49 protein-coding genes and 4 pseudogenes (1 of these 53 running past the window's edge) are annotated in these 57,671 nt (G+C 69.8%); 24 read left to right on the plus strand and 29 right to left on the minus strand.

Going from position 1 to position 57,671, the window contains the following annotated elements; genetic code table 11:
• Positions 1-567 precede the first annotated feature (567 nt).
• Both AB0L33_RS24215 and AB0L33_RS24220 read left to right on the plus strand, forming a co-directional pair.
• Positions 568-849 (plus strand): annotated as a pseudogene (locus AB0L33_RS24215) (transposase); the annotation flags it as partial.
• A 14-nt stretch (positions 850-863) separates the two neighbouring features.
• On the plus strand, positions 864-1,199 hold the full coding sequence (locus AB0L33_RS24220; RefSeq protein WP_365684672.1) for a DUF6233 domain-containing protein: 336 nt from the start codon (positions 864-866) through the stop codon (positions 1,197-1,199).
• Between the two features lie 36 nt (positions 1,200-1,235).
• On the opposite strand, the pseudogene AB0L33_RS24225 reads toward AB0L33_RS24220, so the two are convergent.
• From AB0L33_RS24225 to AB0L33_RS24235, 3 genes and pseudogenes are all read right to left on the minus strand, one after another.
• Positions 1,236-1,703: pseudogene (locus AB0L33_RS24225) on the minus strand (Ku protein); the annotation flags it as partial.
• 65 nt (positions 1,704-1,768) lie between these two features.
• Positions 1,769-1,972, minus strand: coding sequence for a hypothetical protein (locus AB0L33_RS24230; protein WP_365685038.1), 204 nt, complete (start codon positions 1,970-1,972; stop codon positions 1,769-1,771).
• Between the two features lie 110 nt (positions 1,973-2,082).
• On the minus strand, positions 2,083-2,529 hold the full coding sequence (locus AB0L33_RS24235) for an ATP-binding protein (protein WP_365684674.1): 447 nt from the start codon (positions 2,527-2,529) through the stop codon (positions 2,083-2,085).
• Between the two features lie 130 nt (positions 2,530-2,659).
• Here AB0L33_RS24235 and AB0L33_RS24240 point away from each other — a divergent pair, with 130 nt between their 5' ends.
• Positions 2,660-3,943, plus strand: a complete 1,284-nt coding sequence (locus tag AB0L33_RS24240) for a hypothetical protein (protein ID WP_365684676.1) — start codon at positions 2,660-2,662, stop codon at positions 3,941-3,943.
• A 795-nt stretch (positions 3,944-4,738) separates the two neighbouring features.
• Here the strand turns inward: AB0L33_RS24240 and AB0L33_RS24245 are convergent.
• Both AB0L33_RS24245 and AB0L33_RS24250 read right to left on the minus strand, forming a co-directional pair.
• A complete protein-coding gene (locus AB0L33_RS24245; RefSeq protein ID WP_365685040.1) occupies positions 4,739-5,362 on the minus strand; it encodes a hypothetical protein in 624 nt (207 codons plus the stop codon).
• On the minus strand, positions 5,290-6,177 hold the full coding sequence (locus AB0L33_RS24250) for a hypothetical protein (protein ID WP_365685041.1): 888 nt from the start codon (positions 6,175-6,177) through the stop codon (positions 5,290-5,292). The genes AB0L33_RS24245 and AB0L33_RS24250 overlap by 73 nt, the downstream gene beginning before the upstream one ends.
• Positions 6,178-7,100: 923 nt before the next feature.
• Between AB0L33_RS24250 and AB0L33_RS24255 the strand changes: the two genes are divergently transcribed.
• Positions 7,101-7,568 (plus strand): helicase associated domain-containing protein, encoded by a 468-nt coding sequence (locus AB0L33_RS24255; RefSeq protein WP_365684678.1) that lies wholly within the window; start codon positions 7,101-7,103, stop codon positions 7,566-7,568.
• A gap of 29 nt (positions 7,569-7,597) precedes the next feature.
• On the opposite strand, the gene AB0L33_RS24260 is transcribed toward AB0L33_RS24255, so the two are convergent.
• Positions 7,598-8,281: a hypothetical protein gene (locus tag AB0L33_RS24260; RefSeq protein ID WP_365684680.1), complete on the minus strand. Its 684-nt coding sequence runs from the start codon at positions 8,279-8,281 to the stop codon at positions 7,598-7,600.
• 1,070 nt (positions 8,282-9,351) lie between these two features.
• Between AB0L33_RS24260 and AB0L33_RS24265 the strand changes: the two genes are divergently transcribed.
• Positions 9,352-10,134: a phosphotransferase gene (locus tag AB0L33_RS24265; protein WP_365684682.1), complete on the plus strand. Its 783-nt coding sequence runs from the start codon at positions 9,352-9,354 to the stop codon at positions 10,132-10,134.
• A gap of 102 nt (positions 10,135-10,236) precedes the next feature.
• Here the strand turns inward: AB0L33_RS24265 and AB0L33_RS24270 are convergent, their stop codons facing one another.
• The 5 genes from AB0L33_RS24270 to AB0L33_RS24290 all read right to left on the minus strand — a co-directional run bounded on the left by AB0L33_RS24270 (position 10,237) and on the right by AB0L33_RS24290 (position 12,965).
• On the minus strand, positions 10,237-10,743 hold the full coding sequence (locus AB0L33_RS24270) for an NUDIX domain-containing protein (protein WP_365684684.1): 507 nt from the start codon (positions 10,741-10,743) through the stop codon (positions 10,237-10,239).
• A gap of 132 nt (positions 10,744-10,875) precedes the next feature.
• On the minus strand, positions 10,876-11,106 hold the full coding sequence (locus AB0L33_RS24275; RefSeq protein ID WP_365684686.1) for a hypothetical protein: 231 nt from the start codon (positions 11,104-11,106) through the stop codon (positions 10,876-10,878).
• Positions 11,107-11,153: 47 nt separating this feature from the next.
• Entirely contained in the window at positions 11,154-11,432 is a 279-nt protein-coding gene (locus tag AB0L33_RS24280) for a hypothetical protein (RefSeq protein ID WP_365684688.1), read from the minus strand.
• Entirely contained in the window at positions 11,429-12,250 is an 822-nt protein-coding gene (locus tag AB0L33_RS24285) for a hypothetical protein (RefSeq protein WP_365684690.1), read from the minus strand. The genes AB0L33_RS24280 and AB0L33_RS24285 overlap by 4 nt, the downstream gene beginning before the upstream one ends.
• A 106-nt stretch (positions 12,251-12,356) precedes the next feature.
• Positions 12,357-12,965 carry a TetR/AcrR family transcriptional regulator gene (locus AB0L33_RS24290; RefSeq protein ID WP_365684692.1) on the minus strand — a complete coding sequence of 203 codons (609 nt, stop codon included), beginning with the start codon at positions 12,963-12,965 and terminating at the stop codon, positions 12,357-12,359.
• A 240-nt stretch (positions 12,966-13,205) separates the two neighbouring features.
• Here AB0L33_RS24290 and AB0L33_RS24295 point away from each other — a divergent pair, with 240 nt between their 5' ends.
• A complete protein-coding gene (locus tag AB0L33_RS24295) occupies positions 13,206-13,676 on the plus strand; it encodes a nuclear transport factor 2 family protein (protein ID WP_365684694.1) in 471 nt (156 codons plus the stop codon).
• A 475-nt stretch (positions 13,677-14,151) separates the two neighbouring features.
• On the opposite strand, the gene AB0L33_RS24300 is transcribed toward AB0L33_RS24295, so the two are convergent.
• The 4 genes from AB0L33_RS24300 to AB0L33_RS24315 form a co-directional block, all read right to left on the minus strand.
• Positions 14,152-14,763 (minus strand): hypothetical protein, encoded by a 612-nt coding sequence (locus tag AB0L33_RS24300; RefSeq protein WP_365685019.1) that lies wholly within the window; start codon positions 14,761-14,763, stop codon positions 14,152-14,154.
• 408 nt (positions 14,764-15,171) lie between these two features.
• Positions 15,172-19,047, minus strand: a complete 3,876-nt coding sequence (locus AB0L33_RS24305) for a carboxypeptidase regulatory-like domain-containing protein (protein WP_365684696.1) — start codon at positions 19,045-19,047, stop codon at positions 15,172-15,174.
• A 284-nt stretch (positions 19,048-19,331) separates the two neighbouring features.
• Entirely contained in the window at positions 19,332-22,358 is a 3,027-nt protein-coding gene (locus AB0L33_RS24310; RefSeq protein WP_365684698.1) for an AAA family ATPase, read from the minus strand.
• A gap of 491 nt (positions 22,359-22,849) precedes the next feature.
• Entirely contained in the window at positions 22,850-23,683 is an 834-nt protein-coding gene (locus AB0L33_RS24315; RefSeq protein ID WP_365684700.1) for a ribonuclease activity regulator RraA, read from the minus strand.
• A 91-nt stretch (positions 23,684-23,774) separates the two neighbouring features.
• Here AB0L33_RS24315 and AB0L33_RS24320 point away from each other — a divergent pair, with 91 nt between their 5' ends.
• From AB0L33_RS24320 to AB0L33_RS24340, 5 genes are all read left to right on the plus strand, one after another.
• Positions 23,775-25,118: an alpha-L-fucosidase gene (locus AB0L33_RS24320; RefSeq protein ID WP_365684702.1), complete on the plus strand. Its 1,344-nt coding sequence runs from the start codon at positions 23,775-23,777 to the stop codon at positions 25,116-25,118.
• Between the two features lie 189 nt (positions 25,119-25,307).
• Positions 25,308-26,552, plus strand: a complete 1,245-nt coding sequence (locus AB0L33_RS24325) for an extracellular solute-binding protein (RefSeq protein ID WP_365684704.1) — start codon at positions 25,308-25,310, stop codon at positions 26,550-26,552.
• Complete coding sequence (locus AB0L33_RS24330; protein WP_365684706.1) at positions 26,531-27,460, plus strand: sugar ABC transporter permease; 930 nt, start codon at positions 26,531-26,533, stop codon at positions 27,458-27,460. The genes AB0L33_RS24325 and AB0L33_RS24330 overlap by 22 nt, the downstream gene beginning before the upstream one ends.
• Positions 27,461-27,577: 117 nt before the next feature.
• Positions 27,578-28,381, plus strand: coding sequence for a carbohydrate ABC transporter permease (locus tag AB0L33_RS24335; RefSeq protein WP_365684708.1), 804 nt, complete (start codon positions 27,578-27,580; stop codon positions 28,379-28,381).
• 124 nt (positions 28,382-28,505) lie between these two features.
• Positions 28,506-30,425, plus strand: a complete 1,920-nt coding sequence (locus AB0L33_RS24340) for a right-handed parallel beta-helix repeat-containing protein (RefSeq protein ID WP_365684710.1) — start codon at positions 28,506-28,508, stop codon at positions 30,423-30,425.
• Between the two features lie 63 nt (positions 30,426-30,488).
• Here the strand turns inward: AB0L33_RS24340 and AB0L33_RS24345 are convergent, their stop codons facing one another.
• The 3 genes from AB0L33_RS24345 to AB0L33_RS24355 all read right to left on the minus strand — a co-directional run bounded on the left by AB0L33_RS24345 (position 30,489) and on the right by AB0L33_RS24355 (position 33,259).
• Positions 30,489-31,256, minus strand: a complete 768-nt coding sequence (locus tag AB0L33_RS24345; RefSeq protein WP_365684712.1) for a GntR family transcriptional regulator — start codon at positions 31,254-31,256, stop codon at positions 30,489-30,491.
• 68 nt (positions 31,257-31,324) lie between these two features.
• A complete protein-coding gene (locus tag AB0L33_RS24350; RefSeq protein ID WP_365684714.1) occupies positions 31,325-32,311 on the minus strand; it encodes an acetylxylan esterase in 987 nt (328 codons plus the stop codon).
• Between the two features lie 123 nt (positions 32,312-32,434).
• On the minus strand, positions 32,435-33,259 hold the full coding sequence (locus tag AB0L33_RS24355; RefSeq protein ID WP_365684716.1) for an amidohydrolase family protein: 825 nt from the start codon (positions 33,257-33,259) through the stop codon (positions 32,435-32,437).
• A gap of 109 nt (positions 33,260-33,368) precedes the next feature.
• Between AB0L33_RS24355 and AB0L33_RS24360 the strand changes: the two genes are divergently transcribed.
• A complete protein-coding gene (locus tag AB0L33_RS24360) occupies positions 33,369-35,315 on the plus strand; it encodes a hypothetical protein (protein WP_365684717.1) in 1,947 nt (648 codons plus the stop codon).
• The gene (locus AB0L33_RS24365) at positions 35,312-36,268 is read left to right on the plus strand and encodes an aldo/keto reductase (RefSeq protein ID WP_365684719.1); all 957 of its coding nucleotides are present in this window, start codon (positions 35,312-35,314) and stop codon (positions 36,266-36,268) included. The genes AB0L33_RS24360 and AB0L33_RS24365 overlap by 4 nt, the downstream gene beginning before the upstream one ends.
• Before the next feature lie 252 nt (positions 36,269-36,520).
• Here AB0L33_RS24365 and AB0L33_RS24370 read toward each other — a convergent pair whose 3' ends face one another.
• The 3 genes and pseudogenes from AB0L33_RS24370 to AB0L33_RS24380 form a co-directional block, all read right to left on the minus strand.
• Complete coding sequence (locus AB0L33_RS24370) at positions 36,521-36,703, minus strand: DUF4260 family protein (RefSeq protein WP_365684721.1); 183 nt, start codon at positions 36,701-36,703, stop codon at positions 36,521-36,523.
• 101 nt (positions 36,704-36,804) lie between these two features.
• A pseudogene (locus AB0L33_RS24375) lies at positions 36,805-37,011 on the minus strand (TetR family transcriptional regulator); the annotation flags it as partial.
• Positions 37,012-37,193: 182 nt separating this feature from the next.
• Positions 37,194-37,604, minus strand: coding sequence for a Rid family hydrolase (locus AB0L33_RS24380; protein ID WP_365684723.1), 411 nt, complete (start codon positions 37,602-37,604; stop codon positions 37,194-37,196).
• A 77-nt stretch (positions 37,605-37,681) separates the two neighbouring features.
• Here AB0L33_RS24380 and AB0L33_RS24385 point away from each other — a divergent pair, with 77 nt between their 5' ends.
• The 5 genes from AB0L33_RS24385 to AB0L33_RS24405 all read left to right on the plus strand — a co-directional run bounded on the left by AB0L33_RS24385 (position 37,682) and on the right by AB0L33_RS24405 (position 42,838).
• Positions 37,682-38,053: a helix-turn-helix domain-containing protein gene (locus AB0L33_RS24385; protein WP_365684725.1), complete on the plus strand. Its 372-nt coding sequence runs from the start codon at positions 37,682-37,684 to the stop codon at positions 38,051-38,053.
• 230 nt (positions 38,054-38,283) lie between these two features.
• Positions 38,284-39,024: an SDR family oxidoreductase gene (locus tag AB0L33_RS24390; protein WP_365684727.1), complete on the plus strand. Its 741-nt coding sequence runs from the start codon at positions 38,284-38,286 to the stop codon at positions 39,022-39,024.
• Positions 39,025-39,059: 35 nt separating this feature from the next.
• Complete coding sequence (locus AB0L33_RS24395) at positions 39,060-39,959, plus strand: SDR family oxidoreductase (protein WP_365684729.1); 900 nt, start codon at positions 39,060-39,062, stop codon at positions 39,957-39,959.
• A gap of 82 nt (positions 39,960-40,041) precedes the next feature.
• Positions 40,042-40,668: a TetR/AcrR family transcriptional regulator gene (locus tag AB0L33_RS24400; RefSeq protein WP_365684730.1), complete on the plus strand. Its 627-nt coding sequence runs from the start codon at positions 40,042-40,044 to the stop codon at positions 40,666-40,668.
• A 187-nt stretch (positions 40,669-40,855) separates the two neighbouring features.
• A complete protein-coding gene (locus AB0L33_RS24405) occupies positions 40,856-42,838 on the plus strand; it encodes a discoidin domain-containing protein (protein WP_365684732.1) in 1,983 nt (660 codons plus the stop codon).
• Between the two features lie 16 nt (positions 42,839-42,854).
• On the opposite strand, the gene AB0L33_RS24410 is transcribed toward AB0L33_RS24405, so the two are convergent.
• The 4 genes from AB0L33_RS24410 to AB0L33_RS24425 all read right to left on the minus strand — a co-directional run bounded on the left by AB0L33_RS24410 (position 42,855) and on the right by AB0L33_RS24425 (position 46,901).
• Complete coding sequence (locus AB0L33_RS24410; RefSeq protein WP_365684734.1) at positions 42,855-44,252, minus strand: MATE family efflux transporter; 1,398 nt, start codon at positions 44,250-44,252, stop codon at positions 42,855-42,857.
• Positions 44,249-45,235 (minus strand): aminoglycoside phosphotransferase family protein, encoded by a 987-nt coding sequence (locus AB0L33_RS24415; protein WP_365684736.1) that lies wholly within the window; start codon positions 45,233-45,235, stop codon positions 44,249-44,251. Before AB0L33_RS24415 ends, AB0L33_RS24410 begins: the two co-directional genes overlap by 4 nt.
• Positions 45,236-45,519: 284 nt before the next feature.
• Positions 45,520-46,383, minus strand: a complete 864-nt coding sequence (locus tag AB0L33_RS24420; RefSeq protein WP_365684738.1) for a universal stress protein — start codon at positions 46,381-46,383, stop codon at positions 45,520-45,522.
• A 56-nt stretch (positions 46,384-46,439) separates the two neighbouring features.
• Positions 46,440-46,901 carry an SRPBCC family protein gene (locus AB0L33_RS24425; protein ID WP_365684740.1) on the minus strand — a complete coding sequence of 154 codons (462 nt, stop codon included), beginning with the start codon at positions 46,899-46,901 and terminating at the stop codon, positions 46,440-46,442.
• A 277-nt stretch (positions 46,902-47,178) separates the two neighbouring features.
• Here AB0L33_RS24425 and AB0L33_RS24430 point away from each other — a divergent pair.
• The 3 genes and pseudogenes from AB0L33_RS24430 to AB0L33_RS24440 all read left to right on the plus strand — a co-directional run.
• A pseudogene (locus AB0L33_RS24430) lies at positions 47,179-47,769 on the plus strand (hypothetical protein); the annotation flags it as partial.
• A gap of 286 nt (positions 47,770-48,055) precedes the next feature.
• A complete protein-coding gene (locus tag AB0L33_RS24435) occupies positions 48,056-49,453 on the plus strand; it encodes a hypothetical protein (protein ID WP_365684742.1) in 1,398 nt (465 codons plus the stop codon).
• Between the two features lie 995 nt (positions 49,454-50,448).
• Positions 50,449-50,880 (plus strand): GNAT family N-acetyltransferase, encoded by a 432-nt coding sequence (locus AB0L33_RS24440; RefSeq protein WP_365684744.1) that lies wholly within the window; start codon positions 50,449-50,451, stop codon positions 50,878-50,880.
• Here AB0L33_RS24440 and AB0L33_RS24445 read toward each other — a convergent pair.
• Positions 50,849-51,442, minus strand: coding sequence for a hypothetical protein (locus tag AB0L33_RS24445; protein WP_365684746.1), 594 nt, complete (start codon positions 51,440-51,442; stop codon positions 50,849-50,851). The genes AB0L33_RS24440 and AB0L33_RS24445 overlap by 32 nt on opposite strands.
• Positions 51,443-51,735: 293 nt before the next feature.
• Here AB0L33_RS24445 and AB0L33_RS24450 point away from each other — a divergent pair, with 293 nt between their 5' ends.
• Positions 51,736-52,449 (plus strand): trypsin-like serine protease, encoded by a 714-nt coding sequence (locus AB0L33_RS24450; RefSeq protein ID WP_365684748.1) that lies wholly within the window; start codon positions 51,736-51,738, stop codon positions 52,447-52,449.
• Between the two features lie 1,078 nt (positions 52,450-53,527).
• Here AB0L33_RS24450 and AB0L33_RS24455 read toward each other — a convergent pair.
• A complete protein-coding gene (locus AB0L33_RS24455) occupies positions 53,528-54,040 on the minus strand; it encodes an Lrp/AsnC family transcriptional regulator (RefSeq protein WP_365685021.1) in 513 nt (170 codons plus the stop codon).
• Positions 54,041-54,191: 151 nt separating this feature from the next.
• On the opposite strand from AB0L33_RS24455, the gene AB0L33_RS24460 reads away from it, so the two are divergent.
• The gene (locus AB0L33_RS24460; protein WP_365684750.1) at positions 54,192-54,914 is read left to right on the plus strand and encodes a nitroreductase family protein; all 723 of its coding nucleotides are present in this window, start codon (positions 54,192-54,194) and stop codon (positions 54,912-54,914) included.
• A gap of 248 nt (positions 54,915-55,162) precedes the next feature.
• Positions 55,163-55,636 carry a hypothetical protein gene (locus tag AB0L33_RS24465; protein ID WP_365684751.1) on the plus strand — a complete coding sequence of 158 codons (474 nt, stop codon included), beginning with the start codon at positions 55,163-55,165 and terminating at the stop codon, positions 55,634-55,636.
• A 213-nt stretch (positions 55,637-55,849) separates the two neighbouring features.
• Here AB0L33_RS24465 and AB0L33_RS24470 read toward each other — a convergent pair whose 3' ends face one another.
• Together AB0L33_RS24470 and AB0L33_RS24475 are read right to left on the minus strand one after the other, a co-directional pair.
• Complete coding sequence (locus tag AB0L33_RS24470; RefSeq protein WP_365684753.1) at positions 55,850-57,058, minus strand: PP2C family protein-serine/threonine phosphatase; 1,209 nt, start codon at positions 57,056-57,058, stop codon at positions 55,850-55,852.
• A gap of 371 nt (positions 57,059-57,429) precedes the next feature.
• Positions 57,430-57,671: the final stretch of a cupin domain-containing protein gene (locus tag AB0L33_RS24475; protein ID WP_365684755.1), read on the minus strand. Its footprint extends 259 nt past the window's final position; 242 of the gene's 501 nt are visible here — the last part of the coding sequence; its start codon lies beyond the right edge, outside the window — the gene reads right to left on this strand; the stop codon is at positions 57,430-57,432.

A 57,671-nucleotide genomic window follows, 5' to 3' on the forward strand; every position in this document is an offset into this window, starting at 1 on the left:
CGCGGGGCGCTGGGGCGGTCCGCTTCGCGGGGCGCTGGGGCGGTCCGCTTCGCTCCCCGCCCGCGCGAAGCGCGGGCGTTCTCTCCGCTTCGCTCCGTGAACGCAGTGAACAGGCCTCGCTTCGCGATGCCCTGATGGGCTGCCACTTCGTGGCTGCCCATCAGGGGTTCCGCTTCGCTCCACCCCGGCCCGTCCGCTTCGCTCCCGGGCCAAGAGGCCCGCTTCGCGGGCGGCTGGCTACAGGGAGGGGCGGCCCGGTGCTTCACTTTGGTGACGAGATGGGATCTGGACTGGGCATCCCCCGGCGGCTGGGGCTAGAGAATTGCCGGAGCGTCCTTGTATTCAACTCGGGGCTCTGGCCGGCTTGGGAACTCAACTCGAAATCCGACTACACCCGGATTGATACTCGGCCTGACAACACACTGTTTCGTCAGTTCGCTTCATCTCATGCGCCCTAGGAGTTGTCGTCAAAGGCCCAGCCCACGTCGTAAGGGGTGGGCTTGATCCGCTTTGGCGGACATCCGAGATCAGGGGTTCAGCCCCGGGAGGATGTCCATCATGGAGAGCATGGGGAAGAAGAAGCCTCGCCCTCGTCGCTCGTTCACGCTGGAGTTCAAGGCGGAGATCGTCGAGCTGTGCCGACGCGGTGACCGCTCGGTCGGTCAGATCGCCAACGACTTCGATCTGACCGAGACCGCGGTGCGTGACTGGGTGAAGCAGGCCGAAGTCGATGCGGGCGAGCGGGACGGCCTGACCAGCAGTGAGCGCGAGGAACTGGCCGCGCTGCGGCGGGAGAACCGCCGTTTGCGTGAGGACGTCGACATCCTCAAGCGGGCCACGGCTTTCTTCGCGAAGGAGACCCGGTGACGGTGCACCCGTTCATCGAGGCGGAGAAGCGTGCAGGTCGCAGCGTCAAACGGGCGTGTGAGCTGTTGAAGGTCGCCGACCAGCGCGTCCGTGAGCTCGAAGCCCAGGAGGAACAGGAGCGGCAGAAGGCGGTGCGCGAGCGGGAGCGGGTGTCGTTCAAGATCCAGCCGCAGCGCTCGCACGAGGGCGCCCTCCTGCACCGCGGGGACTGCGGTCTCTACAAGAGCCCCTTCGGCTATATCAGCGCAGAAGACACGGCCGTCGCCCTGGACGAGCCCGACATCGAAGCCTGCCAGATCTGCCTGCCCGACGACGCCCTGCCGCCGGTGTGAACACGTTGGGGGCCGGCGCCGCGGACAGGTCCCGGGTCAGGAAGCGGAGCGCTTCTTCGAGGCCGCGGTCTTCTTCGTCGTGGTCTTCTTCTTGGCCGCCGGCTTCTTCGCGGCACTGTTTTTGCGGGGCCGGATCTCGTGCACGGTGGCGTCCTCGCCGCTCTCGCCGCGTTTTTCCTTCGCCGCGGTGACGGAGGCGTTGAGGGCTGCCATCATGTCCATGACCTGACCGCCCTCCCCCGCCCCGTCGGTTTCGGCCGGCTCGGGCTCCTTGCCCTCCGACTTCGCCGCGATCAGCTCTTCCAGAGCATCGTGGTAGCGGTCCCGGAACTGGGTGAGGTCGTCGGTGGTCATGGACTCGGCGAGCTGGACGGCCTGCTCGATCTCCGACTCCTCCAGCTCCACCGGCCTCGGCGCCAGGGGCTCAGGGCTTCGGACCTCGTCGGGCCAGTGCATCGCGTGCAGCACGATCGCGCCCTCCCTGACCTGCAACACGCCCAGCCGGGAATGGAGAGCCCGGGCCCGCCGTGACAGCGGCGGACCCGGGCGTTTGTCTTTGCGGGTACAGGTCAGCGACCGAAGCGACGCTGGGTGTCGGTGAGGAAGGAGCGCTTGTCCGGGTGGGCATCGACAGCGGCCCTGAGGGCGTGCCACCAGGTTTCCGCGTGTTTGTGGCGGCCCTTCAGCTCCCGCATCCGTCGTTTCAGGCGGTCGTACTGGGCGGTGAGGGTGTTGCACAGGCACTGCGCCTCGGGGCCCTGGATGCGGGCCATGCAGCCCGGTGCGAGACAGAGGGTGCCGTCGGGGGCGAGGAACCAGAATCAGCCCGTGGGGACGGTATCGGAAGTCGTGATGACGGGGTTGTCCCGCGAGCCGGTGGCGTTCATCGGGCGGTCGCGGTGTCGGATGCGAGGTGGACCGTGGTGAACCCTTCGTCACGCAGCTGGGTGGTGGGCAGCAGCTTGTGGAGCTGGCGCACGACGTGCTGAGGCACCATGCGGTCGTGGTCGCGGGCGGCGTTCTGTTCCTCCACTGTCGCCAGCGGGGTGTTGAACAGGACGGCCGTGGTGGGGCGCTGCCAGTAGCGGGCGCGGGCCAGGAGCCCGGCTCTGACGTGGGTGTGGAGGTTGGTGGCGTCCACGATCGTGGTCAGGGCCCGGGACAGGCGGGCGTCCAGGATCAGGTCCTGGATCTGGACGGCGACCGTGGCGGACTGGTCGTACTCCGTGTCGGTGGCGAGCAGGCGGTAGGTGTCCAGGGACACGCGCCAGCTTGCGGGCCACTGGGTGGCGAAGGTCGATTTGCCGCAGCCCGGCGGGCCGATCAGCACGCACAGCGTGCCGAACCCCGGGGAAGTGATGTCACGCCCATCATGACAGGGCAGAGGGTGTTTTCGTAGGAGGAACGGCACATGCGACCTGCCTTGTTCGGCCCTCTCCGGGGCGCCCAGAATCTCCGTTATGAATCACTCGGGGAAAATCGATCAGGACGACATCGTGCGAGCGCGGAATGTGCTGCTCGCGTCGGGACGCCGCACGCCACGCGAGGAAGTTGACGCCTACCGGGTGCTCTCCCAGGTCAGCCCCGCCGGGTACCTTCCTCTCTTGGCCAGGGCGCTGCAACGTCTGAGCTATGACACCAGCGTCGGCAAGTGGCATCCGTCCTCGCTCGCGCTGTGCGAGGAGGCGGTGGCCGCTGCGCGGTCCATCGACCCGGCCGAGACTGCCCGGGCCAATGTTCTGTACCAAGCCCTCGACTCGTGCCAGCGACAGCTGTACATGGCGGGCCGACGCGCCGAAGGACTTGCCATGCGCGCCGAGATGCTCGCCATTGGCCGTGCACAAGCCGAACTGTCCGGAGACCCCGTGGTCAAAGGGCTGCATGAGTGGGCTGCCGGACTTTCCGAGGAAGGCCGGTATGCCGAGGCTGCTGATGCCATGACCGAGCTGGTCGCAGCGAGGCTGCCCGATGGGCCCGCTAGCGGGGGTCTTGCCTGGTCACTCCTGGAGTGGATCGCCGCTCTCCACGACGCTGGCCGGTCCAGCGAAGCACTCGCCGCGTTCGAGACCCTCGTCAGCATGGAAGCGGCCGAAGCCGCGAACGATCGCGGCCCGATGGCCTGCCATCTCTACTCTCTCATCGGGTACGCACAGATGCTCGACACCCACGGCCGAGGCGAGCAGGCGGTCCTCGCGAGGCAAGAAGCACTCGCCTTGCTGACGGAGTTGGCCGATACCGGTGAGCGGAAGTCCTGGAGTGGCTATCAGGCGTCGTTCTGGGCGGTGCTGCTGACCTTCTCCGGTGCCGAAAGCGACCGGCCTGCGCCCGATGGACCGCGCCCGCCTTCGGGAGCTGCGCCCATGCAGTGGTCGCCCGATGCCAAGCGGCGCTACTTCGACAGCCTTCAAGCCCTCCGTGAAGAGGTGGACACCCTTGCTGCGCGAGCCACCGAGGACCCGGACCAACATCTGGCCGAACTGGTCCGGCTGCATCGGGTCCTCACCGTCCGCTCCGCCGTTTACTGGGAGAACCGTACCCATCTGTTCGCGGAGCGAGTGCGCTCCCTGTTCGACGACGGAGTGTGTCTGGCCGGTCGGCTGTCTCAGCACGATCCGGCAGACGGAATGCGAACACTGGCCGGGATCCTGATCGACCGATCAACCTTCCACACCGCCGCCCGCGAGTTCGGGCCCGCTCTCGACGACTTCCGCCAAGCCCTGAACTGCCTGGGGGAGGTCAACTAACCCGAGCCGCGACGTCCGCCGTGAGACTCGTACACACGAGCAGCTCGCGCCAGTGGCGGAGTCGGCGGGCGGCATCCACGTCGCCGGGTCCTCGCAACCGCGGTCTCGAACTCCTCGCTCCCGCACGGGCAGCCGGCCTCGCCCGGATCCGCGTCCTCCCAGAACTCCTCGCTATCCGCGATGAACGCGCGGCCGCCGCAACCAGCGCACACCCGCTCGGCTCCGCCCTCGACATCGTCGACGAGCACGAAGAACACGCGCCCGCCACACCCGCCGCAAACGGAAGGAACGATCTTCACCGGACGGCCGTCGGCGGCGTTCCGGAGAAACGCCGCGAGCTCCGCAGAGACACCCTCGCCAACCTGATCATCAGCATGCACAGGCACATCGTTCCAGACACCCGAATCGACACCTCTCCACCTTGACCAAAGTGATAGGGGCACCCCCCTCGGACCGGGCGCGCTCGTGGGCGGCCTGGCGCATCGCGACCTCAGCCGCACCGGCGGCCCGGCGCCAGATCCGCCGCTCCGCGCGGGAGAGGGCGGCAGGCGGCGGCAGCCGGCGCAGACCGGCTGCCGCCGCCTCGATCGCCCCCGCCTCCAGGTGGCCGAGGAGGACACCGGTCGGCGGGACATCCCACCGGCCCACCCACCGGGCCGCCTCCAGAATCCGCCGTGCGCGGGCGTATGCGCCCACGTATCGCCGACGCCAGTCCGGGGGGCTTGCTGCTGAATCCGAGGTCACCACCGGTCAACGAACGCGGGGGCGACCGGTACCGCCCACCCCGTGCGCCGGTCACCGCAAGCGGCGCCGTGCCTGGGACGGCGAGGGGGCGCACGGTCGCCCCGCACTCCCCGGCCGCCGCCGGGCCAGGTCGGCGCACCGAATGCCGCCGCCGGGGTGCCACTCCATCGCCGGGGCGGCTGCGGTGCCGTGCTCGGTGCACCCGGGTGTGGGGACCAGGCCGCCGCAGTCGTGCCGCGTGCACCAGCAGGCGTCCCCCGGCGCGGCGAGCGGGGCTCCGTGGCGGACGAGGCCGCCTCCGACCGGTGCGGCGGTGCCCCGCAGGCCGGCGGGCCAGGCCAGCGTCAGGCGCAGCCCGGCGCCCTCCCCGGACCGGTAGCGGCTGCGTACCCGTACTTCGCCGGTCACCGCGAGCGGTGCCGCGCCCGGGACGGCGAGACGGCGCACGGTCGCCCCGCACTCCCCGGCCGTGAGCTCCGCCAGGGCCTCGGCGTCCGCCTCCGTGCACCAGGCGGTGACCCGGTCCTCCCCGGCCGCGTCGTGGGCCAGGTCCAGGACCGCGTCATAGAACCGAATGCTGCATTCGGCGCGCCCGGCACCCGTCACGGCCAGGGGCGCCGGGTCGGGCCCCAGGGGAACCGCGATCTTGTCGTGGTCGAGGAGCCAGGCCACCACCGCGGCCCGGTCAAATCCGGGTGCGGGTCGGTGCCTGCGGCCGGGGCAGGGAAGTCGGCGTGGCGGCGGCGCCAGGTCGCCACCGCCGCCCGGCGTACTCCGCAGATCCTCGCCACCTCCGCGAGCGGCAGCCGGGCACCGCCCGGCGCGGCCGGCGCCTGGCCGGTGAGCAAGGAACGGGTGCCGGGGCGGGCGGCCCGGACCGCGCGCCAGTCCACCTCGGGGTGCACGACCGGGAGGAGCGCGACGTCCAGGGCGCGGTACAGCGGGACGGTGGTAGCACCGCCCCGGCTCTTGCCGTAGTCGACGTCCACCGTGAAGACCGGCTCGACCCATCCGAGGCGTACCACGGCGTCGAAATCGGTGCGGCGGACGCCAAGGCGGCGGGCGGCCTGGCCGGCGCCGAGGGGCACGTGCCGGTCGAGCAGGGCCGGGAGGTCGCGGCGGCGGGCGAGCGCGGCCACTTGGTCCCCGTGGACGTCCGGGGTGTCCCGGTCCCCGCCGAGCCCGACCAGCAGCCCTGCCTGCACCAGGTGACCGACCGCCGACGCGGTCACCCCCTGCCGCCACACCAACGGCTGTCCCAGCGCCCGGGTGAGCCGGTCCGCCGCCTCCCACGCATCCACCACCCACAGTGCCGCCCGCACCGCCTCGGCGTCGGCAGCCTCCACCACCGCCCGCGACCACACCCCCGGCCCCGCGTCCGCCGGCGGAACCAGACCCGACGCCGCCGCCCACCGCCACGCCGCCACCGACACCTGCAGCCGCACAGCCGCCTCGATCTCGCCGTAGCTCTCACGCACCACACGACCCATAGCCCGCACTCCCATCCACACATCGCGGCCCGCCCACCGGACCGCGCCGAAACCATGATGAACCACCACGAGAAATGTCAACACCCAAGCTTTCAGGGCCAGTTGGGCATACACCACAGAAATCGCATACGAGTACGCGAGGGAAAAAACACCCTTCCGGGGGACACGCACCGCCCCTGCCGAACGGCGCGTCAGCCTCACCCCCGGCGGTGCGAAGCACCCAGCTCCCGGCCCGCAGCCGGACACGGCACGGCTGCGGAACCGCTGTACGTCAAGCCGATGACGTACAGCGGGCCGCGATGACGTACACGACTACCCCGGCCGGAACGCCCGAAGGGGGCCCGTCCGCCCAGACGAGCCCCCTTCGGCCGGCCGTTCACTGACGCCGCGCGCAAACCGTCACCACGGCAGCCACCGCCGCCGCGACCGTGGCCAGTGCGGACACCTGGTCAACCCATCCAGGATGCTCGTGCAACGCGTACATGGCTTTATTCACCAGTTGCGGCTCTGGCACAACTTCTGCGGAGCTACGCCTACCAGGCTTCTGTCCGCCCCACGACAAGCTTCTGAACTGCCGGTTCCCGGCATGCTCCGGCCTTGGACACCGAGTTTCGTCTCGGCACCACAGAAGTTGTGCCAGAGCCATTTCTCGCGAACATTCTGAGCCGACAAGATCGCTATCCACTGCTCAAACCGACCGACATTCACTGTTGCTTCTCATGAACGTAGCCACGTACACCGTGCCTACGGCCACAACGGCAGCCAGCGCCGCCCAGAGGTGGTGAACGGACGTCTGTGCCGCCAGAGCAGGCGGCACGGGCGGCGCGGGAGGACTCGGCAAGGACACCGGACGGGCCCGCCGGCGCGCGGAGCAGCTCGCCGCGATCGATCCGGACTGGAATCCGCGGCTGCTCGGGTGGACGGTGGACTGGCAGCGCTGCTACGTCGGCCTGGACGCCCTCCTCGAGGCCGGGAACACGCTGGAGGACGTCCAGCCCGGGGTGACGTACCGGGGCGATGACATCGGCCGCTGGGCCGCCCGGCAGACACGGGACTGGGCGCAGCTGAACACGGAGCAGCGACGGCGGCTGGAGGAGCTGGGAGTACGGCCCCAGGCCGCTGTACGGGCCCAGAAGCTCCCCGCGCGGGGTGCGGCGAAGGCTGGGGCCGGGAAGGGCACCGAGGCATTCAAGCGGGGGGTGGAGGCGCTGCGGCAGTACATCGCGCGTGAAGGGACAACTGTTGTCGGGCGGCAACACGCCGAGGAGCTGCCGGACGGAACGTCGGTGCGCCTGGGTGTGTTTCTGAGCAACCACAAGAGCAGGCGCGACCGGCTGAGCGAAGACCAGCTCGCCGCCCTCGCCGGCTTGGGGCTGGAGTGGGCGGCGTAGCTGGGTTGGTTGGTCTCAACGCACGGCGGTTATGCGGGCTGGGTGTCGAGTCGCTCGTCGAGTACGAGTGTGTGGCCCGGCTCGCTGACCGTGCCGGGTTCGAGATCTTCGAGCCAGGTTCTGAACCGGCGGTAGAGGGGACCGCAGGCACCCTTGTTGGGGTCGGTGTCCATGATTGCCAGGTAGCCGGTCCGGTCGAACGCGGTATTCCAAAGCTCTTCGATGAGCGTCACGAGGTTGTCGCCGGAAACCTCGATCGTCTGCATGCCGTTGTCCTGCTTGGTGATGCGCCCTGGGGAAAGGTTGGGGTTCTTCTTAAAGGTCGCTTGTTTGGCTACCGGCCCGGCCTTGCCCGGGCTGTCCTGGACGGCACTGGTGAGCCACTCCGGCGACCAGACACCGAAGGCCCTGCGGGCGATGAATGTCCAGGTGTCCTCGTGGCAAGTGAGCGAGACATAGGAGACAGTGGCTGCCTTATCAAGGACGTCAAGATGCGCGCCGTAGATGACCTGGGTGGTTTCAGCTCGGCGGGCTTCCTCTGCCGCACGCTCCCGTTCCTGCTCCTCTTGCTGCTTCGCCTCCGCGAGGCGCTTTTGACGTTGTTCCTCGCGGTCCTCCTCGCGCCAGCGCTTCTCCTGCTCCCACTTCTCAGCAGCGATAGCCCGCTTCTGTTCCTGATTCGCCTGCCACTGCGCAGCCAGAGCCTTGAACATCCAGTTCCTCCCGCTAGATACCGGATCTTGATGATCCCGGACCGGACCTGGCCGGCGGGGCGGGTCTGCCGAATTTCCTGGTCCGTATCCGGCCAATTCCAGACCCGTAGGCGTGGCTCCTCGCAGGAGGGCCGGAGGGCGGCCTGGAGGGCTGGTGTTGACGGACTGGGTCAGGTGCGTCGGCGCAGAAACCAACGGCTGGGCTTGGGCTCTGGCACCACCTCGCCCTTCTCCCGATCGTGGCGCTCGATACCGCCTCGAACCGTTTGTGCGAGCAGCTCGGCCGCGAAGGCCCGCCCCTTGCACCGGTCGCAGAACGTGGGGTGGGTGTCCGCAGGGGTGCTCCAGTCGGTTGCCTGGGTCGCCTTCCATCGTTCGTCGGTGAACTTCGTCCCGCAGCGCGCACACGCCGGGCGCTGTGCTTCCCGTTCCGCGGCGCGCTGTTCGGCCTTCTGGCGCCCGCGTTCCTGGGCCTCGCGCTCGCGGGCGCGCTGCTGGGCCCAGAGGCGTTCCAGGGCGGCCTGGCGGCGGGGTTGCCGATCGCGTCGAACAGGGTCTGCGGGCCGGGCCGGCCGAAGCGGCGGAAGACCGCGCCGTGCGGACCGTGCTCCCGGAGGTCGGTCAGAGTGGTCGTGATGACGCAGATCTTCTTGTCGTAGCGGTGGAAGTCCTCTTCGTAGTCCTTGGCCCCAGCCCACAGGTGGCGGGGGAGGGCGGCCAGGCGCGGGATGGTGCGCTCAGGGTTGCGAGCGCCGAGCGGGTGTGCTCTACGGAACGGCCCCTCTTGGGGCCTTCCTGATCCTCGGAAGCATGGGCCGCTACCGCCCGGCCAGCCCTGCCCAAGACAGCGACGACGAACCCGCGCCGCAGGACCCCAAGGCGAACTGACCACCGGCTGGCCCCGCGGGCGAGAAGCCGCTGAGAACCGTCCCTCACTGACAGACAGCCGTGGGCAGAGCGGTCTGTTGCTCACGCGATCGGGGGGCCACTCCCGCCCGTTCCTCTTCGACACCGCCCTGGCAGGCTTTCGTCTTATGAGTTCTGACCGATGGGGCACCCACGCGATCGAGATGACTACTGACAATGTCGTCAAGCGGTTCGCGAACAAGCACGATGGTCGTGCCGCGCGCGAGTGGCGGGCGCTCAAGCTCCTGGCCACGCATGCTCCCGGGCTGGCTCCAGATCCCCGGGAGGCGAACCTTGCCGCATCCGAGCCTGTAGTGGTGATGTCACGCCTCGCCGGCGTTCCCCTCCGCGGAGCTGCGGTGGGGAAGGAGAAGATCAAGGCTCTGGCCGAGGCGGTGACCGCTGTGCATTCCGCCGTGCCGTCCGACGTTCTGGCCAAGGTGCCTCTCAGGCCGGGGCATCAAGGCGAACTGATCGGCCACCTCGGTACCTGGGCCGCAACAGCACGTCCCCGGGCGGTTGGCCTGGTGAGGGAGGCCATGGAGGCCGGCTTGTCGTGGGTTGCTCAGTCGGGTCTGGAAGCCGACGCTCCACCGGGGGTTCCACCGGTCTTCGGCCCTGGTGACGGCAATCTGGCCAACTATCTGTGGGACGGCTCCAGGGTTCAGGTCGTCGATTTCGAGGACTCTGGCCGCAGTGATCGCGCTTTTGAGCTGGCGGAGATCACCGAACATGTCGGCAGCTGGGTAGAGCACCCGCTTGACGTGCTGTCGTTCTTGGACTGGTTCGATCTTTCCTCGGCAGAGGCTGCGCGCTTGCGGGCGTGCCGTCGGCTGCTTGCCTTGGTCTGGCTGTTTCTGCTGGCCAGCGATGACCTGGAGCATCCCCGCAACCCCGTCGGGACGGCGGAACGCCAGGCTGGCCGGGTCTTGGGCCTGCTGACCTGACAGCGGGATCAGGGCCCGGCTTCACCGACTCGGCTCGGCATCCCGTTCAGACACACATCATCGGCAACAGCTGAGAACGCGCTCGTATCACGCTCTCGGACCTCAATCCGGGTCTGTGTCCTCGTTGACGTCGCCCAGGTGTTGAGGGATGCGGTGATCAACGCCAGCCTTCAGTACTTGAGGCAGCAGGCTGGCCATTCTTCTGGGGCGGACTGCTTCCCGGGTGATGGCCAGTTCTTCAATCGTCCACCAGTGATAGCCGTGTCGGGCTTCGGCCGTGTCAATGTCGATCCCGCGCGCTTCGTCAGCGGTGATGCGGGCGAGGCGGTACTCCTCGTGCTGGTCGAACCCCTGACCATCCACGGTGAAGACCGCTCGCCGTGTCCAGACAAGCGGGCCCAACCGTTCCACGGCGAGAGAAAGCGCTGTTTCCTCCTGCACTTCACGCACCGCGGCTTCGAGAGAATCCTCGCCCTCCTCTATGCCGCCTCCGACGGTGAACCACCATCGAGCTCCTGGTCTGCGGGGATCTCTGCCGCACAGAAGAAGGAGACGCTCATGTTCATCGACCAGGAGGACTCGGGACGTCCATCGTCTCTTCAGCACCATGGGTGTCGACCTTATCGCCAAGCCCTTCACGGCCTCGCTGATCGGCGGAAGCGACGAACGACCATCGCAGGCAGTCCACTATCCCCTGCATCCAGCTGATCTCTTCGTGCGGCTCGCATCGATTGCTGTCCCTCACTGGTTGCGCCCCGCTCTCCTGCCCTGACCCGACCGGTTCGCCTGGTGGTGCTGCTGGCCAGTGGGCTTGATCCCGTCAGCTGGCTGCCCGGGCTTCAGCCGGTCCTCCATGGCGCGGCGGCAAATGCTTGCGGCTTGCGTGTAGGCGGCGAGCCGGTCCAGGTTCTTCGGGGTGCGCAGCCACGTCGCCGGGTCGGTCGTGCGGCCTGCGAGGTATTCCTCGGGCATCGCGGCCTGCTGGTGGGCCTGGACGGCGGCGGCCCGCTGGGCCGGGGTCAGAGCGGCATCCCGGCCGGGGTGGTCGACGGTGTGGGGGGGGCCGATGCCGTCTCGCCCTCGATGTCGCGGTGACCGGCGGGTGCGGAGGCGGCCGAAGTTGTCGCCTCGGTGGCGGCGGCGGTGTCGGCTCGGATGCGGGCGTCGCGGATCGCGTTCTGCACGGCGAGGCTCGCGAGTCGGGCGCGCTCGTAGCGGCTGGACTCCCGCGGCGGTGTGCCTTGGGCGGGGGCGATCCACCACCGGTGCGGCAGGGGGAAGTCGGCGGTGTAGGTCATCCGGTCCGGTGCCGGCGCCCCACGGCCGGGCTTGGTAACTGTGTGGCGCCGGGCGTGGCGGAGCAGGGCCCGGTGGGCGATGGAGTCGTCCATGCCGTGGGGGAACGCGCGGCCGCGCAGGGTCTCCAGCAGGTGCCGGCGTGCTTCGGCCAGGATGTGGCGCCGGGAGAACTTCTCGCGGACGGTGAAGACGACCGCGGCGACGTCGACGGCGGCGAGCGCCACGTCCACGGCAGGATCCACCCGCGCTGGTTGGTGAGGACGTTGCCGTACCTCCACACGCCGTACTCGGCGAGGGTGCACAGCAGTCGGCCTGATGGGGTGACGCTGATCGACCCGGCGAAGGGGTCGCCTTCGCCGGGAGTGAACTCGCGGTAGGGGCGCCCGTCCTTCGAGCCGTAGACGGCCAGAATTCGGCTCAGGTCCGGAGCGAGGAGCGTGGTGTTGTCCGGCGTTGCGGTGATGGCGAGGACGCCGTCGGGCAGGACGCACAAACCGATGTCGCCGCCGTCCGCGACGCCCGAGTCTTCCTCGTCCGGGCCGTCGGTGCGGAACTGCGCGCCGGCCAGGATCTCGCCCTCCTCGGAGTACCGGGTGATGATCCTGTATCCGAAGTTCGCGGTCTGCGGGTCCGGCTCCTCGTCGTCGACACCGTAGGTGTACCGGGAAACGCCGTACAGGGCGTACACCTCGCCGTTCGAGGCTCCGGCGAGGTCGAAGAGGCTCAAGCCCCAGCCCGTGGAGTACAGCGCGGTCAGGTCAAGGCGGTGGTGGTCCACCAGTGTGCGGGGCAAGGCCAGGGGCAGAGTCTGGATCATGCGCTGCATCCTGCATCACAGCACTGACAGTCGGCCCGGCGCGTCGGGGCGAAGCCTCGTCGCTCTGACCGCGGCGTCGGCGGGGCCTCCTGCGGACAACCGAGTATCAGCCGACGGCGTGACTGCGGCCGGCCTCCAGGATCTCGTCGGAGAGCCCGGGCTCGACGTGGCGTACGGCGCGGGCGATCATCAGCGCGCCGACCATTTCGCTGAGCAGGCTGATGGCCTTCCGGCGGGCTTCGGCCGGGTCGAGTTCGTGGCCCTTCTCCTCGGCTTCGCACAGGAACTCGGCGGCGAAGCCGGTCAGATAGCCCTCGACGCCTTCGGCATACGCGCTCTGCACGGCTTCGTTCTGCCGTACGGCGTCGGTGACCAGGGAGGCGGAGGGACAGCCGCCGTTCGCGTCGTCACGGTGTGCGGTGGACAGGTAACCGGCCACGACGTGCTTCAGCGGAGGGCCGGCCTTGTCCTGACCGTCCTCGATCATGCCGGCCAGGCTTTCGAGTGAGTCGGCGAAGGAGGCCCTGCAGACCTCGACCACCAAGTCGTTCTTGGAGGCGAAGTGGTTGTAGAAGCCGCCGTGGGTGAGCCCGGCCTCCTTCATCAGCTCGGCGATCCCGACAGCGTCGATGCCCTGCGCGCGGAACATGCGGCCCGCCGCTTCGAGGATGTTCTGCCGATTGCGGGCCTTGTCCTCCTTGGTGATCCGCGGCATTGCAGTCCTTCCGCCGTCGTTCCCGACTTGACCTTTTCAATGATGACCTTCATCATAACAGGGATTCCAATGATGCTCATCATTAAACTGGCATCGCGCCGGAGCGCTGTACGTGCCCCGCTGCGGGCACCGGCCGTGTCCGCCTCAGCGCCCGACGATCCGGCGGGATCGCACCAATCTGTCGGGGGGCGCCGTAGGGGCTTGCCCCCGCGAGGGCACCGAACACCGAGGAGAACAGAAGTGACACGCAATGAAGAGGTTGTCCGCGAGGCATACCGGCTGGCGGAGGGGAACGTCCTCGACGGACGGGGCTTCCGCGCCCTGTTCACCGAAGACGGAACCTTCAACGACATGCCGAACTCGATGACGTTTCAGGGGGACCAGATACCCCAGGCACTGGCGGGGTTGGCCGGCGTCTTTCCCGACATCCACCGTGAGCTGCTCGCGGTGCATGTGTTCGGTGACGTCGTCGCCGTAGAGCTGCGGATTCAGGGGACGCATCTTGGCGCGTTCCCGACTCCGGCCGGCGACATCCCTCCTACTGGGAACCGCATCGATGTACCGACGGCGGACCTCTGGTATCTCCGCGAGGGGAAGATCGAAACGTTCAATTGCTACAACGCGGCGAACGTACTGCTCGCGCAGCTCGGGGCCACGCCCGACTTCGCGTCGGCGATCGAGGCCACCAAGACGGCCGCCACACGGGTGTAGTTCCACCACACGGTCACCGGACAGACGACCGACCCCACACCGAGGCGGCCACCACCCCGGGCCGGGGCCGAGGCTCCGTCCCCTTCTCCGGCGCCTGCGCCGGATGCGTGCCGGCGGAGGGCCGCCCCTGAGAGGCGGGGCCGACAGCGGCGGTCTCGGGGGGCGTCACCGGCTCGGCGGCGGACTCCGCCTGCGGCCCGGCCTCTGGCAACCGTACGTCCGATGCCGCCGGAGCCGGGTGCGTTTCCGGGCCGGCCGCGTCGAATCAGTGACGGAATCCAGCGACCTCCGCGTCACCAGGGCGCCGGGCACGACGAGAAGCGGCGAATACGGGCGCAAGCCCTTCCAGGCTGGGCCGTGCTCGAAGCGACAGTCCGACAGCGCACGTCGCCGCTTGCGAGGGCCAAGGTTCCCACCAACCGCTCCCCTGTCCGAGCTGCCAACTCCGCTCCGCCAGGTTCCCCTGCCGCGGTCGTTAGTGATCGTTCGGCTCTGTGCCGTATGCGTGGCCGCAGGGTCGCTGAACCTCCAGGACGACGGCCGTCCCGGCCACGGATCGGTCCTCATGCATGGTGATCACTTGGCCGGATTCAACGTGCTGCCACTGCTGAGGGTCAAGGGGCGCGAGTCGAACCGGGGCTCGCCCGCCAGGTTCGAGGAAGGGTGTGCGCTCGATCCAGAGCATGGCGATGTTGAGGGCCGGTTCGCCGGTCGGGGTTCGGTTTCCGATGTTCCACATCGGTCGCAGAACGCCGGCGCCGGAGATGGGCGTCTGTCGTCTGGCCTCGGCGGCCGGGCGGAGGGTGAGGTCGGCCCGGATGATGCCGTTGCGCGTCTCGTAGCAGCGCAGGTGGCACCAGGCCGCACTCCTCTCCATCCGCATCTGCTCCGCTGCGGAGGCCAGAGCTTCCCAGAAGCTGAGTGGAAGCGGTTGGACGTCTCCGAGTTCCTCCAGCAGCCCGAGAGCCACCTCCCACTCGTCCTGGGTGAGGTACTCCCAGACATCGGCCACCGTGATGTCGTTCTCGGTGGCGATGTCCTCGGGAACGAGCAGGGACGCGGCTTCCAGCAGCTTGGGAACATCCATGCTCGCGATTCTGACCCAGGCCGCGATTGCGGTGTTCGCAGTGCTGCCGACCTCTCTGTGGCCTGGGGTTTCTGATGCGGGGTCGGCGGCGCTGCGCGAGCAGGTGACCGGCAGATGGAGCCCTCCGATCCCGCCTCGCCAGCCCTCTTCGACAGCTCGCTGGCGGCGGGCGAGGAGGTCGTCCTCCACGTCGTTGAGGCGAGACGGCGTCCTCGGGCCGATGCTGCGCATCGGGCAGCGGATGCAGGCGTGTTCACTGCAGGCGCTTCCGCAGCGGCTCCGTCGGAACGCACCGGGTCGGGGAGCGCGCGCAGGCTCCGGGGCAGGGCAGTGCGGGCACGACGCCTGTGGAACGGGAGAAGAGCCCGCGCGGCCGGCTTGCGTCCGCGCGGGCCCCTGCCGGATCGGTCAGTGACCGGTGTGGCGGACCGCCGCCTTCAGCGTGATCGCGACGGCCTGCCCGGTGTAGGGCGAGTCCGTACCGATGGTGAGGTCGGCCGTGTACGTGCCCGCCGCCGGGACCGCACCGGCATCCGCGGTCACGGGGACGGTGACCGCGTGCCCGGGCTTCAGCGTGAACCGGGTCCGAACCTCGGACAGCCAGGACACGTCGTCGCCCTCGCACTGGTCGTACCCGGGCAGGTACTCGGCGCGGACGCCCCCCACGAGGTACGAGCGGACGCTCTGCCCGCCGCCGACCTGGTAGAGCCCGCAGCCGGCACCACCTTGGTAGATGGGGTACTTCGAGTCTGGCAGCGCGGACCAGAGCCCGGCGACCGGGTCGTACTCGACCGCAGTCGTATTGGCCATGCTGCCCGATGTGTAGCCCCCGACCACCTGCATCCGGCCGTTCGCACCGGTCGCGGCGGCGCTCACCGTGGCGGTTGGCATGTCGGTGACGCGCCGCCAGGAGTCCGCCGACGGGTTGTAGGCATAGGCCGCAGCGGTCAGTCCCGTCTCTTCGGTGGGATCCGCGCCACCGGCGCACACGACCTCACCGGCCAGCCCCGCGCACACCGTGTTGGTCAGCGCCTTCGGATAGTCGGAGACCCTGCTCCAGCGGTCGGAGGCCGGTGTGTACCGGTAGACAGCCTTCGTCCGCTCGGCGCAGTCGTCCACGCATCCCGTGATGACGTAGAGCTTGCCGTCCAGTGCCGCCACGCCCGCGGCCTTCACGGCCCGGGGCAGGTTCGCGGCCCGCGTCCACGTGTCCGTGCCCGGGTGGTAGGCCAGCACGGTGGAGCGCGCCGAGGCGTCGCTGCCTTGACCGCCGGCCACGTACAGCGTGCCGTCGACGAAGGCGGACGAGGTGGCGGCCAGGGCCTCCGGCAGATCGGCGATCCGTCGCCACGACCCGACCGCGGGCTCGTACACGTAGCCGTGCTTCGTGAGCTTCGCGCCGACGGCCCGGTCGAAACCACCCACGGAGTAGACCTTGCCGGCGTACGTGCCCACCGCGTTACTCATGACGGGCTCGGGGTAGTCCGGCAGGCTCGCCCAGGCCGCGTCCTCGGTGGAGTTGCCCACCTTGCCGGATGTGCTCTGCTCACCGAGGTCCACCTCCACCGGCGCCTTGCCGGTGTTGGTGAAGGTGACCGTCCTGGTGGCCTTGCGGCCGAGCCTGGCGTCGAACGAGACCGCCGGCGTCGCCACCACATGCCCGGCTTCTAGCCCGAGGCCGACCCGGTTGATCCGCCCTGCGGTGATCCTCGCCGCGTGGGTGCCGGTCGCGTAGCGCGGCGCGGAGACGGTCAGGGTGTGCTTGCCCGCGCCCGGGACGAACAGCCAGTAACGGCCGCCGCGGTCGGCAGGGTCACCGGCGGTCGCCGCGCTGTGCCCGGTGGCGTAAGGAGCAGCCGGGTCCGTGATCGTTGCACCGTTGACGGGCTTCTTGGTGTTCCCGTCCGTCACGATGCCGGTGACCAGGCCGCCCGTGAGGGCGCTGCATCCGCCGAGCTGGACGCTGTCGGTCTGCCAGACCCCCACTTCGCCCGCCGTGCTGGTGAAGTGGAACCGGATCTGGACCTGGGCTCTGCCCTCGGCCTGCGGCAGCGCGACGGTCTCGTGGCCCGCAGTCATGTCGACCGGGTCGTTGACCGCCTTCCACACGGAGCTCCAGGTCTTCCCTCCGTCGACGGTGACCTCGACGGTCCCGGTGGTGCCGTCGCCCCCGCCGAACGTGGAGTCGAAGTCGAGCTGCGCCTTGTGTCCGCGCATGTCGACGACCGGGGACGTGAGGACGGTGTCTTCCGCCGCGAAGTCGTGGGCGAGGGTGTTGGCGGTGGCGAAGTTGCCGCTGCCGCCTGTCATGTTCTCGATGCCCAGCGGGGCGTCGAACTCCCAGCCCGGCGCGGCCGGGTCGGTGCCGGTGCCGGTGCCGGTGACGGTCCAGCCGTCCTTGGCGGTGGTGCCGGTCCAGCCCTCGAAGCCGGTCGCGGCGGCGTTGCCGTAGCCGGGCGCGGCGCAAACCGTCCTGTCGGGCACGGAGGTGACGTTCCGAGTCAGGTCCGAGCCGCCGACCTCGACCGTGAGGTCGGTGGTGTGGTAGCCGGGGTAGAGCGGGGTGGAGTGCAGGTGGTACGTCGCGCCTCGCGGGAGGTCGACGGAATAGGCGCCGGTCTCCGGGTCGGTGTAGACGGCACCGCCCGGGTAGCCGTCCACGCTGATCTTGCTGGAGAGCGGCCAGCCCTGCTCGCCGCCGTCCGTGACCCTGCCGCTGACCCGGCTGGTGGCGGTCCTGGTCAGGCTCAGGTCGACCGTTGCCCTCTCGCCCTTGGCGATCCCGGTCGCGGGTCCGGTGGCGTCGGCGTAGCCGAACAGCGACGCGGTGACCCGGTAGGTGCCGGTACGGACGGTCAGGGAGTAGCGGCCGTCGGCGTCCGTGGTCGTACGGAAACTGCGTCCCGTCGCGTCGTCGGCCGCGCGCACCACGGCCCCGGCCAGGGGGCCGTTGTCTGCTCCCCCGATGATCCGGCCGCTGAAGGTGCCGCTGTCCCCGAGGGTGAGGGCGGACACGCCGTTGGGAGTGCCGAGCCCTGTCGGGCCGTCGTAGCCGGGACCGGCCGTACAGGTGATGTCGCCACAGGTGTCGTTGGCGCCCTGGGTGATGTCGTTGAGGCCGCTGTCGCCGGTGTACGCGTAGGGGTAGGTCACCGGGTAGGTGTGCGCGGCCGGGTCGCCGGCCTGCGCGTACATGGCGGCGACGAGCGGTGCGGAGAGGCTGGTGCCGCCCACCTGGAGCCAGCCGTCACTGCCCACGGTGTCGTACACGCCGAGGCCGGAGGCCGGGTCGGCGACGGCGGAGATGTCGGCGGTGGACCGGGTGTCGCAGCCGGTGTCGATGCCCTCCTGGTAGGCCGGAGTGGCCTCGTAGAGGGAGCAGCCGGAGCCGCCGTCGTCCCAGGCGGCTTCGGACCAGCCGCGCTCCGTGCCGGGCGTGGCGGTCAGCCTCGTCCCGCCGACCGCGACCACGTTCGGATTCGTCGCCGGCCAGCTCTGTACGTGTCCGGTGTCGCCCGAGGAGACGGTGACGACGACGCCCGGGTGGTCGTAGTAGTGGTCGAAGAGCGCCTGGTCGGTGCCCTCACCGTCGACGCCGTAGGAGTTCGAGACGAACTTGGCGCCGAGCCGGACAGCCGTCTCGACACTCGCGCCGAGGTTCTCCAGGGAGTTGTCGTCGGATTGGACCAGCAGGATCTTGCAGCCCGGGCATGCGGCGGATACGGCGTCCAGGTCGAGTGAGGTCTCGGTGGCCCAGCCCTTGTCGTCGGCCGGATAGTCGCTGCCGCCGCGCTGGTCGACCTTGCGGAAGCAGCCGTTGGCCGTCGTGCAGGCCGGCAGGCCGTAGTGCTCGCGGAAGACCGCCAGATCCTCCTCGGCGCGGGAGTTGCCGAAGGCGTCGACGATGGCGACGGTGCGCCCGTCACCGCCGCCGCTCGGCAGCTTGTACGCCGACTGGATCTGCGCGGGTCCCAGTGCGGAGGCCGGCGGGCCGCTCGTCGCGGCGCGAGCCCGCGTGCGCTGGTTCGTGGGGGTGTTCACCACGGACAGACAGCGGGCGTAACCGGTCTTCTGGGCCGGGTCGTTGCAGTCCGTGGGGGTGTAGGGGCGGACGGTCGGGTCGTCGGCGGCAGTCGTGCCGGCCGCCGGGGTGTTCGTCACCGCGACGGCGGCGGGCGATGCCGACAGCAGGCCCAGGCCGAAGCAGGCCGCGGCGGCGTACGCGAACAGAGCGCGTATGCGCCTGCGGCTGCGGCGCGGTAGGTGGTCGGGTCTGGAACTCACGGGGGACCTTTCGGAGTGGAGCCGGTTTCAGAGGGGTTCGTAGCCGTCCGGATCGGGCGGCGGAAGCTCGGGCGGAGGCGGCGGCGCGTACGGGGACGGGCCGGAAAGCGGCGGAGTGGCGGGGGCGTCCGGCTCGTGCTCCGCTCCGGAATCAGGGCTGTTCATGGGAAGGGGTGCTCTCGTGCGGTCGCGAGTAGTTGACTGATGCACGAAGTCTGCGACGCCGGTGGGCCTGGCTGCGATGGGGCGGATGCCTCAAAGAACCTCGGACGCGGCGGTGTGACCTACGCCTTGGGGTGCGTCACCGGGTCCGGCGTGAGCCCCGCCTTCGCCGCGCTCACCGCAAGTGCCGTGCGCGTGGTGACCCCGCTCTTGCGCATGGCCGACTTGAGCTGCGCCGCCACGGTCTTCGGCGACCGGGAGAGGGCGGCGGCGATCTCCCGGTTGGTCAGGCCGTTGAGCAGCAGCCGGACGACCTCCGTCTCGCGCGGCGAGAGCCGGTCACCGTAACCGCGCCGCCCCCCGCGCCACACCACCGGTGCCGCCTCGCCCCGGGCCCGCAGCGCCGCCGCGACCCGGTCCGCTTCACTTCGGGCGCCGAGTGTGTCCAGTGCGCGCCGCACACCGTGCAGTTGGGCGATGCCCTGATCGGAGGCACCGGACGCGATACGGCACAGGGCCTCGCGCGCCGCCGCCAGCAGCGCCTCGTACGGGCGCGGGAGTGCCCGCCAGGCCGCGGCGGCGTCCGCCCAGGCGTCGGCCGCCCGGGCGGCGGGCCCGTGCGCCTCGGCGAGGAGGGCCCGGCAGACGAGGGCACCCGCGGCCGCGGCGGGGATGGCGCGGCCGCGGGTGCCCCGGGAAAACGCCTCCGTCAGGCGCTCCGCTTCGTCCGCCCGGCCGGCCGCAAGCAGCGCCTCGGTCCGGACCGGCATGAGCTCGGCCCCGAACACCCACAGGCCCTTCGCGGTCAGGGTGCCGGTCACCCGGTCGGTGGCCGCGAGCGCCCCACCGACGTCGCCTGCGGTCAGCCGCAACCGGCCGAGGGCCCCGGCGGGTTCGGCCTGCAGCAGCAGGTCCCCGCCGCGCAGCCCCTCGTCGAGGGCGGTGCCCAGCCGCTCCTCCGCGATGCGGCTGTCGCCGGCGGCCAGGTCGTACAGTCCGTGGAGCAGCAGCTTCTCGGCGAGGAAGCGCGGGTCGTCCTCGGACTCCGCGAGGGCGTCCACCCGGGTCGGGTAGTCGTCCCAGCGGCCCTGGAACCAGTCCAGGTGGACCAGGTTGGCGGCCGTCATCATGTGCTGACCGGGTATCCGATGGCGGCTCGCCTGGTCGAGGGCGCAGGTGAGGAGCCGTCGGGCATCCGCGTAACGGCCCCAGCTCATGGCACACGCACCGGAGTTGAGCAGGCCCCGGTTGAGCTGGACGACGTCCCCCGGGGCGACTCGGTCCTCGTCCAGGAGGAAGCCGCCGGCGGGCTGCCAGCCGGTCTCCTCACCGAGCTGCAGGAGCGCGGTGGACCAGCTGACCACGTAGAACAACCGTTTCTCCGCGGGTATCGCGCGGTTGATCAGTTCCTCGGCGCGGTCGAGCCAGCGGAGGTGTTCGGTGACGGGCAGCGGGGAGTCCGTCGGTATACCGAGCAGGATCATCGCCCGCGCGGCCTGGGCGGGATCGTCGACGAGGCCGTCGATCGCCCAACCGAACTCCTGCTGGGAGGCGCGTAGTTCGCCCGCTGCGTGGAGGATCCGGCCGAGCTGCATATGGATGCCGGCCCGGTCCCGTACCAGAAGGTCCTCGCCGGTCAGGCAGTCCCGCAGGGTGCGCACCACTTCGTCCCGGTTGTGGAACCTGCCGTACGTGTGCAGGGGCACCTTACGGACGAGCCGGACGATGTCCTGGGCGGGCAGACGGGGGATGGTCAGCAGGTCGTGGACCAGAGCCGCGGCGGCACTCTGGTCGCCCGCGGCGAGGGCCAGGTCGGCGGCCCCTTCGCCGTGGGTGAGCCACCGGCCGGTGTCGCCGGCGCAGCGGAAGTGATGGGTGAGCCGGATCGGTGACGGCTGCGGCTCCGCCTCCAGGGCCGTGCCCGCACGGCCGTGGAGGCGGCCCCGGTTGCGGGCGGTCAAGCCGTCGTAGACGGCCTGGGCGGGGAGGGCGTGCCGGAACGCGAGCCTGCCGTACGGGCCGTCGGTGAGCAGGCCGCACCGGACAGCGGCGTCGGCGGCGGGGCGGGCCCGGTCGGCGGGGAGTCCGGCGACGGCGAACAGCAGCTCCTCGGAGGCCGGTTCGCCGAGGACGGCGGCCGCCTCCAAGACGGTGCGGGCATCCGGATCCAGCCGGGCGACGCGCTCGGCGACGGCGTCGCGGATCGTGGGCGGCACGGCGATGTCCGCCAGCGCGTGCCGCACCCACTCGTCCTCGCGGCGCACCAGGTCGGCGCGGTCCCGCAGCAGATGGACGGACTCCTCCAAGGCGAGCGGGAGACCGTCGGTGCGGGCGTGCAGGAAGGTGGAGAAGGCCTCGGAGACATGGTCGTCGTCCAACATGGACGAGACCAGCTCGGCGGTGTCCGCGACACCCAGGGGGCGCAGGGCCAGGCGGGTGTGCGGGGCGCCGGCCGCCTGCCGCGACGTCAGACGGGGCAGCAGGGAGTCGGCGGGGAGGTCCTCGGGGCGGTAGGTGAGGACCAGATGGATGGTGCGCGTGGGGCGGGTGGTGAGGAAGAGCAGGAAGTCGAGGGTGGCGTCATCGGCCCAGTGCAGGTCCTCGATCACCAGAACGCGCACGGCCAGACGGTCGAGGAGTTCGGCCAGGGCACGCAGCAGGCGGTGCCGGGCGGCACCGGGATCGGTCAGGGGCTCCGGCGCGGGCAACAGGTCCTCGGCCCACTCGGGAAGCAGCGGGCGCAGCACGCCGGCCAGGGGAGAGAGCCCGAGCCCGGCGGGGCCCTGGGGGCGGCCGTCCCGTACGGCGTCGATGAGCGGCCCGAAGGTGGGCGCTTCACGGAACGGGGGGCAGACGGCGGTCAGGACCCCGCCCGCACTCCGGACCTCCCGGTGCGTCAGGGCCTCCCGCACCAGGCGGCTCTTGCCGACCCCTGCCTCCCCCTCGACCACGACGAGGGCTGCCGGACGCCCGGGGGCCAGCGCGTCGAGCACGTCGCGCAGTTCGCTTTCCCGGCCGACGAAACGGGGCGACCGGGGCTGCGGGGAAGGAGCGGGGCGGGGGTCCGCAGCGCGCGGGGAGGCGCCTTCGGGGGCGCGTACGACCAGGTCCGATGTCGCGTTCCGCTCGACGCCCATCCGCAGTGCCACACTCCCCTCGCCGCCACCCGGCATTGATCATCCTCGCTCGCCGGGTACCCTGCGCACCAGAGGGCTCCGCGGATCGGGGTTCGGCCTGGGAGCCGCGGGAGGGACGGCGGGCGTAGGGGTCGAGGATGTGAGGCGGGTCGGTGCGGCCGGGCCGCCGTCCGTGCCCCGGCCGCACTGTCGGCGGTGGCGACGGGGCGGCCGGCCCGACGCACCAGGTGTCCGGTGGCCACATGGCGGACAGTCGCCTGTCAGGGACCGCGATGCCGACGCTTCGAGCGGCCCGTCAGGGCGCGGGGCCGCCCGGGGCCCAACTGCTCGCGCTTCCGGACGGTCCGGGCAGCGGAGAGGGCGGGGACCGGGCGGCCTCATCCTCCGCCCGCCACCCTCGGCGCGACGGCCGCCCCGCGGACCCCCTCCAGCGACCCGGCCCTCAGCCGTGCGGCTGCTGCCGCGAAAGCGCCTCCCGCAGAGGCGTCGGCATCCGGCGCCCTTCAGGTGGCGGACCGGCTCGCCAGGTACTCGGTCATGCTCTCACCTGTGAGCGGATAGTAGTCGGAGAGCCTCGCGCCCTCGTCGAGGCGGCGGCGTGCGAACGCCTCCCGGTCCTGGTGAAGCAGGGAGTCCTCGGCGAGCGGGATCGCGTTCCGCTGCGGCACGACGACGGCCCCGTCCTCGTCAGCGATGATCAGGTCGCCGGGGGTCACCAGTGAGCCGCCGACCCCGACGGGCACGTTGAACGCGGACGGGAACAGCTCGGTCTGCGAGGCGTAGTGGGGGGTGACACCGGTGCACCAGATGGGCACGCCGAGCGCGCGTACCCGGGCGGCGTCCCGTACCCGTCCGTCCACCACGATCCCGGCGCCGCCGCGTAGCTTGAAGTAGCGCACGAGCATGTCGCCGAGGCAGCCGGTGAAGTGACTGCCCTGGGCCGAGATGACCAGAACGTCTCCCGGCTGGATGGATTCGAGCACGCCCCACAGCGGGGTCTTGCGCTCGATGTCCTCCTGCTCCGCGCCGTTGAAGACGTCCTCGCGCTGTGGAAGGAACTGCAGCGTCACGGCACCGCCGGTGACTTTGACGTCCGGTTCCCGGTGCAAGGGCACGGGTCCGTCGATGAACGTGCGGGTGATACCCATCTGGTGCAGCTTGGCACAGGCCGTCGCCGCGCTCACGTCCCCCAGCGCGTCCACCATCTGCGGGGTGGGCCGCACGTAGGCGGAGCTGTACACCGGTGCGCGCATCGACTCGTAGACCCCGGCCCCCTCCACCCCGCCGACGCGGGCCTCCCCTGCCGACGCCGGTTCCTGACTTCCGTTCTGGTGCATGCACGTGCCTCTCCGCGCGCTCACCGCACGCAACGCCAGTGACATCATCGCCTATCGATGGTAGATAACAGCCAATCGATTAGTGCTGTCAATGCGTCAGGAGCCCTCCATGAACAGTGCGTCTGCGAAATCAGCCGACTCCTCGGATGCCACCGGGTGGTTCGAGGCAGCGCGCTTCGGCCTCTTCGTCCACTTCGGCCTGTACAGCCTGGCGGCACGGCACGAATGGGTGCGAAGCCGCGAGTCCATGTCACAGCAGGAGTACGACCGTTATCTGCACCGGTTCGACCCGGACCTGTTCGACGCCCGCCAACTGGCGCGTTCCGCACGGGAGTCCGGGATGCGCTATGCGGTACTGACCGCCAAGCACCATGACGGCTTCTGCCTCTTCGATTCGGCGCTGACCGACTACACGTCGGTGCGCTCGGTGGGCCGCGACCTGGTCCGCGAGTTCGTCGACGCGATGCGCGCCGAAGGGCTGCGTGTCGGCCTGTACTACTCACTCCTCGACTGGCATCACCCCGACTTCCCCGTCGACGAGCACCATCCGCTCCGGGACACCCCGGCCCGGCAGGAGCCGCGCGACATGCAGGGCTACCGCGCCTACATGGAGGGCCAGGTACGTGAGCTCCTCACCCAGTACGGGCCGATCGACACCTTGTTCTTCGACTTCACGTACCCGGAGAAGGGGCCGCAGGAGTGGGGGGCGGAGCACCTCCTGGACACCGTACGGACATTGCAGCCGGGCATCCTGGTCAATGACAGGCTCGGCATTCCGGGCGACTACGTCACGCCTGAGCAGTACCAGCCCGACCGGCCGCTGAAGCGTAACGGCGAACGGGTGAGGTGGGAGGCCTGCCACACGCTCAATGGCTCATGGGGCTACGACCGCGACAACCGTGACTTCAAGGATCCGGCGATGCTGGTCCGGATGCTGGTGCAGTCCGTGGCCTGCGGCGGCAACCTCATCCTGAACGTCGGGCCGAACGGGCGGGGCGCTCTGGATCCGCAGGCCGACGCCACGCTCCGGGCCATGGGCGCATGGACGAGGCTCCACGCACGGTCCGTGTACGGCGCGGGGCCAAGCTCCTTCGCGCCACCCGCGCACGGCCTGTACACCCAGTCCGGCAACCGCCTGTATCTGCATCTGCCGAGCTGGCCGCTCAAGCACCTTCACCTGCCGGGGCTGGCCGGGCACGTGCGCTACGCCCAATTCCTGCACGACGGTTCGGAGATCCGCTTCCATGAGGCGGACGGCGCACGGCACGAGCACAACAATCTCGCACCCCCGAGTCAGCCGCCGGGCACCCTGACCCTGACTCTGCCCATCGCCCGGCCCGATGTGCTCCTTCCGGTGATCGAGCTGGAGCTGGACACGAGTACCGGAACTCAGAGTTGCGGCAGCACCCTTGAAGAAGGCACGAGCCCGCTCTAGCATCAACAATCGATAGACGATAGCCCTGTTGGGAGGCGTGGGCCCGACCCCGCCTCCACGACACCGCACCACCCCGCCGGGCGACCCGACCCCTCGGACGCCCACACCCTCCCGCCGCCTTCCCCTCAGGAATCCACGGCTGGACGCCAGCTATCGATTATTCACGACTACGCAACGGAGCGTGTCCCGATGAAAACAATGTGGCGCCGCGCTTGCGGGCTCACGGTGGCTCCCCTGGTGATGGTCTCGGCCGTCGCCTGCGGGGGCGGGTCCGACCAGGCGTCGGAGGGCACGACCCTCCGCGTCATCGTGAACATCACCCCGAACCTGACGGAGAAGTTCTGGAACGACCTCTTCGACGGGTACGAGAAGGATCACCCCGGTGTGAACGTCAAGCTCGAACTGACCGGCACCATCTCGGCTGACGCGAAGCTGAGGCAGGATCTGGCCGCGGGCGATCCCCCGGACGTCGCGCAGCAAATCACGCCGACCGCCGACACGGCATCGCTCTTCGCGGACCTGTCCGACCAGCCCTGGGCCAAGAAGACTCCGCTGAACGACCAGTACGCCGTCGACGGCAAGCACTACATGGTGGGTGTGGGCGAGCAGATACAGTCGCTCGTCTTCTACAACAAGGCCGCCTTCACGAAGGCAGGGCTCGACGCGACACAGATCAGGACGATGGCACAGTTCACGTCGGCCATGGGCAAGTTGAAGGACGCCGGCTACAAGCCGCTGCAGACTGCCGGGCAGTGGGTCACGGGGTCCCAGTTCTCGATGATGGCCGACGCGGGGGTCCTCACCGCCGATCCCGAATGGACGGTCAAGCGCAACCAGGGCAAGACCTCATTCGCCGAGAGCGGCTACACGTCCTACCTCGATCACTACAAGAGCTGGATCGACAACGGCTACCTGGACAAGAGCGCACTCGGCCTCACCTACCCGGACGGCCAGACGGCGTTCCTGAACGGCAAGTCCGCGATGTACATCATGGGCTCGTTCTTCGTGCCCGCCGCGGATGCCGCGAAGAAGAGCGACGACATCGGAGTGTTCACCATGCCGACCGACGGGGCTTACCCGTCCGGTCAGTTCGGCAACATCTCGAACCCGTACGTCGTCGTGAACAAGTCCCGTCACAAGGCCGAGGCGATCGAGTTCGTGAAGTGGGCGACCACCGATCCGGAGGCCATCAAGAGCCAGCTCGCCTCCGACGGCAACCTGCGCGAGGGCTTCACCTACCCGACGTCCAGCCTCGGCACCTCCGTGCAGCAGATCCTCGACAAGGCGCCGTCGGTGATCGTGAAGTCCGGACGGAGCCAGCCGATCGCCGGCTTCAGCGACGAGCTCAACAAGCAGATCCAGTCCCTGTACACAGGCGCTTCCCCCGAGGACGTGGCCGGCGGATTGGACAAGTGGTGGAACTCGCAGAGCTGACCACAGGGGTCGACCGGCAGGCGCGGCGCCGGGCAAGAGTGCGTGAGTCGGCCGTGTCCTTCGCGATGATGGGTCCTGCCGTCCTCCTGTACACGGTGATGACCGTCGTTCCGGTCGGCGTCGCGGTCTATCTCAGTCTCACCGACTGGGACGGGTTCTCCCATGCCGCGTTCATCGGGCTGGACAACTACGCACACCTGTTCGATGACCCGAGTTCGTCGGATGCCTGGTACGTGACAGCGCTGATCGCCGCGGTCGGCACCGTCCTGATGGTGGGCCTGGGGCTCGTGTACGCGCTGGCGCTCAAGGGCCGTTCGCGCGCGAACTCCTTCTACCGGGCCGTCGCCTACTTCCCCCACGTCATCAGCGCGCTGATCCTCGGATACCTGTGGGCGGCGATCCTCGGCACCAACGGCGCCATCAACAACACGCTGGCCAAGTTGGGCATCGAGCCGCTCGGATTCCTCTTCGACGAGCGGTTCGCGCTGATCTCGCTGATCGGCGTGATCGTATGGGCAGGGTTCGGTTTCAACGTCGTCCTGTTCGTGGCCGCGCTGCAGACGGTGCCGGCCGAGCTGCTGGAGGCGGCGGCGATCGACGGTGCGTCCAAGCGACAGATCGATCTGCGGATCGTGATCCCGATGATCGCGCCCGTGGTGACCGTGGCGACGGTGCTGAACCTGGTGGGTCTCATTCGGGCCTACGACATCGTGGTCAGCCTCACCGGCGGAGGTCCCGCCGGGTCGACGCAGACCTTCACCTATCTCATTCTCGCCCGGTCCTTCGAGGGCACCAAGGTCGGATACGCGACCGCGCAGGCGGTGTTCCTGATGGTGGTCTCGGCGGTGCTCGCCCTCGTCGTGACGGCGCTGCGCAACCGCCAGGACCAGGCCGCGACAGGAAGTTAGGAGCCGTTGGTGGTCGTACTGGAAGCAGAGGTCCGCGACAGGCCGCAGGCCGCAACGGCCCGGGGCGGGGAGGCACCAGGCACGAAGCGCGGGGAGCCTCGCTCACCCGGACGGTGGGTGCTGCTCGGGGTGCTGTTCTTCGTCATGATCGTGCCGATGTACCTGCTGGTGGTGAACGCCTTCAAGTCGCAGCAGGACATCCTCGACAACCCCTTCTCCATCCCGCTGGGCGGGATGACCTTCGAGCACATGTCAGCCGCGATCAGCAGTCCACAGTTCAACGTCATCGACGGCTACGGGTTCACACTGTTCCTCGTCGTGCTCGTCGACGTACTGTGCATCCTGCTTGCCGGCCCCGCCGCGTACGCGATCGCACGCAGCCTCAAGCGGCGGACGCAGCTGGTTCTGCTGTACTTCCTGGCCGGAACGTTCATTCCGGGCGCCGCCGTGATCATCCCGGTGATCTACGTACTGCGGGAGATCGGGCTGGCGAACACCGTCACCGGCCTGGTCGCGCACGACGTGGCGTCCACTCTGCCGGTGAGCATCTTCCTGTTCGTCGGCTTCATCCGCACCATTCCGGTGGACATCGACCACGCGGCGACGATCGACGGTGCGGGCCGCTTCCGCACATTCTGGGCCATCATCTTCCCCTTGATGCGCCCTGCGGTGGTCACCGTGCTCATCCTCAACTCGATAGGGATCTGGAACGACTTCATCTCTCCGCAGATCCTGCTCAGCCCGTCCTCCGGGCACTACACGGTGACCACGGCGGTCTACGCCGGCATCAGTCAGTACTCGACAGATCTGACGAAGGTGTTCCCCAACCTCCTGCTCGCCATCGCCCCCGTCGTCATCTTCTTCATCTACATGCAGCGCCACATCATCAGCGGTCTCACCGTCGGCGCCGTGAAGGGCTGACCTGACCCGCGTCGCCCGTCCCGTCCCAGAGAGAGCCGAGAAAGGACCACGTGTGCTGAGAGACCCGAAACGACGGTCCCGTGGAGGAGCGTGGGCCGCTGCCGCCCTCGTTGCTTCGCTCGCCATGATCGCGGTGGGGCACCCCGCCGCCGCCCACCCGGTCACGTCCAAGGCGGGACACACGTATTACGTGTCGCCTGCCGGCCGCGACACCGCGGACGGGAGGAGTGACAGTTCCCCGTTCCGGCACATCCAGAAGTGCGCCGATGTGATGGTGCCGGGCGACACGTGCCTGGTCCTGTCCGGCACGTACGAGGAGACGGTCGTGCCCGCGCGTTCCGGCACCGTCGAACTGCCCGTCTCCTATCGCGCCGCCCCCGGCGCGAAGGTGACGGTGAGCGGCGCCTCCAGGATCGGCGGATTCGAGCCGGTCACCGCCGCGGATGTCACCGAGATCGCCACGAGGGATCCGTTCGCCGCCGGCTCGCGGTTCAGCGACGCCGTGGCGGACGGGCACGTGTACAGCACCGGCGCCGACCTCGGGCCGGACGCGACCACGGTGCAGGTGTTCACCGACGGGAGGATGGGCGTCGAGGCACAGTGGCCCTATCCCGGCCTCGACCCGCTCGCTCCCTCGCTCCAGTACGCCGGTGCGGGCAGCGCCGACGCCACCGTCGCCGACACGGATCTGACTCGTCCTGCGGGATACTGGGACGGCGCGCGGGCACTTACCGGCTACTGGTACGTGTCGGCCACGACCACGGTCAAGAGCTCCGCCGTCGGCTCGGTGACGCTGGACGCGGCACCGCCGTGCGTCCACAAGATCGTCCCCGAGGAGACCCGGTACGCGCTTTCCGGGAAGATCGGCGAACTCGCGCATCCGGGCGAGTGGTTCTACGACCCGACGGCGAAACGCCTGTACGTCTACAGCACCGACGATCCGGACACCCACACCGTCGAGGCCAAACGGCGCACCCTGGGCTTCGACCTGACGGGCACCTCTCACACGACGGTCGAGGGCATCGGTCTGTTCGCCGCCACCATCGCCACGGGCCCCTCCAGCACGGGCGTCACTCTGGACGGCATCAACGGCCAGTACCTTTCGCACTACACGGACATCACCCGGGGCGCGACGGACTGCGGCAGTACGGTGACGCGGGGCGTCGGCGACACCGGCATCGTCCTCGACGGCACCCGGAACAAGATCGTGAACAGTGATCTCTCGCTCAGCGCCGGAAACGGGATCGCGCTCCGCGGACAGAACAACACAGCCACCGACAACGTGATCCACGACGTCGACTACATGGGCACCTACGCAGCGGGCATCGCCGTGCAGGGCAACAGTCAGACGGTCACGCACAACACCATCTCCCGGGTCGGCCGCAGCGGCATCAACCTCCAGTGGAACGAGGTCGCCGGGCTCACCCCGGGCAAGGACCTGATCGCGTACAACGACATCTCCGGGTACGCCCGCATGAGCCTGGACGTCGCCGCGATCTACACCTGTTGCAGCGCCTGGATGATGGGCACCTCGATCGACCACAACGTGCTCCACGACCCGGCTCCGGCCACCACCTCCACCACCTTCGGGATCTCGGGCGTCTACGCGGACAACGGCCAGAGCGACCTCGTGATCGCGAACAACGTGGGCTGGGGCAACCGGGAGGGGACGGTGATGCTCAACGGTCTGGGTACGGGTTCGCACGACAACGGCGTCTACAACAACACCGGCGGGATGACGCTGTTCTACGTGAAGGAGCCCGGGCAGTCGACCGGTACGAAGATCTACAACAACCTCGGGACGATCCGGGGCGTGACCGACGCCACCGACGGCGGGCTCGTCCTCTCCCACAACCTCCCCGCGGAGACCGACCCGCTGTTCGTCGACGCGGCCGGCCACGACTACCGGCTCACCGCCGGCTCACCGGCGCGGAGTCAGGCGCTCGCGCTGCCAGGCATCAACGACGGCTCCACGGATGCGGTGCCGAGCCTTGGCGCCTACCAGTACGGGGCCCCCAAGTGGACGGCGGGCGCCCGTCGGTAACCCGCTCCCGGCATGTCTGTGGGCCCGGTCCGGATGTCCCGGACCGGGCCCATGGCTGTGCGTTCAGCTGGGCTTCGGCCCGCTCCTCCTGGATGTGGTGCGCTTCGCCGCGGCGCCCTTCCTGGCCGGCCGCTTTGTTTCCCGTGCGTCGGGAACGGGCCCCCGGCCGGCAGCGTGGTCGGCGAACGCCTCGGCAGCCTTGGTGGGCTCCCCGGACCTCAACAGGCCGACGAGGCGGCCGTGTTCCTCGGCCATGGCGCGCCGGTCACCGTCGAAGAGCGGATCGGAGATGGCCCGCAGGGTGCGCAGACTCGGCTCGATGACCTCCCACATGCGGGCCAGGAGCGGGTTGCCCGCGAACCGGCTGACCAGGGTGTGGAACTCGATGTCAGCGTCGCGAAAGCCGCTCACATCGTTCGTGGCGACCGCCTCACGCATCCTTTCGACCTGCGCGTCGAGTTCGGCGAGCTGGTCCTCGGTGATGTGCTCGGCGGCGAGCCGCGCGGCCAGTGCCTCCAGGGGTTCGCGTACCTGACGTGCGTACTCCGCGTCCCGCGAGGAGATCTCGACGACGAAGTGGCCGCGGCGCGGGACGTGCGTGAAAAGGCCCTCACGGGCCAGCCTCTTGACCGCCTCACGCACCGGGGCCTGGCTCACACCGAGCCGCCGGGCGATCTCGGATTCGACGACGCGGTCGTTCGGCGCGAGATCACCCTCGACGACGGCCTGGCGCAGCAGGTCGTACACCTGGTCCGAGATCAGGGTCTTGCGGAACCGGTCCTTGTTGGTGGCCAGTGTGGAGACGAACCCACCGGACGCATGTGGTGCCATGATTTCCCAATCCTGCATTGGGGCACGTCAGTTGCGACATAATACGCGCCCGTCCTCCCTCGATGGGGTCACACCGAGGATTCCAGCTGATCGGCCAGCCACTCCAGTTTGGCCACTTCATGAGCGGCCCCGCCGCCTTCGTGATCGTTGTATGGATAGACCCGTATCTGCTTGTCGGACTGGTCCACGTTCCCTTGGGCGCCGTAGTGGTTGAACGCCGCGTACACCGTGGAGGGCGGGCAGATACGGTCCATCAGGCCGACCGAGAACAGGGTCGGCGCGTTGGCCCTCCGGGCCAGGGCTGCCCCGTCGAAGTAGGAAAGAGTACGGGCCACCGTGGCCGCGTGCTCCCGATGCCGCTTCACGAACCGGGTGACCTCGTCGTACGGAGGCATGTCTGTGAGCGTCGTGGCGCGCGGGAAGTGGCACAGGAACGGCACGTCGGGCATGACGGCCACGAGGTCGGGGACCAGACCCGCTGCGGCGAGCGTGATGCCGCCGCCCTGGCTGGTTCCGGTGACCACGACACGGGCCGGATCGACGTCCGGGTGCGTGCGCGCCGCGGCCACGGCCCGCACCGCGTCGGTGTAGAGGCGCCGGTAGTAGTAGCGGCGCGGGTCGAGGACGCCGCGGGTGAGAAAGCCGGGCGCCGCTATGTCGCCGGTGGCCGGGTCGGCGTCGGGGGTCTCGGCGCCTTGGCCGCGGGAGTCCATGACGAAGTGCGCGTAGCCCGCATCCGCCCACAGGCGCGTCTCGTGGGGCTCTCCCCGCCCGGTGCCGTAACCCAGATACTCCACGACGGCCGGCAGAGGGCCGGTGCGGGTCACCGGCAGGTGGAGCCAGCCGCGTACCGGGTGGCCGCCGTAGCCGGCGAAGGTCACGTCGAAGGTGTCGATCGTGACGAGCCCGTTGGCCACCGGTTCGAACGAGACCGCGAGGTCGATGTCATCGTGGCGGGCCAGGGTCTCCCTCCAAAAGGCGTCGAAGTCGTCCGGCTCGGCGAGAGCCGGCCGGTAACGCTCCAACTGGTCCAGGGGAAGGTCGAAATGTGCCATGAACATCTCCGTGGAGGTCGGGGCCCGCTCTCGACTTCGCCGAGCCGGGTCGCTGATCATCGCCTATCGATCATCGAGGGAATCGAATCAGGGGCGTTCGAGCACTGTCAACCGGACGCACGCTCAGGTGTCGAGTCCGTACACGCGGACCGGGGTCGTTTGCAGGAGGCGAGCGCGCTGGTCGTCCGTGAGGTGGGCCAGGCCGAGCCCGGACATCGCGAGCGATTCGGCGCGGGAGCCCCTGGGCATGCAGATCGGCCAGTCCGAGCCGATGAGGCAGCGGTCCGGGCCGAGGGTGTCGACGACGTGGCGCACCATGTGCGCGACGCGTTGCGGCGGTGCGCCGTACTGCTGGGTGAGCAGTCCGGAGATCTTCACCACCACACCGGCTTCGCCGGCCGCGCGCTCGATGTCGCGGTACCACTCCCCCACCTCGGGCGTGCGAAGGTGCGGGGGATTGCCCAGGTGGTCGACGACGACTTTCAGCTCCGGATGCCGGGCTGCGACTTCGGCCGCCGCTCCCAACGCCCCTTGATGCAGGTTGAGCTGGAGCGCCACGCCTTCTTCCGCCAGTACGGGAACGAGCGCGCGGGCGGCCTCGGGGGTGTCCGTCCAGGAGGTTCCGCCGAGCCTCATCCCGTTCGGACGTGAGGCACCCCACGCGTGCAGCAGGGCACGGAACGGGCCGGCCCCGTCGGAGCCGTGGACATGCAGGTTGGCCACGTATCCGGCGACCAGATCCGGTCGGCGCAGGCGCAGTCGGCGCAGTGCGCGCGTCTCGCCCACGTCTCCGCGCGACGCCTCGACCAGGATCGCGCCGGCCAGGCCGATGCCGGCGCCCGATCGGTCCAAGTCCCCCTCCCCGAAGACGCGATGGTGCTCACTGCCGGGCTTGATCCAGGGGAATCCCCGGTCCGGATCCCACAGGTGGACGTGGCAGTCGATCACGGTGCGCCTCCTCCTCGGGCGTACGGGGCGGCTCTTGAGTATTGACACGCCCGCTCCCCGCCGGTGAGTCTAACCATCGGCTATCGATGGGCGATTATTCAATCCTTACGTGACGAGGGAGCAGGTGTTCTCGATGCTCAGCCCCGAGCGGACCGGCGGCACACATACAGGAGATGAGGCAAAGGGCCCCCTGCTGCACGCGACCCGGACCATCACCGACGTCCCTCGATGGGCTGAGTTGGAGCGGCAGTTGTTCGCCCTCCAGGACAAGGGCTGGCGGCTCTTCGCCGACCGCTACACCGAGGGGGACGGCCGTCTCGTCTTCCGCGACACGCTCGGCCGCGGACTGGACGGCCGGGACGGCGTGGACGACTTCTACGAGCCGTTCTTCAACTGGCCGATGCTGTATGTGCTCGGGGGCAGTACGGATCTGCTGCCGGCCGCACGGCGGCACTGGAGCGGTGTCACCGCCCAGCTCACCGAGATGGGCATGCTCGTCGACGGCCTGGAGCGGGGTTACGACTGGTTCCACCAGGGCGAGGGTCTGCTCCTCTTCTACGGTCTGTGCCTGGCGGACCCGGGCGACGAGGAGCTGCGCCGGCTCGCCCTGCGATTCGCCGACTTCTACCTTCCGGGCGGACCCAACTACGACCCGGAACACCGGGTGCTGCGCGCCCCGCACAACGGTTCGACGGGGCCACGGTTCGGGTTCAGCGACGAGGAGCCGTACTTCCCGTGGAGCCCTGCCCTGCGCCCGTACGGGATGCCGCTGGACGGGGTCGACGAGCTCGCGTCCTTCGAGGACCTGGAGGCGTCAGAGGAGCGGGCCCGCGTGTACGGCCGGGCGATGTGGGAGCGGATGGGCCGCGGTGACACGATCGTGAACCTCGCGGCCACGGGGCTGGCGACCCACGCCTTCCTGCTCAGTGGCGAGCAGCGCTACGCGGACTGGGTGGCCGAGTACGTGAGCGTGTGGCGGGAGCGGCTCGCCGGCCGTGAGGTCGTGCCCGACAACGCGGGCCTGAACGGCGTGGTGGGCGAGTACCTGGACGGCCGCTGGTACGGCGGCCACTACGGATGGTCGTGGCCGCACGGCCTCTCCCCCGTAGGCAGCGCCACCGTCATCGGCGCGGCCAACGCGACCCTCGTCACAGGGGACCGGGGGTTCCTGGAACTTGCCCGCAATCCGCTCGACGTCGTGATGTCCCACGCCGAGCAGCGCGCCGCGAGCGAGATGGGCACGCTGGGCGAGCGCTGGGAGCCGCACCTGCGGTCCATGGGGGTCAAGCACACGCTCATGGTTCCCCAGCGGCACAACGACTCCGGCTGGTTCGACTACACGGTCATGCCGGGTCAGCTTCCGCTGGCGCTCTGGCACTTCAGCCGCGAGGAGGCCGACCAGGACCGGATCGAGCGGCTGCGGTCGGCCTCCAACTGGGACTGGACCGCCGTGCACACCCAGCGCATCAAGGACGAGGCGGGCCATGAGGAGCCTTGGTACGAGTTCCTGCACGGACGGAACCCGGGGTATCCCGAGCAGATGCTGCGCAGCGCCCTGGCAAGCTGCGCCGAGCGCATGGAGGCCATCGAGCACGACACCGTCGACCCGGAGGTCGGCCCCGACGCGCTGGACATCCACCACTGGCAGCACCTCAACCCGGTGGTGACCGAAGCCCTGTTGCAGCTGACCACCGGCTCCCCGCAGGTGCTCTACAACGGTGGCACAGCCCACCTGCACGTGCGCTACCACGACGCGGAGGCCCGCCGCCCCGGCCTTCCGACGGACGTCGCGGCGCTCGTCTCCGACATCCGCCCGGAGCACACGGTGGTGGAGCTGGTGAACCTCGGCGGTGCGGCGCGATCCCTGCTGGTACAGGCGGGTTCGTTCGCCGAGCACCATGTCGGGGCCGTCCGCGTGGACGACGGCCCCGCGCAGCCGGTCGGCGGACCGTACCTCCGCGTCCGCCTCCCCGGGCACGCGCGGATCCGGCTGACCCTGACCATGACCCTGCGCGCGGGCCGCGCGGCCTGCGCCTCACCGTGGGAGACGGCATGACCGACCGGCCGGCAGCGACCCGGCTGCCCTTCACCCTCCCCCGTCTGGGTCTGGGCACGGCTCCCCTGGGCGGACTGTTCGAGGACGTCGGCGAGGAGGAAGCCGCCGCGACCCTCAAGGCGGCGGCCGAGGGCGGAATGTCGTACGTCGACACCGCTCCCCGCTACGGACACGGCCTCGCCGAGCGGCGCCTCGGCCGACTGCTCCCCGCCTCGGCCGACGCCGCCCCGGTGATCTCCACCAAGACGGGCTGGCTGCTGCGTCCCCGGCCGGACGGATCCCCCGGAGAGGTGATCACCGACTGGACCGAGCGCGGAATCCGGGAGTCCCTGGAATCGAGTCTGACCCGCCTCGGCCGCTCCAGCGTCGACATCCTGTATCTCCACGACCCGGACGACTACCCGGACGACATCCGCCGCACCGCCTATCCGGCGGTGCGCAGACTGCGTGATGAGGGCCTGGTCAAGGCCATTGGGTTCGGCATGAACCACAGCGCTCCGCTCGCGTCGTACGTGGCGGAGTTCGAGGTCGACGTCGTACTGATCGCGGGCCGCCTTTCGCTCCTGGACCACGAGGCGCTCCCCGAACTGCTGCCGCTGTGCGCGAGGACGGGTACCTCGGTGGTCGTCGGGGGCGTCTTCAACACCGGACTGCTGGCCGACCCGACCCCCGGTGCCATGTTCAACTACCGGCCGGCTTCCGCTGCCTCACTGGAGCGGGCGCGGCGGTGCCGCGAGTTGTGCGCCGAATACGAGGTGCCGCTCGCCGCGGCAGCGATCCAGTTCCCTCTGCTGCACAGCGCCGTGGACTCGGTCGTCCTCGGGTGCCGTTCGGCGGCAGAGGTCACGGAGAACGTGGCGGCGGCCCGGTTCCCCATCCCGGACGAGCTCTGGAAGCGGTTGTCGAGGGCGGGATTCGTCCCGGAGCGAGTGCTGGAGGAGCGCGTCGGATAACACGGAGGTCGGGTTGTTGCCCGGCCAACGCCTCGTCGACCCCGGACATGCGACCGCGCGAGAGAGTCCGGCCGAGCTGTACGGCAACGAGGGCGGGGTGGCCGTCCGCCGGGGTGCCCCAGAATGAGGCCGAGGTGAAGGACGCCGGTCGAAGGGCTGGGAGGTGAGCGAGGTCCATGATCGGGAGCCTTGGTCAAGGTCGTGGAGAGCTTCGGGTGGCACGCGCGACGGCGCGGGCAGTTCGGCCGACGTTCAGCGCTGCCGGCCCTCGGCGGTGCGCAGTCCATAGCCGAGCACACGGTCGACGGCGATGTGCAGCAGCCAGGCGAGTCGGAAGGTGAACAGCGCGGTGCCAGGCGGGTCGGGCAGCACAACGCAGACGGAAAGCCACAGGAGGGGCACGACCGTCCGGTGGACGAGGTTGTAGCCAGGCACCCGGCCGCGGGGGAGCTGCCCGGCCCCGCATGTGGCGGCGTGTACGCAGCCCGCGGTGCGGGCGACGGAACCGGGAGCGGGTACCCCGGAAAGAGTGGTCGTGCCGTGCCTCCACGGGGCTCGTTCCGGACTGCCTGGGCGAACGCCTCGCAGCCGGTGCGCCGAGCCACGTCCAGATCCGCGCCGGGTGGAAAACGGCCGTCGAGTTCGAGCACGACCATGCCGTGGGCGAATGCCCGGAACGAACGCGCGAGGTCGATGTCGCCGTGCACCGCGCGGGCCAGCGGCAGCGCCGCCCGGTCTTCGAGCCGAAGCGAAGTCGCCGTCTGGACGGCCGGCGGGACCTCGCACGCAGCGAGCCCGGGGCGCCGAATGCCCGCCGTGCACTGCGCGGGGTTCCGTGAGAACCGGCTCGGCCCAGCAGAGCATGTGTGTGCCGTCGCCGGCGAGGGGTGCTCTTCCCAGCATGCCGGAACCGGTGACAGCAAGGTCAGTCCAGGAGGGCGGTCGCCTCGACCTCGACGAGTACGTCCGGCTCGAAGAGGTAGTCGACGCCGATCAGCGAGGCGGGAGGCAGCGGGGTCGGGAGGCCGATCTCTTCGGCGACGGCCTCCACTCCGGCCATGAAGGCGCCGATCTTCTCCGGCGCCCACTCAGTCACGTAGAACGTCAGGCGCAGTACGTCCGAGAAGGTGGCGTCCGCGCCCGCCAGTCCGATGGCGGTGTTGCGCAGCGCCTGCGCGACCTGTCCGGCCAGATCGCCGGGTGCGACGGGGGTGCCGTCGGGCCTGCGCGATATCTGGCCGCTGACGTGTACGTGCTTGGTCCCGGTGCCCACGGCGACGTGGTGGTAGGGAACCGGCTGAAGCATGCCGTGCGGAGTGAAGTGGTGAACAGTCATGGGGTTCTCCTCGTCCGTCTAGGTATCGTGAAGGTACTTAGTAGGCAGAAGACACTGCAACGAGACCAGGTTTCGCCATGGATACCGCCGACGAAGTCCGCATCGATGCCCCGCACCGCGAACTGCTCGACCAGATCCTCGACAAGTGGTCACTCGCCGTCCTCAACGAACTCTGCGAGCACCCCTGCCGCTTCAACGAACTCCGCCGGGCCATCCCCCAGGTCACCCAGAAGTCGCTGACTGCGACACTCCGGCGCCTCGAACGAAACGGTGTGATCGAGCGCGAGGTCGTCTCCACGCGCCCGGTGGCCGTCAGGTACCGGATCACGGGACTGGGGAAGACCCTCCGGCGCCCCATCGACGCGCTACTGGCGTGGACCTCGCAGCACATGCCCGCCATCCAGCGCGCACGCGAGGACTTCGACGAACGCGAGGACGCCCGCCAGTGATGTGTCGCCGGTCCGGGACGGAGCTACGGCAGGACGGTTGAGTCGGCGGAAGCTCCCATCGACCCGCGCGACCGCGCGGGAGCTCCATGACGCGGCCCAGTCGCCATGGATGCAGTTCGGCTCACTCCAGCACTCCCTCCTGTTCCTCCACCAAAATGGCCGCTCCGTTCATTTCATGGTTATATGGACGAGCCGTTCATATATGGCTGTCGAACAGCAAGGAGAACCTCATGAACACGTCCGCGTCCGACCGCGTCGCTCTCGTCACCGGCGGCTCCGGCGGCATCGGCCGCGCAGTCGCGGAGAGGCTGGCCAAGGACGGGCTCTCGGTCGCCGTCCACTACTCCGGCAATCAGGCCAGGGCGGAGGAGACCGTCGCAGCCATCAGCGCGGCCGGCGGCCGGGCGCTCGCCGTGGGCGGAGACGTCGCCGACGAGAACGCGATGCGTACCGCCTTCGAGGCCGTCGGGTCCGCGTTCGGCGGCCTCGATGTCGTGGTCAACACGGCCGGCATCATGGTCCTCGCCCCGGTCGAAACCTTCGACCTCGCCGAGCTGGACCGCATGCACCGCACCAACATCCGCGGCACCTTCGTGGTCAATCAGCAGGCCGCACGCGCTGTGCGCCCCGGCGGCGCGATCATCAACTTCTCCACGTCCGTGGTCCGCACCCAGTTCCCCCACTACAGCGCGTACGTCGCCAGCAAGGCCGCCGTGGAAGCCATGACCCTCGTCCTCGCCAGGGAACTGCGCGGCCGCGACATCACGGTCAACGCCGTGGCGCCCGGCCCCACTGCCACACCCCTCTTCCTGCAGGGCAAGGACGAGGAGACCGTCGACAAGCTCGCCAAGGCGGCTCCGTTGGAACGCCTCGGCCGGCCCGAAGACATTGCCGAGACCGTTGCCTTCCTCGCCGGCCCCGCCCGCTGGATCAACGGCCAGGTCATCTACGCCAACGGCGGCCTCGCGTAACACGGCTCCAGCCACCCCCACCCGAAGGTTTTCCCATGTGTCCCACCGGCAACGTCATAGTCATCACGGGCGCTTCCAGCGGTTTCGGTGCCCTCACCGCCCGAGCCCTGGCCGACGCCGGCCACACCGTGTACGCGGGCATGCGCCACACCACGGGCCGCAACGCGCCGCAGGTCCAGGCCGCGGCCGACCACGCCCGCGAGCACGGCGTCGATCTGCGCGCCATCGAGCTCGATGTGAACGCGCAGGGGTCCGTCGACGCGGCCGTGGCACAGGTCGAGGCCGAGGCCGGCCACATCGACGTGCTCATCCACAACGCGGGCCACATGGCCACCGGTCCCGCAGAAGCGTTCACCCCGGAACAACTCGCCGAGCTGTACGACGTCAACGTCCTCTCCACCCAGCGCCTCAACCGCGCCGCCCTGCCCGGCATGCGCCGCCGGGGCCAAGGGCTCGCGCTCTGGGTGTCCAGCAGCAGCGTCAAGGGCGGCACTCCCCCGTACCTCGCCCCCTACTTCGCAGCCAAGGCCGCCATGGACTCGCTCGCCGTGTCCTACGCGGCGGAGCTGGCGCGCTGGGGCATCGAGACCTCGATCGTCGTACCCGGCTCGTTCACCAGCGGCACCAACCACTTCGCCCACTCCGGCCACCCCGCCGACACCACCGTCGAGGCCGAGTACGACAGCAGGTATCCCGGGCTCATGAACCAGGTCGCGGACAAGCTCGCGGCCCTCGCCCCGACCGGCACAAGCGCGTCCATGGTGTCCGACGAGATCGCGCGCATCGTCGCCCTGCCTGCGGGCGACCGGCCCTTCCGCGTGCACGTCGACCCCGCGGACGACGGGTCGGAGGAGGTCTCGGACACCGCCGACCGCATCCGTGCCACGTTCCTGGAGCGGATCGGCCTCGCTGACCTGCTGAGCGGCGGACACTGACCTTGCCCGGATGGCGTACGGGCCTCGGTCCGCACGCCGACGGCACGGACCGCAGCTCACCCCCCCAACACCAGGAGCCCTCGTGTCAGAGACAGCGAAAGAACCGGCGAACAGGGGGCGCGGACGGCGCCCCGCCGACGAAGTCCGGGCGGAGGTCCTGCACGCAGTCGGCGAACTGCTCCTGAGGGAGGGGATGGGCCGGCTCACCTTCGAGCGGATCGCCAAGGCGTCGGGCGCCAGCAAAACCACCCTCTACAAGTGGTGGCCGTCCATCGGCGCACTCGCCCTCGACGGATACTGCCATGCCGTCGAGGACACCCTCGCCTTCCCGGACACCGGGGACGTCCGGGCGGATCTGCTCACACAGCTCCACGCCTTCGCCGAGGCGATGACCCGAACACCCGGCGGTCGCGTCCTCACCGAGCTCATCGGCGCCTCACAAACCGATCCGCACCTCGCCGTCTCCTACCGCAACCTGTACTCCGCCCACCGCCGCAGGCTCGCGGGCGAGCGGCTGCGACAGGCTCAGACGTCGGGGCAGATCCGCCCCGACGCCGATGTGCAGGTCCTGGTGGACCAGCTCTGGGGAGCCGTGTACCACCGACTCCTGATACCCGATGAGCCGGTCACCGAGGGCTTCATCACCGCTCTGGTCGACAACGTCCTCCTCGGGGTCGCCGCACGTCCGGCACCCGGCTCGGCCGGCTAAAAGGAAGGCATGGAGCGGGACAGCCACCCGGATACACGGAAGCTCTGTTTTTTTCATCCTCATGACGACCCCTTGCGGAGGTATGTTCACGTCAATACAGTTCCCCGCGTTAAGTTGCAGCGCTGCCGATGGTCCGTTCGCGGTCCCGCGGCGCGCCGCAGTGGAGAACTGATCGAAGGAGCTCTCGGTGGGATTCACGCGGCGCACGTTCTTACGGACAGCGACGGCGGCCGGGCTCACAGGAGCCCTCGCGGGCGGGGAGGCCACGCTCGCGCACGCGGCGCCCACAGCCGGCGGGCCGGGCGACGTCGTGGGCAAGGTGACTGTGGGGTATCAGGGCTGGTTCGCCTGCAAGGGCGACGGCGCCCCGATCGACGGCTGGTGGCACTGGGCACGGAACTGGGGAGAGACCCCCTCCCCGTCCAACCACGCCATCGTCGCCTGGCCCGATGTCCGTGACTACCCGACCACGTACCAGACCGCCTTCGGCAACCTTGGCAACGGGCGAGCGGCCACGCTGTTCTCCTCCTACGACCAGTCCACCGTCGACACACACTTCCGGTGGATGAAGCAGTACGGCATCGACGCGGCGGCCCTCCAACGGTTCAACCCCACCGGTGGCGAGGGGCCGACGCGCGACGCGATGGCGAGCAAGGTGCGCGCCGCCGCAGAGTCCGAGGGCGTCAAGTTCTACATCATGTACGACGTGTCCGACTGGACGTCCATGCAGACGGACATCAAGGCCGACTGGACAGCCAAGATGCGTGCGTACACCGCTTCTTCCGCCTACGCCCGGCAGAACGGTAAACCGGTGGCTTGCATATGGGGCTTCGGTTTCAACGACGCCCAGCGGCCGTTCACCCCGGAGGCTTGTCTGGACGTGCTGAACTGGTTCAAAGCCCAGGGCTGCTACGTCATCGGCGGGGTTCCGACCTGGTGGCGAACGGGCGACCGGGACTCCCGGCCGGGTTTCAGCGGCGTCTACCACGCCTTCGACATGCTCTCGCCGTGGCTGGTCGGCCGGATCGGCAACGCCGGTGACGCCGACAACTTCTACAACGCCGCCACCGTGCCCGACCTCGCGGAGTGCACCGCGCACGGCATCGACTACCAGCCGTGCGTCCTGCCCGGCGGCGTCACCGAACGGCAGCGCGCCCACGGCGACTTCATGTGGCGGCAGTTCTACAACATGGGCCGGGCCGGGGTCACCAGCGTCTACATCTCCATGTTCGACGAGTACAACGAGGGCAACCAGATCGCCAAGACGGCGGAGTCCCGGGACTGGGTGCCGGCCGGATCGGGCTTCCTCGCCCTCGACGAGGACGGCACCGCCTGCTCGTCCGACTACTACCTCCGACTGACCGGCGACGGCGGCCGCATGCTGAAGGGCCTGCTCCCCGTCACCGCCACCCGGCCGACCCCACCGCTCGTCGGAGGCAACGGCAACCAGCCACCGACAGCGCCCGGCAACCCGCACGCCACCACCGTCACCGACACCACCGTGTCGCTGGCCTGGACCGCCTCGACGGACGACTCCGGTGTAATCGGGTACCGCGTGCGCCGGATCACCGGCGACACGGCCACCACTGTGGGCACGGCTCCCGGGAACAGCACCACGTACACAGTGAGCGGCCTCTCCCCCTCGGCCTCGTACACCTTCGACGTCCAGGCGCTCGACTCAGCGGGCTCCGTCTCCCCTGCCTCGGCCCGGGTCACGGTCACCACGGCTGCCGGCGGCGGCACCCCCACGGGCGACCTGGCCCTGCGCCGACCGGTCGCGGAAAGCAGCCACACCCAGACGTACGGCGCGAACAAAGCGGTGGACGGCGACCCTGGCACCTACTGGGAGAGCGCCAACCACGCCTTCCCCCAGTGGATCCAGGTCGACCTGGGAACCAGCACAGACGTCCGTCGCGTCGTCCTCGCCCTGCCGCCGTCCGCCGACTGGGCCGCGCGCACGCAGACCATCACCGTCCAGGGCAGCACCGACGGCACCTCCTTCTCCATGCTGCGCGGCGGCACGGACTGCTCCTTCGACCCGCTCACCGGGAACACCGCCACCCTGGCCCTGCCCGCCGCCACGACCACCCGTCATCTACGGCTCGTCTTCACCGCCAACACGGGCTGGCCCGCGGGCCAGGTGGCCCAACTCCAGGTCTACGGCGCCTGATCACACTGCGTCCGCTTCACGTCCGCTCGTGCCTCGGCTCCGGGACGGTGTGCACGTTCTGCTTCGACGTAGTGGTGCCCAGCCGTCGCAGAAGGGCCAACGCTACGGTGGCGGTGGCCAGTTCGCCGGTGGCCAGCCCTGCCCAGACTCCGCCGGTGCCCAGTCTGCCGAGGGTCACGATCAGGGGGACCTTGACGAGGAGCAGGGTGCCGATGGACATGAGGTACGCGAGAGCCGGGCGCCCCAGGGACTGCGAGTAGGACGCCACCAGAGGGCCGATCCCGGCGACGGTCAGGCCGACGGCGATCACGCGAAGGGCCCGACCGGCGGTGGTGACGGCGGCCGGGTCGCTGAGGAAGAGGGCGGCCAGGGGCTTCGCGAACAGGGCGAGGACCGTCGCGGTGAACAGGCCGTAGAGCAGTGAGGCGAGCAGCGCGAGGTTGCGTGCGCGCAGGGCACGGTCGGTCAGGCCGCGGCCGCTGTTGTAGCCGACGATGGGCTGCAGGCCCTGGCTGATGCCGGTGTGGGGCATCAGCACGAAGGTCTGGAGGCGGGCGCAGACGGCGTACGAGGCCAGCGCGACGGCCGATCCGGTGGCGGCGAGAGTGGCGTTGACGAGGACGGCGAGGAGTGTGACGCCAGTTCCGGCCAGGAACGAGGGCAGGCCGATTCCGAGCAGGGTGCGCAGTGTCGGGCCGTGAGGCAGCAGGTCGCGCGGGGTGACGCGGTAGGGGCGGTCACGCTGGACGAAGAAGAACCACAGGCTCATGGCCGCAGAGACGGCCTGGCCACCGACGGTTCCCAGGGCGGCGCCGCGTACTCCCATGCCGAGTCCGAAGATCAGCAGCGGGTCCAGCGTGATCTGCACAATGACGGGGACGAGCCACAGCAGGGTGGAGTAGCCCATGCGTCCCTCGGCGCGAACCAGGCTGGAGAAGCCGGTGGAGACGAGTGCTCCGCACAGCAGTACGACGGCGTAGGGCCGGGCGCTCTCCCGTAGTTCGCCGTGGGCGCCGAGCAGGGAGAGGAGGGGGTCGAGGAAGGCCAGGCCGAGCACGGTGGTAGCTGTGGCGCAGGACCAGAACAGTGTGAAGGAGTTGCCCGCCGCGCGGGCGGCGGCCTGCCGGTCTCCTGCACCCAGGGCGCGGGAGACCATGGAGGCACCGCCCGCGCCGACGGTGGTGGACACCGCGACGAGCAGGAGCAGGAGCGGGGCGGCCAGGTTGACCGCAGCCATCGCGGAGTCGCCCACGCCGTGCCCGACGAACCAGCCATTGGTCAGGGCGTATACGCCGTAGACCCCGACGGCGGCCGTTGTCTGGGTGCAGGCGCGCCACAGCAGCGGGCCCACCGGTTCGGTACCGAGCCGGCTGGTGTGATCGGAGGGTGCGGGGGCGGCGGGCCGGGGGGTCACCGGCGGGTGCGGCCGAGCAGCGCCATCGCCTCGTCGAGAAGGGGACGGGCGAAGTCGTACTGCCTGCTGTCTGTGTGGCCGCGATACACGGTCTCGATGACCATGACCAGCATGAGGTGGAGGCAGTACACGCGGCGGCGTACCTGCTGGGTCGCGGTCAGCTCCGGATGACCGTAGCCGCGCATGAAGGGCGTCGCGTCGCCGAAGGCGGACAGCTGCGTGCCGGTGAATCCGGCCTCGATCAGCGGGTCTCCGTAGAAGGCGCGTTCGTGGTCGATGACGCAGGCGATACGGCTGTCACGGACCACGACGTTGCTGGACCACAGGTCCCACTCGACCAGGCGGGGTTCGGTCACCTCGTCGAGGCTGCCCGCGTGCTCGGCGACCACCGCGCGCACGGTGTCGTAGGTCCAACCGATGTCGACCCCGCGGCGTTCGCCGTCGGCCAGCACGTCCTCGACAATGCCGGTGAACACTCGCCGCCAGCTCGCGTCGTGAGGCCCGGCGAGTGACCCGAAGCCGGCGCCCCGGATGGAGTTGATCTCCCGGTTGGCCGCGCCGAGCTGCTCCATGCAGGCGTCGCGCTCGGCGGCGGGCATCAGTTCGGAGATGATGCCGAGGTTGTCGGCGTCGATGTACGGCATGAAGAAGTAGTCCGCGTCGCAGAGCTGGTGGCTGCGGTCGGCGTAGTGTACGTCGGGGACCGGCACCGAGGTACGGGTGCGTATGAGGTCCAGCGTGTTCAGCTCGATCGACATCGCCCCGCGCTCATAGGTCATCACCTCCACGTGCGGAGGCGGAGCGATCTTCAGCACGACGTCAGCGCCGTCGCGCAGCCGGACGCGGTAGGCCACGTTGAACCAGCCGTGCCCCAGCTCCTCCGCCCATGCCTCGCCCGTGGGTATCTGCTCGGGTCCGTAGGCACGCTCGATCATGGCTCGAAGTACCTCGGGGGACTGCCGGTTCTTCGTGATGCTCTCCACGCCCGGTCCTCTCGATCAAGGCTGCCCACCACAGCGCCACCGAACAGGCCGCGCCGCCCCCTGCACGCCACGGGCTTCCAGTCCTGGCCGTCATCACCGAAGACAAATACTTACCATGTGGTCGATATTCATAGCAGAGAGAGCGTACGCCCGTACGCCCCTGTTCATACCGAGGGTGCATCGCTGCCACGGAGGAGCCGGTCCGGACGACGCACCATCAAGGTCCCGTGTCGGCACCGCCGCCGAGTACTCCCGGACGGGTCGCCGTGCCGGCTGACCCGGCCTCAGCCGGCCGGGGTCTCCTTCGTGGGGACGACGGCGACGGGGGCGTTGGCGAAGTGGAGCGTCGAGTGGACGACGTGTCCCACGTACCGGCTGCCCGTCCTGCTGCTGCGCCCGACCACCAGGAGCTGGGCGCCCGCGGCCAGTGAGACCAGCATCTCGGCGGCGAACCCCACTTCGGTGTGTTCGGTCACGGTGATGTCGGGAAAGCGTCGGCGCCACGGTCGCAGGAGGGCGATCAGTGCCTGGCGGTGCTGCTCCGCCAGTTCGGCGGGCCGGTTCGAGAGGCCCAGGACGCCGGACTGGTTCGTGAACATCGTGGGCAGGTCCCACGCCCGCGCCGCCCGCAGCGGAACGCCGTGCGCGGCCGCCGTCCGGAAGGCGAAGGCGAGGACCGCCTCAGCCTCCTGGCCGTCTTCGGGGACGCCTGCCACGATCTCGCCCTGCCGCCGGCGCCCGCTGACGTCGCCGCCGCGGATCAGCACCACGGGGCAGTCGGCCCGGCCCAGGACCCGCAGGCCGACGGAGCCGAGGAGGAAGCCGGTCACCGGGCCCGGCCGGCGGGACCCGACCACGATCATCAAAGCGTCGCGCCCCCGCTCCGTCAGCAGGTCGGCCTCGGGCCGGTCGGCCAGCTCGGCGCGCACCTCGACGCCTTCGTAGTGCTCGTGCACCCAGGCCAGCGCGCCCGCCAGAGCCTCCTCGCCGGCCCGGCGTTCGGTGTCGGCATCCGCGAGGAAGGAGGGATCGTGCCCGTGCAGCAGCAGGAGCGGCGCGCCGAGGCGACGGGCCTCGTCGGCTGCCCAGCCGACCGCGAGCAAGCTGTCCGGCGTGCCGTCGACTCCGGCGATGATGGGGTGCTGCACGATGTCTCCTCGCTCTTCGCTGCGCGTTCGGTCTGCGGTGTGGTCGGACGAGCGCGTCACCCCGGGGCGCCTTCGAGCGCACGGCTGTGCTCCCGGACCGCGATCCGGGCCAACTTGGTCAGCATCATGCCGTTGCGGATCTCGACCAGGTAGTCCACGGGCAGGCCGTGCATGCGGATGCCGGGGCCTCGCAGCGCGTGCCAGTCCAGGACGAAGAGGGTGGCATCGCCCCAGGGCACCAGCTTCATCGCGATACGGGCCGCGCCGAACGGCTCGGCCCTCGCCTCCAGTTCCAGGCGGCGCTCGGGCTCGCAGATGCGGACGACGCAGGTATCGTCCACGACGAGCCGGCCGGCCCCCACCCGGACGCGCAGCCGGGCGCCCACCTGCGGCCAGTGCGGGTCCGCGGCGATGACCCGCCGAGTGCCCGTCACCCATTCGCCGTAGCGGTGCCCGTCGGCCAGCAGGCTCCAGACCTCAGCGGGGCTGCTCAGGATCAGACGGCGGTTGCGGGCCAAGCTGAACACGCTCCCTACGGATGACGGCGGTGCGGGACGGGGCGCAGAAGGGTTCACCGTCTCCGGCGTGCGCGTCGACCCTAGCCCGGTCCTCCCACGGCCTCTGGCGAACGCGCCGGGCATGACGCCGTCCGGGCGAGGCGCCGGGTCGGCCGGTTCACCGGCGCCCCGGCCCCCGTGCCGGCACACCCCGACGGCGCAGCCGTGCGGCTGGCCGAGTGCTTCATGCGGACACGTGTTCCCCACGGCAGTCGATCACATAACGTGACTGCTACGTATGTCGCCCCTGAAACGCAAAGCACGCTCATCGCCGCTCGGCGGCCATGTACGGCCTCCCCGGTTCGCCGTGGCCGCGCTTGCCCTCGCATTCGGTGTGGGTGCCCCCCTCCTGGTCCCGGGCACCGGCGAACTCGCCCGGGCCCAGCGTCGGCAGGGCGGCTCCCTCCTCCTGGAGGAGACGTTCACCCAGGCAACCGCCCCGGACTTCACCGGGGTCGGTTCGGCCTGCCTGACCGGTGCGCCCGAGGTGGACGCCCTGCCGGGGCCCGGCAACCACCCGCTCGGCGGCTGTACGACGGGCATCGGGCCCGAACCGCCCAAGGACGCCGCGCCGCACGGGTACCTGCGGCTGACGGACTCCTCACCCAACCAGTCGGGTGCGGTCCTCTACAACCACGCGCTGCCCGCCACCGACGGGCTCGACGTCACCTTCGACCAGTGGCAGTACGGCACCACCACAGGCGATATCGCCCCCGCCGACGGCATCTCCTTCTTCCTGGTCGACGGCGACACCGAGCTGACCCGCCCGGGCGCCTTCGGCGGCAGCCTCGGATACGCGCAGAAGCTGCCCGACGACGACCCGACCGCTGAGTTCGTCCCCGGAGTGGAGAACGGCTATCTGGGCGTCGGACTCGACGTCCTCGGGAACTACTTCGGCGACTGGGAGCACCGCGGCAACGGCTGCCCGCCCGGCCGGCGCTCGCCCGCGGGGACGACGTTCCACGTGCCGGCGCCCGGACCGAACGTGGTCACCGCGCGGTCCTGGCAACGGCATCGAGGGCTACTGCTTCCTCACCGCCACCACGAGCAACCTCTCGACCACAGGGCCCTGGCCGTCGACCCTGCCAGGCCGGCTCCAGGGGCCGACCACCGAGGTGTCGGACTATCCCGTCCAGGCCGAGCAGGACGTGGAGCCCTCGCGCCGCCGGGTGCACGTGGTGATCACCCCGGCCCCCGACCCACAGGTCACCGTGTCCATCGACTTCAACGACGGCAACGGCTCGCAGCAGGTGCTCCAGACCGCCGCGCCGACCCCCGTGCCCTCGACGTACAAGTTCGGGTTCGCGGGCTCCACCGGCCTGTTCACGGACACCCACCTCATCCGTAACGTGGCGGTCCGCACCCGGGGGCCGCTGCCCCGGCTGAACCTCGTGAAGCAGGCCAGAGAGCCGCTGCCCGGGGACATCACGGCCGGCACGCAGGTGCCGTACGACTTCGTGGTCACCAACGCGGGCGGCACGACCATCGACGACCTCACGGTCGACGACCCGAAGGTCGGCCCGGTCTCCTGCCCCGTGACCGGCCTCGCCCCGGGTGAGACGGTCACCTGCACGGCCACGTACACGGTGACGCCCGAGGACGTAGCCGCCGGGTCGATCGACAACACCGCGACGGCCGGCGGCACGTCGAACGGGGACCCGGTCGCCTCACCTCCGTCGTCGGAGAGCGTGCCGATCGAGCGGACACCGGGCATCGAGATCGAGAAGCACGTGGAGACCCCGGGCCCGTACGCGGTCGGGCAGGCCGTGACCTACCGGTACACCGTCCGCAACACCGGCGGTAGCGAGCTGACGGACATCGCGGTGCGGGACGACCACGTCACGGGCATCGCCTGCGAGTCGACGACGCCGGCCCCGGCCGGGAGCCCCGGTGACAGCACCACTTGCACCGGCACCTACACCATCACCGAGGCCGACGGTACGGCCGGCTCCGTGACCAATACCGCCACGGCGACCGGCACCGCGAACGGGGGTACCGTCACCTCGCCGGAGACGTACCAGACCGTCCCGGTCGGGGAACCCCACCTGACGGTGCGCAAGAAGGTCGTGTCCAGCGGCCCCTACAAGGTGGGCTCCGCGGTCCGGTACACCTACACGGTCACCAACACCGGCAGCACCCAGCTGCACGACGTGCACGTGGCGGACAACCGGGTCGCCGCGGTGAGCTGCGACGCGACCACGCTGGCGCCCGGCGCAAGCACCACCTGCCGCGACACCTACCGGATCACCAAGGCCGACATCGCCCTCTGCCAGGGGAGCGGCCCTCGCGGCGGAGGCGGCGGCACGGTCAAGTGCCGGATCACCAACGTGGCCCGCGCCGGCGCGACCGACGCGCAGGGCAACGAGATCGCCAGCGAGCGGGCCACGGCCACCGTCACGGTCAAGGTCAAGTCCGACGGCCGGCCGAAGCCGAAGCCCGACTGCGACCAGCAGGGCGGCAAGCGAAGCGACAAGGGCGGCTGCCGCAAGCCGCAGCACCACCGCGAGGCCTGACACACTTCGCGACCCGCGCCGGCACAGCCCTCGGAAGGGGGCCGTGCCGGCGCGGCGTCTGCGTACCCTTCCTCTGCGACGACGCGCGGTTGCACTTTCGGGTGGTCAGTGACCGGGATCTCCAGCTCGCCCTCTGCGGGTGGGGCCACGAGTACCAGCGTGCCGCTGCGCTCGACCTCGCCCCCGAGGATGATCAAGCGCCGTTTCAGAGCGCGCCATGACCGCCTACGTCCTGGCCGCGACGACTGGCCGTCGCAGGTCAGGTCGTGAGCGCGACCAGCACGCGCCTGCGGCGGCAAGTGGAGTCATCGGTTCGGGCCTCGGCGAGCCGTTCGGCCGGAGAGAGTCGCTTCACGCTTCCCGTTCGAGTGGAAGGCCACCGGCGACTGGTCGGAGGGTGGGCATGCCGAGTTGTACTGCCCGGGACCGGCACAGGGCGGAGGTGGCCTGACGGATCTCCTCCCGTTCTACGTCGGTGAGGGCGTCGAGGTCGCTCTCGACCCCGCGGATCAGACGCCGCAGGCGACTGAGCTCCTCCTCGGACGGTGTTGCTTCCGCCCGAACCCGAGCGTCGAGCTCGGCGGCCGCGGCCGGTCGTTCCCAGTCCCGAAGCAGGGCGTCCAGGTCGGTCCGCAGGTCCGGAAGTAGGAGGGGTCGGTGCGGACGTGATCACAGCCCAGGCGTCGGAACCGGAACGGGCAGGCGTGGCCTCCGGCTTTGACGTTGCTGAGCTCGGCGCAGATCCCGAACGGTACGGCGACCTGCCCGATCCGCATCCGGGTGTGCTCATGGTCCAGGAGGGCTTTGGCCTCGTCCCACAGCCGTGTCGGTCGAACTGGAGGGTGACCAGCCGGTCGACGGCCTGACGCGTGCGGTTCTCGGAGACCCGTGATGGTGGAGTCGGTTATCGCTACTCTCGGAATGCCTCTGCCTGACAGGGGCATGGGCCCAGGGGCAGGGATGGATCGGGCGTCTACCGGCCTACGATGCGGCACATGACGATCACGTACGAGTGGCGCGGTGCTTTCGATAACGCCGCCGTCAACGCGCTTCACGCGGAGGCGTTCGGTCACGTTCAGGAGAACAGCGATTGGCAGACACGAGTGGTGCGACACAGCCTCGGCTGGGTCTGTGCCCGAAGTGACGAGAGGCTCGTGGGGTTTGTCAACGTCGCCTGGGACGGTGGCGTCCATGCTTTCGTTCTCGACACGATGGTCGCCCAGGACGTGCGCAACAGTGGTGTCGGGACCGAACTCGTGACGGCCGCGGCCCAAGGCGCCCGAGCAGCGGACTGCGAATGGCTCCACGTCGACTTTGAAGAGCATCTGCGTCCTTTCTACTTCGACGCGTGCGGCTTCAGGCCGACGGACGCGGGGCTCATCGCCCTGCGCCGGATCACGTCTGCTCCGCAGTCGTACGGCGGCTGACCTCGGCTGCGTAGGCGGCCCAGTCGCCAGCGGCGGCTCGCTGCCACTTGACGGCGACGGTGATGTCGATCCCGAGGGTGCGGGCGAGGACTGCGGCGGGCAGCTCGGTGGCGAGCTGGAACAGGGCGGTTGAGCGGGTCTCGGCGAGGCGGATGCCGAGTTTGTGGAGCCGTTCGCCCATGGCCCAGGCACTGATCGGCCGACCGGGCTGACTTCCCGGGAACAGCCGGGGCGAGTCTGTCCGGCCGAGGACGGCATGGCCGCGGCGCACCGCGACCTGTTGGATGGCCAGGTCAGCGACGGGTGCGGGAAGCTCGACCGGGATGGCGCCGAGGCGGATGCGGACGGCTCCATCCGCTTCCTCGATGTGGTCGACGGTGCGCCGCGAGATCACGGCGGGCCACTGGGCGCAGAGGAGCAACAGCAGGCCGGCGAGACGGCCTTCGGGCTCGAGGGTGTCGTCGTGCAAGAGGCGGCGGGCAGCAGAGCAGCGGGCCTCGTCGGAGCGGTAGCCCGCCGCGCCGCCAGGTACCCGCCCGCCCAGCGTGCTGGTGAATCTCATCGGCATCAACAACCGAAGGCACAAGACGGGCCGAAGGCACTCGACCGGCAACGCCGATGCGTCGACGGACCGGTGGGCGGGAGGGACGCCATGACGGCATCACCCGCGTTTATGGCCAGGTGTGAGTAGCCGGTTGCGTCGCACCTGAGCAAACATGAGTCATGTTCATGCCGAACAAGGGGACGCACGTCGGGGCAACTGCCCTCATGGCAAAGGATGTTCGCCCTGAACATGGCCCACAGGCCGTTCCCCCTTCACACGACCACACAACGTGTCTTCCGGATCGAGGAATCTTGCGCCTTTCACGACTCGCGCCCGCACTGGCCGCCGCGGTGATGTGCCTCTTCGCCATGCTCACCGTGCCGGCAGTCGCCGCGCCCTCGCCGTCTCCCACGGGTCCTCAGCCCATCATCGGCGGCGGGACCGCGGGCAGTGCCCCGTGGGCCGCCCGGCTGTACTCCAACGGGCAGGAAGCCTGTACGTCCACGATCATCGCCCCCACCTGGATTCTCACGGCCAAGCACTGCGTCAGCGGCGGTGGGCTCTCCTTCCGCATAGGCAGCCTTGACCAGTACAGCGGCGGAACCGTCGCCTACGGCGTCCAGACCTACACCCACGGCTCCGACCTGGCCCTCGTCCGTCTCGACCGGTCGGTGTCGGCCACGTACGCCCGTCTCGGGCAGCCGGGGACCGTGCGTGTCGGGCAGGGCGTGCAGGTGTACGGCTGGGGCGCCACCTCCCGGTGCGGCTCCGAGATCAACTGCCAGTCCCGCTACCTGAAGGTCGCCAACGTCACGGTCACCAGCGGTTGCACGGACGCCTACGGCGGCTCCGCAATCTGCGCCACGTGGGGCAACGGCATCACCGCGGGCGGCGACTCGGGCGGTCCGATGATGGCGAGCGGCGTCCAGGTCGGCGTTGCCTCCACCAGCGACCGCCAGAGCAGCACGGCCTACACCAACGTGACCGCGTACCGCTCGTGGATCCAGTCGATCGCGGGCGTCTGAGCCGACGGGCCGCCGGAAGGCCGAGAGGCTCGAAACTCCCGGCTGCCCGGGCGCGACCCGGGCGGTCATGAGAGCCATCGACGCGGCGGGGGCGTGGGAGACCACGCCCCCGCTCCCGTGTGAGGTACCCGGCACCAGTTCGGTGTGCGCCGAACGGGGCACCTCGCGTGACGCAGCTCTTCGTGGTCGTCCTCACGAGAGCCCCGGTCGGAGAGGACGGCACCCGGTCGCCGGTCACTTCGAGGCCGCGCAGGCCGCCCGCGCCAGCCACGTTCTCCAGCACGCAGCCCTCTGGGACAGCTGCCGTCCAGCGTTCGCCGCTGGTCCGCAGGTCGAAGGCACGCAGAACCTTCGCCCCGGGAATGCCCGGCCGTATATCGATCGCCCAGTCGTCGTCGGCGTCCCGCAGGACGGCCGGCCCGCTGCCCACGGCGAGCGTCCCGGTGAACGTCTCGGCCAGGTGGCCCCCACGGTGCGGGCGGTGTGCCGGCGCTCGCGGCAGGTCGCGAGGCGAGCGCGGCGACGGTCGTGCGGCCCTCGGCCGTGGTGCGGCCCCGTGCGATCAGCACGACGGGCTCGACCGCGCTCCGGCTGACCTCGCAGACGCGTTCCCGGCCGGGCGGGGCGCGCTCCCAGGGCGGCGGTGACCTTGTCGTACCGACTGCGGAGGAGAGTGTCGCCGACCACCCATGCGCCATTGCCGCGTTCCTCGAGGAGGTTTGCCGGACGGGCCTCCCAACGACACGCAGCGAGGCCCCGAGCACGGAGCAGCTGGTGGCCGCGGCGACGATGAACGTGGCTGCCGTCGCGAGAAGTCGGGTGCGTCCCCTTATTTGTCGGCCTGCCCGTTCCCGTCCTGATGCCCGCGACCCAACGGCCTCGCTCCCCGCCGCGTCCTCGTCGGGCGAAGTCTGCGTACGGGTGAGCCGGTCACCGTGTCCGCCGGCGCCCCGAACCGGGCGGAATCCCTGGCGGGGTCATACGTCGCCGACCTGCCCACTGGCCCGATCACGTACGTACCGGAGGAGACCGGTACGTACGTGATCGCGGCAGCAGACGTCCCGGGGGCGGCCCCGTGTCAGCCCCAGTCGGCAGCCGCGTCTCCCGCTTGGGCCGGGGCGCCGGCCACCGCATCGACCAGGGGCTGGACGCGGTAGGGGATGACCGCGCTCAGTGCGATGACCGTGGCGCTGCGGCGGACCCCCGGTACCTCAAGGACGTGGTCGATCACCTGTTGCACGTGCTGGTTGCTCGTGCCGGCTATCCGGCACCAGATGTCTCCGGAACCCGTCACCACATGTGCTTCGAGGATCTGTGGCACGGCCCGCAGTCTCGCGGCGATGGTCTCGCGGGCGGGCTGGTCGACTTCGAAGGTGGTGAACGCCTGGACCGCGTGGCCGAGAGCGGCGACATCTATGTCCGGTCCGTACCCGGTCACCACGCCGGACGCGGTCAGCCGGTCGAGCCGTGCCTGCAATGTACCTCGGGCGACGCCGAGTTGACGGGCGACCTCCAGCAGGCCCGCGCGAGGACGCTCGCGGAGCAAGTGCAGCATCCGGCCGTCGAGCCGGTCGAGTCCTCGTCGCGCCACCACGCCTGCCGATCTGTTGTCCCAGTGGCACGCAGATGCCCCGGCTTTTGTCAGATTAACAAGGGAATGGCCTGCCTGTTGCCTGATCGTCCGCCTCCACTCCACGCTGTGTGCCCCGGGCACGGCGAGGGCCGTGGGCGAGAGGAGAACCATGAGGAAGCACACCCACCCGTTCGTCCCCTACCGCCCCGACCGGTACGACGAGGCCGGGATGATCCGGCGGGGTGAGGACTTCGTCTCGTTTCTCGACGGCAGGCGCAGCGTGCGGTTCTTCAGCGACGACCCGGTCCCGCGGGCCTGCATCGACCTCGCCGTCGCGGCGGCGAACACCGCTCCCTCCGGCGCCCACTTCCAGCCGTGGAAATTCGCTGTGATCGGTGACGCCGAGACCAAGCACCGCATCCGGGTCGCGGCCGAGGAAGAGGAGCAGGTCAACTACGAAGGGGGTCGCATCCCGCCCGAGTGGCGTGCCGCACTCGCGCGCCTGGAGACGAACTCGGACAAGAGCTTCCTCGACGTCGTGCCGTGGATCGTCGTCTGCTTCGCCGAGAAGAGCACGGCGATGCCGGACGGTTCCCTGCGCAAGAACTATTACGTCAACGAGAGCGTGGGCATCGCCTGCGGCTTCTTCATCGCCGCCCTGCACGCGATGGGGCTGAGCACCCTCACGCACACCCCCAACCCCATGGGCTTCCTCACCGAGATCTGCCAACGACCGGGGAACGAACGGCCCTACATCCTCTTCCCGGTCGGCTACGCCGCAGCCGACTGCGAAGTCCCGGACCTGGCCCGCAAACCCCTGACGGAAGCGATCGCCGAAAGCCCCGCATCCACGGGGCTGACGGCGAATTCCAGGGATTGTCGCAACACGTGATCATTGGTGTGTACGGCAAGAAGTGTATGCAGCGGCTCAGCTGGAAGTCCCCAGCCGAGCCGCTGTTGCATCGTCGACGTCCGGGGGGGTGCTGCCGCTTCGGCAGCTCTGGCTGAACAATCCCCGGCAGGGCGGCGGGGGCGTGTTCTCCGGTGCCAAGCTCTCGCAGCTCCCGCATCCGCTCGTTGCGTCGTAGCAGTGCGGCGTAGGCCTCGATCGTGTTCTGAAAAAGGTAGCGGCCGACGGCTATGTCCTCGCCGAGCACCCGGACGGCCTCGTCGCTACGGCCAGCGCATTCCAGGACCTCGACCTGGAGTTCCCTGCGCGTTGCTCGCATCGAGGTTCCATCGCTCTTCGCCGCGGGCGCGCTCGGCCCTGGGTGCGAGCAGTTCCAGGATCCGCTCGTCGCGGTCGTGTCCGTCGGTGAGTTCGACGAGCGCGTTCAGTATCCAGCCGCGGTCCAGGTGCGGTGTCAGAACCCCTATCGCCGGGCGGGGCGCAGGCGGGCCGCCACACCTCGGTCTTCGCGTCGCGAGCACCCCGCCGCACCTCGGGCAACGGGCGGGCAGCGCACCGGGCACGTCCTGGCCATAGCCGTCGGCATCGGCCTCGTCATCGGCGTCCTGGCCTTCGTCGCCGAGGGCTCTCGCGCAAGCGCGGCCATCGCTGGCATCGCCGCGTACGGCACCAGCGTGGCGGTGCCGCACAGCCTGATCGGCTGACTTCCGGAGGAGGGCGCCGGACGGCGTACGGGTGAACCCCCTGCCGGGCTGTACGTGCTTCCGGTCCGGCAGGAAAAGCAAGGGTGGTCAGCAGCGCGGCACGGGCCCGCCGATATCCATCAGGGCGGTGTGGGCCCGTCCCCGCCTCACGCCGTCCGGAAGACCGGCTGGGGGGACGCGGGTACCACTCACGCCCGGAGATGAGATGCAAGCTCAGTCGGAGGAGATCCGAGGCTGCCACTCGATCAGGACGATGGTCGCGTCGTCGGTGAGCTCGTCGTTGTGGTGGCCGCGAATGTCATGGATGAGCAGCCGCAGGATTTCGGCGGGCCGCTGCCCGGCCGCCGCGGAGCGGATGATGAAGTCGGTGAACCGGTCGAGGCCGAATTCGTCGCCGCCCTTGCGTGCCTCGGTGACGCCGTCGGTGTACAGCAGGACCCGGTCGCCGGGTTCCAGGGCCTGTTCGTGTACTTCGCGTGCGGTGCCGGGGGCCTGCAGGGAGTCCAGGCCCATGGGCGGCTGCGAGGGGCGTTCCAGTGCCCTGTCGACGACGCGCTGGTTGCGGATCAGCAGGGGTGCGGGGTGGCCGCAGTTGCACCAGCGCAGTACTCCGGTGTCGGTGTTGAGCTGGCACATGATGCCGGTGCAGAACTGGTCGGGGAGCCAGCGGGCGAGTTCCTGGTCGACGGTGGCGACCATGTCGGGGAGGTCGGCGCCGGAGCGGCGGGCGTTGCGGCAGCAGGCCAGGGCGACGGCTGTGGTCAGGCCGGATGCGAGATCGTGGCCCATGGAGTCGAAGATGCCCGCGTGCAGGATGTTGCGGGTCAGGGAGTGGTCGAAGGCGTCTCCGCCGAGTTCGTAGGCCGGTTCCAGGACTCCGGTGGAGATGACCGAGGTGGTGCCGATGCTGCGGGGTGGCAGGAAGGCGCGGAGCATCTCGGTGTGGGTGTGCATGGTTTTCGTGCGGGTGCGGGAGATGAACCAGTCGCTGTAGGTCCGTTTGGAGGTGATCACCAGGGCGAGTGTGTGGGCCAGCAGATGGCAACGGCGCAGTCGTGTGGCGTCCAGGGTGCCGGGGCGCACGCCGAGGACGCCCAGGCGTTCGGTGCCGTCGATCAGGGGGACCCAGACCACCAGTTCGTTCCGGTCCTCCTCGACCCGTGCCGAAACCGTGCGGTAGGTCCATCCGGCTTTGCTGCCGTCCACAGGCAGCCAGTCATCCTGATCATCGAGAGGGACCAGGACCTGCTGCTGCAGGTCGACCAGGTAGACGGTCGCGCTGCCCAGCCCCATCGCCCGGGCGCAACGGTTCACCACGGCGGGCACACGGTAGGGGATGCTCGCATGAGCATCAGCGAGCATCCTCTCCAGCAACCGCTCGTCCGGCCACGCGTCAGCCACCTGGTCACGCTCGTCCGCCACGGCGTTACCTCCACTCCATGCGCTCACCCTCGCACCGCTTCCTCCGCAGGCCCACCGGCCTTACCGCAGATGGAGCACCGAACCCTCCTACCGGTCGATCAGGGACTCGTCTGCCGGCTTGCCGAGGCAGACGACCAACAGGTCATTCACGGTCGGGGTCGGCGGACGTCGAGCGGCCGCTCCGGGTCGTGCGTCGGCTCGACATGCCAGGCGCCGCCGGGCGGGCCGACCCTCAGCTGGTCGTGCCCTCCCCCGGACCACACTCGGCCGTGCGCCACATGACGGCCATGCCGAGGCCGTCCACGTAGAAACGTTCGGCAGCGGCGAGGCCCGCGAGGGCCGGACCACCCGGACTGGGGCGGTGGAGCCGATCAGGCCGAGGGCTCCAGGGCAGCCCGCCAGACGGGACTGTCGACGTAATGATTGTCGAACCGCTCCGCGGAGGCTGCGATCTCCTTCGCGTCGGCCTCGCCACGCATCACCCGGCCGAGCAGGCGCAGGTAGTCGAACCGCCCCATGCCCGGCGTGAACACGAACAGCACGTCCGCCTCACAGCCGGGCGCCGCGGCGAAGGCGTGCGGAGTGTGGGGCGGCACGGCCAGGAAGTCGCCCG

This window comes from Streptomyces sp. NPDC052299 (assembly GCF_040679335.1).
Taxonomy (GTDB): domain Bacteria; phylum Actinomycetota; class Actinomycetes; order Streptomycetales; family Streptomycetaceae; genus Streptomyces.

Coding starts and splice junctions, on each gene's coding strand:
- AB0L33_RS24460 (WP_365684750.1), top strand. CDS start 54,192: ATGAGGAAGCACACCCACCCGTTCGTCCCCTACCGCCCCGACCGGTAC.
- AB0L33_RS24365 (WP_365684719.1), top strand. CDS start 35,312: ATGACCGACCGGCCGGCAGCGACCCGGCTGCCCTTCACCCTCCCCCGT.
- AB0L33_RS24240 (WP_365684676.1), top strand. CDS start 2,660: ATGAATCACTCGGGGAAAATCGATCAGGACGACATCGTGCGAGCGCGG.
- AB0L33_RS24350 (WP_365684714.1), bottom strand. CDS start 32,311: ATGGCACATTTCGACCTTCCCCTGGACCAGTTGGAGCGTTACCGGCCG.
- AB0L33_RS24300 (WP_365685019.1), bottom strand. CDS start 14,763: ATGGATGTTCCCAAGCTGCTGGAAGCCGCGTCCCTGCTCGTTCCCGAG.
- AB0L33_RS24440 (WP_365684744.1), top strand. CDS start 50,449: ATGACGATCACGTACGAGTGGCGCGGTGCTTTCGATAACGCCGCCGTC.
- AB0L33_RS24230 (WP_365685038.1), bottom strand. CDS start 1,972: ATGGCCCGCATCCAGGGCCCCGAGGCGCAGTGCCTGTGCAACACCCTC.
- AB0L33_RS24345 (WP_365684712.1), bottom strand. CDS start 31,256: ATGGCACCACATGCGTCCGGTGGGTTCGTCTCCACACTGGCCACCAAC.
- AB0L33_RS24280 (WP_365684688.1), bottom strand. CDS start 11,432: ATGACCTACACCGCCGACTTCCCCCTGCCGCACCGGTGGTGGATCGCC.
- AB0L33_RS24445 (WP_365684746.1), bottom strand. CDS start 51,442: ATGAGATTCACCAGCACGCTGGGCGGGCGGGTACCTGGCGGCGCGGCG.
- AB0L33_RS24320 (WP_365684702.1), top strand. CDS start 23,775: ATGCGTCAGGAGCCCTCCATGAACAGTGCGTCTGCGAAATCAGCCGAC.
- AB0L33_RS24290 (WP_365684692.1), bottom strand. CDS start 12,965: ATGCCGCGGATCACCAAGGAGGACAAGGCCCGCAATCGGCAGAACATC.
- AB0L33_RS24385 (WP_365684725.1), top strand. CDS start 37,682: ATGGATACCGCCGACGAAGTCCGCATCGATGCCCCGCACCGCGAACTG.
- AB0L33_RS24260 (WP_365684680.1), bottom strand. CDS start 8,281: ATGTTCAAGGCTCTGGCTGCGCAGTGGCAGGCGAATCAGGAACAGAAG.
- AB0L33_RS24265 (WP_365684682.1), top strand. CDS start 9,352: ATGACTACTGACAATGTCGTCAAGCGGTTCGCGAACAAGCACGATGGT.
- AB0L33_RS24390 (WP_365684727.1), top strand. CDS start 38,284: ATGAACACGTCCGCGTCCGACCGCGTCGCTCTCGTCACCGGCGGCTCC.
- AB0L33_RS24315 (WP_365684700.1), bottom strand. CDS start 23,683: ATGCACCAGAACGGAAGTCAGGAACCGGCGTCGGCAGGGGAGGCCCGC.
- AB0L33_RS24325 (WP_365684704.1), top strand. CDS start 25,308: ATGAAAACAATGTGGCGCCGCGCTTGCGGGCTCACGGTGGCTCCCCTG.
- AB0L33_RS24270 (WP_365684684.1), bottom strand. CDS start 10,743: ATGGTGCTGAAGAGACGATGGACGTCCCGAGTCCTCCTGGTCGATGAA.
- AB0L33_RS24285 (WP_365684690.1), bottom strand. CDS start 12,250: ATGATCCAGACTCTGCCCCTGGCCTTGCCCCGCACACTGGTGGACCAC.
- AB0L33_RS24380 (WP_365684723.1), bottom strand. CDS start 37,604: ATGACTGTTCACCACTTCACTCCGCACGGCATGCTTCAGCCGGTTCCC.
- AB0L33_RS24250 (WP_365685041.1), bottom strand. CDS start 6,177: ATGGGTCGTGTGGTGCGTGAGAGCTACGGCGAGATCGAGGCGGCTGTG.
- AB0L33_RS24465 (WP_365684751.1), top strand. CDS start 55,163: ATGTCCTCGCCGAGCACCCGGACGGCCTCGTCGCTACGGCCAGCGCAT.
- AB0L33_RS24340 (WP_365684710.1), top strand. CDS start 28,506: ATGATCGCGGTGGGGCACCCCGCCGCCGCCCACCCGGTCACGTCCAAG.
- AB0L33_RS24275 (WP_365684686.1), bottom strand. CDS start 11,106: ATGCCCGAGGAATACCTCGCAGGCCGCACGACCGACCCGGCGACGTGG.
- AB0L33_RS24395 (WP_365684729.1), top strand. CDS start 39,060: ATGTGTCCCACCGGCAACGTCATAGTCATCACGGGCGCTTCCAGCGGT.